Origin of the sequence: Geodermatophilus sp. CPCC 206100, assembly GCF_048569675.1 — a bacterium.
GTDB lineage: Bacteria > Actinomycetota > Actinomycetes > Mycobacteriales > Geodermatophilaceae > Geodermatophilus.
Genome location: NZ_JAQISV010000011.1, coordinates 55,664 through 111,516, shown reverse-complemented (window position 1 = coordinate 111,516; position 55,853 = coordinate 55,664). Strand labels below are relative to the sequence as shown.

General features: G+C 75.5%; 59 protein-coding genes and 1 pseudogene (2 of these 60 running past the window's edge). 29 read left to right on the top strand and 31 right to left on the bottom strand.

Annotated features, from left to right (window positions below; translation table 11 throughout):
* From PGN05_RS06570 to PGN05_RS06550, 5 genes are all read right to left on the bottom strand, one after another.
* Positions 1 to 244 carry the 5' portion of a hypothetical protein gene (locus tag PGN05_RS06570; protein WP_419751729.1) on the bottom strand. 137 nt of this gene lie to the left of the window's left edge, so 244 of the gene's 381 nt are visible here — the first part of the coding sequence; the start codon lies at positions 242 to 244; the stop codon falls past the left edge of the window.
* 114 nt (positions 245 to 358) lie between these two features.
* A complete protein-coding gene (locus PGN05_RS06565; protein ID WP_419751728.1) occupies positions 359 to 505 on the bottom strand; it encodes a hypothetical protein in 147 nt (48 codons plus the stop codon).
* A gap of 164 nt (positions 506 to 669) precedes the next feature.
* A complete protein-coding gene (locus PGN05_RS06560) occupies positions 670 to 864 on the bottom strand; it encodes a hypothetical protein (RefSeq protein WP_419751727.1) in 195 nt (64 codons plus the stop codon).
* A gap of 111 nt (positions 865 to 975) precedes the next feature.
* The gene (locus PGN05_RS06555) at positions 976 to 2,328 is read right to left on the bottom strand and encodes a class I SAM-dependent RNA methyltransferase (RefSeq protein WP_419751726.1); all 1,353 of its coding nucleotides are present in this window, start codon (positions 2,326 to 2,328) and stop codon (positions 976 to 978) included.
* Positions 2,321 to 4,360 carry an APC family permease gene (locus tag PGN05_RS06550; RefSeq protein ID WP_419751725.1) on the bottom strand — a complete coding sequence of 680 codons (2,040 nt, stop codon included), beginning with the start codon at positions 4,358 to 4,360 and terminating at the stop codon, positions 2,321 to 2,323. Before PGN05_RS06550 ends, PGN05_RS06555 begins: the two co-directional genes overlap by 8 nt.
* Before the next feature lie 163 nt (positions 4,361 to 4,523).
* Between PGN05_RS06550 and PGN05_RS06545 the strand changes: the two genes are divergently transcribed.
* Together PGN05_RS06545 and PGN05_RS06540 are read left to right on the top strand one after the other, a co-directional pair.
* The gene (locus PGN05_RS06545) at positions 4,524 to 5,192 is read left to right on the top strand and encodes a potassium channel family protein (protein WP_419751724.1); all 669 of its coding nucleotides are present in this window, start codon (positions 4,524 to 4,526) and stop codon (positions 5,190 to 5,192) included.
* Positions 5,192 to 5,854, top strand: a complete 663-nt coding sequence (locus PGN05_RS06540; RefSeq protein ID WP_419751723.1) for a potassium channel family protein — start codon at positions 5,192 to 5,194, stop codon at positions 5,852 to 5,854. The genes PGN05_RS06545 and PGN05_RS06540 overlap by 1 nt, the downstream gene beginning before the upstream one ends.
* Positions 5,855 to 5,867: 13 nt before the next feature.
* Here PGN05_RS06540 and PGN05_RS06535 read toward each other — a convergent pair whose 3' ends face one another.
* From PGN05_RS06535 to PGN05_RS06505, 7 genes are all read right to left on the bottom strand, one after another.
* A complete protein-coding gene (locus PGN05_RS06535; RefSeq protein WP_419751722.1) occupies positions 5,868 to 6,719 on the bottom strand; it encodes a DUF3159 domain-containing protein in 852 nt (283 codons plus the stop codon).
* Positions 6,716 to 7,093 (bottom strand): OB-fold nucleic acid binding domain-containing protein, encoded by a 378-nt coding sequence (locus tag PGN05_RS06530; RefSeq protein WP_419751721.1) that lies wholly within the window; start codon positions 7,091 to 7,093, stop codon positions 6,716 to 6,718. The genes PGN05_RS06535 and PGN05_RS06530 overlap by 4 nt, the downstream gene beginning before the upstream one ends.
* Entirely contained in the window at positions 7,090 to 7,878 is a 789-nt protein-coding gene (locus tag PGN05_RS06525) for an alpha/beta hydrolase family protein (RefSeq protein WP_419751720.1), read from the bottom strand. Before PGN05_RS06525 ends, PGN05_RS06530 begins: the two co-directional genes overlap by 4 nt.
* On the bottom strand, positions 7,875 to 8,645 hold the full coding sequence (locus PGN05_RS06520) for a DUF3710 domain-containing protein (RefSeq protein ID WP_419751719.1): 771 nt from the start codon (positions 8,643 to 8,645) through the stop codon (positions 7,875 to 7,877). Before PGN05_RS06520 ends, PGN05_RS06525 begins: the two co-directional genes overlap by 4 nt.
* Position 8,646: 1 nt before the next feature.
* Positions 8,647 to 9,153, bottom strand: a complete 507-nt coding sequence (gene dut, locus PGN05_RS06515) for a dUTP diphosphatase (RefSeq protein ID WP_419751718.1) — start codon at positions 9,151 to 9,153, stop codon at positions 8,647 to 8,649.
* Positions 9,154 to 9,249: 96 nt separating this feature from the next.
* A complete protein-coding gene (locus tag PGN05_RS06510) occupies positions 9,250 to 10,134 on the bottom strand; it encodes a hypothetical protein (RefSeq protein WP_419751717.1) in 885 nt (294 codons plus the stop codon).
* Positions 10,135 to 10,361: 227 nt separating this feature from the next.
* Positions 10,362 to 10,664, bottom strand: coding sequence for a DUF4193 domain-containing protein (locus PGN05_RS06505; RefSeq protein WP_089306675.1), 303 nt, complete (start codon positions 10,662 to 10,664; stop codon positions 10,362 to 10,364).
* A gap of 317 nt (positions 10,665 to 10,981) precedes the next feature.
* On the opposite strand from PGN05_RS06505, the gene PGN05_RS06500 reads away from it, so the two are divergent.
* Positions 10,982 to 12,028 carry a phosphotransferase family protein gene (locus tag PGN05_RS06500; RefSeq protein WP_419751716.1) on the top strand — a complete coding sequence of 349 codons (1,047 nt, stop codon included), beginning with the start codon at positions 10,982 to 10,984 and terminating at the stop codon, positions 12,026 to 12,028.
* 52 nt (positions 12,029 to 12,080) lie between these two features.
* Positions 12,081 to 12,629 carry a LytR C-terminal domain-containing protein gene (locus PGN05_RS06495; protein WP_419751715.1) on the top strand — a complete coding sequence of 183 codons (549 nt, stop codon included), beginning with the start codon at positions 12,081 to 12,083 and terminating at the stop codon, positions 12,627 to 12,629.
* A gap of 85 nt (positions 12,630 to 12,714) precedes the next feature.
* Here the strand turns inward: PGN05_RS06495 and PGN05_RS06490 are convergent, their stop codons facing one another.
* On the bottom strand, positions 12,715 to 13,521 hold the full coding sequence (locus PGN05_RS06490) for an inositol monophosphatase family protein (protein WP_419751714.1): 807 nt from the start codon (positions 13,519 to 13,521) through the stop codon (positions 12,715 to 12,717).
* A 58-nt stretch (positions 13,522 to 13,579) separates the two neighbouring features.
* Here PGN05_RS06490 and ppgK point away from each other — a divergent pair, with 58 nt between their 5' ends.
* The 5 genes from ppgK (at position 13,580) to PGN05_RS06465 (ending at position 20,300) form a co-directional block, all read left to right on the top strand.
* Positions 13,580 to 14,323 carry a polyphosphate--glucose phosphotransferase gene (ppgK, locus tag PGN05_RS06485; protein ID WP_419751713.1) on the top strand — a complete coding sequence of 248 codons (744 nt, stop codon included), beginning with the start codon at positions 13,580 to 13,582 and terminating at the stop codon, positions 14,321 to 14,323.
* Positions 14,324 to 14,856: 533 nt separating this feature from the next.
* On the top strand, positions 14,857 to 15,996 hold the full coding sequence (locus PGN05_RS06480; RefSeq protein ID WP_419751712.1) for an RNA polymerase sigma factor: 1,140 nt from the start codon (positions 14,857 to 14,859) through the stop codon (positions 15,994 to 15,996).
* A gap of 495 nt (positions 15,997 to 16,491) precedes the next feature.
* Positions 16,492 to 16,716 (top strand): DUF7455 domain-containing protein, encoded by a 225-nt coding sequence (locus tag PGN05_RS06475; protein ID WP_419751711.1) that lies wholly within the window; start codon positions 16,492 to 16,494, stop codon positions 16,714 to 16,716.
* A gap of 143 nt (positions 16,717 to 16,859) precedes the next feature.
* A complete protein-coding gene (locus PGN05_RS06470; protein WP_419751710.1) occupies positions 16,860 to 19,139 on the top strand; it encodes a VanW family protein in 2,280 nt (759 codons plus the stop codon).
* 93 nt (positions 19,140 to 19,232) lie between these two features.
* A complete protein-coding gene (locus PGN05_RS06465; protein ID WP_419751709.1) occupies positions 19,233 to 20,300 on the top strand; it encodes a YihY/virulence factor BrkB family protein in 1,068 nt (355 codons plus the stop codon).
* A 42-nt stretch (positions 20,301 to 20,342) separates the two neighbouring features.
* Here PGN05_RS06465 and PGN05_RS06460 read toward each other — a convergent pair whose 3' ends face one another.
* Positions 20,343 to 20,573 (bottom strand): DUF3039 domain-containing protein, encoded by a 231-nt coding sequence (locus PGN05_RS06460; protein WP_419751708.1) that lies wholly within the window; start codon positions 20,571 to 20,573, stop codon positions 20,343 to 20,345.
* A 78-nt stretch (positions 20,574 to 20,651) separates the two neighbouring features.
* On the opposite strand from PGN05_RS06460, the gene PGN05_RS06455 reads away from it, so the two are divergent.
* Both PGN05_RS06455 and PGN05_RS06450 read left to right on the top strand, forming a co-directional pair.
* On the top strand, positions 20,652 to 21,590 hold the full coding sequence (locus PGN05_RS06455) for a pseudouridine-5'-phosphate glycosidase (protein WP_419751707.1): 939 nt from the start codon (positions 20,652 to 20,654) through the stop codon (positions 21,588 to 21,590).
* Between the two features lie 3 nt (positions 21,591 to 21,593).
* Positions 21,594 to 22,469 carry a carbohydrate kinase family protein gene (locus PGN05_RS06450; protein WP_419751706.1) on the top strand — a complete coding sequence of 292 codons (876 nt, stop codon included), beginning with the start codon at positions 21,594 to 21,596 and terminating at the stop codon, positions 22,467 to 22,469.
* On the opposite strand, the gene PGN05_RS06445 is transcribed toward PGN05_RS06450, so the two are convergent.
* On the bottom strand, positions 22,466 to 22,807 hold the full coding sequence (locus PGN05_RS06445; RefSeq protein ID WP_419751705.1) for a DUF3099 domain-containing protein: 342 nt from the start codon (positions 22,805 to 22,807) through the stop codon (positions 22,466 to 22,468). The two genes, PGN05_RS06450 and PGN05_RS06445, sit on opposite strands and share 4 nt — an antisense overlap.
* Before the next feature lie 161 nt (positions 22,808 to 22,968).
* Positions 22,969 to 23,553 (bottom strand): HhH-GPD-type base excision DNA repair protein, encoded by a 585-nt coding sequence (locus PGN05_RS06440; RefSeq protein WP_419751704.1) that lies wholly within the window; start codon positions 23,551 to 23,553, stop codon positions 22,969 to 22,971.
* A 144-nt stretch (positions 23,554 to 23,697) separates the two neighbouring features.
* Here PGN05_RS06440 and PGN05_RS06435 point away from each other — a divergent pair.
* Positions 23,698 to 23,985, top strand: a pseudogene (locus PGN05_RS06435) (SRPBCC family protein); the annotation flags it as partial.
* 16 nt (positions 23,986 to 24,001) lie between these two features.
* On the opposite strand, the gene PGN05_RS06430 reads toward PGN05_RS06435, so the two are convergent.
* From PGN05_RS06430 to PGN05_RS06415, 4 genes are read right to left on the bottom strand one after another with little or no spacing between them, the layout of a single operon-like run.
* A complete protein-coding gene (locus tag PGN05_RS06430) occupies positions 24,002 to 24,847 on the bottom strand; it encodes an ABC transporter ATP-binding protein (protein WP_419751703.1) in 846 nt (281 codons plus the stop codon).
* On the bottom strand, positions 24,844 to 25,896 hold the full coding sequence (locus tag PGN05_RS06425; RefSeq protein WP_419751702.1) for a FecCD family ABC transporter permease: 1,053 nt from the start codon (positions 25,894 to 25,896) through the stop codon (positions 24,844 to 24,846). Before PGN05_RS06425 ends, PGN05_RS06430 begins: the two co-directional genes overlap by 4 nt.
* Complete coding sequence (locus PGN05_RS06420; protein WP_419751701.1) at positions 25,893 to 26,936, bottom strand: FecCD family ABC transporter permease; 1,044 nt, start codon at positions 26,934 to 26,936, stop codon at positions 25,893 to 25,895. The genes PGN05_RS06425 and PGN05_RS06420 overlap by 4 nt, the downstream gene beginning before the upstream one ends.
* Positions 26,933 to 27,958, bottom strand: a complete 1,026-nt coding sequence (locus PGN05_RS06415; RefSeq protein ID WP_419751700.1) for an iron-siderophore ABC transporter substrate-binding protein — start codon at positions 27,956 to 27,958, stop codon at positions 26,933 to 26,935. Before PGN05_RS06415 ends, PGN05_RS06420 begins: the two co-directional genes overlap by 4 nt.
* Positions 27,959 to 28,188: 230 nt before the next feature.
* Between PGN05_RS06415 and dtd the strand changes: the two genes are divergently transcribed.
* The 3 genes from dtd to PGN05_RS06400 all read left to right on the top strand — a co-directional run bounded on the left by dtd (position 28,189) and on the right by PGN05_RS06400 (position 30,852).
* Entirely contained in the window at positions 28,189 to 28,620 is a 432-nt protein-coding gene (dtd, locus tag PGN05_RS06410) for a D-aminoacyl-tRNA deacylase (RefSeq protein WP_419751699.1), read from the top strand.
* A gap of 256 nt (positions 28,621 to 28,876) precedes the next feature.
* Positions 28,877 to 29,860, top strand: a complete 984-nt coding sequence (gene sigB, locus PGN05_RS06405) for an RNA polymerase sigma factor SigB (RefSeq protein WP_419751698.1) — start codon at positions 28,877 to 28,879, stop codon at positions 29,858 to 29,860.
* 173 nt (positions 29,861 to 30,033) lie between these two features.
* A complete protein-coding gene (locus PGN05_RS06400; protein ID WP_419751697.1) occupies positions 30,034 to 30,852 on the top strand; it encodes a methyltransferase domain-containing protein in 819 nt (272 codons plus the stop codon).
* An 18-nt stretch (positions 30,853 to 30,870) separates the two neighbouring features.
* Here PGN05_RS06400 and PGN05_RS06395 read toward each other — a convergent pair whose 3' ends face one another.
* Positions 30,871 to 33,534, bottom strand: coding sequence for a GNAT family N-acetyltransferase (locus PGN05_RS06395; RefSeq protein ID WP_419751696.1), 2,664 nt, complete (start codon positions 33,532 to 33,534; stop codon positions 30,871 to 30,873).
* Between the two features lie 70 nt (positions 33,535 to 33,604).
* Positions 33,605 to 34,786: an acetoin utilization protein AcuC gene (locus PGN05_RS06390; protein WP_419751695.1), complete on the bottom strand. Its 1,182-nt coding sequence runs from the start codon at positions 34,784 to 34,786 to the stop codon at positions 33,605 to 33,607.
* 197 nt (positions 34,787 to 34,983) lie between these two features.
* On the opposite strand from PGN05_RS06390, the gene PGN05_RS06385 reads away from it, so the two are divergent.
* Together PGN05_RS06385 and PGN05_RS06380 are read left to right on the top strand one after the other, a co-directional pair.
* Positions 34,984 to 35,691 carry a metal-dependent transcriptional regulator gene (locus PGN05_RS06385; RefSeq protein ID WP_419751694.1) on the top strand — a complete coding sequence of 236 codons (708 nt, stop codon included), beginning with the start codon at positions 34,984 to 34,986 and terminating at the stop codon, positions 35,689 to 35,691.
* Positions 35,692 to 35,773: 82 nt separating this feature from the next.
* Positions 35,774 to 37,855 (top strand): S9 family peptidase, encoded by a 2,082-nt coding sequence (locus PGN05_RS06380; RefSeq protein ID WP_419751693.1) that lies wholly within the window; start codon positions 35,774 to 35,776, stop codon positions 37,853 to 37,855.
* Positions 37,856 to 37,940: 85 nt separating this feature from the next.
* Here the strand turns inward: PGN05_RS06380 and PGN05_RS06375 are convergent, their stop codons facing one another.
* From PGN05_RS06375 to PGN05_RS06360, 4 genes are all read right to left on the bottom strand, one after another.
* Positions 37,941 to 38,618 (bottom strand): hypothetical protein, encoded by a 678-nt coding sequence (locus PGN05_RS06375; protein WP_419751692.1) that lies wholly within the window; start codon positions 38,616 to 38,618, stop codon positions 37,941 to 37,943.
* A 181-nt stretch (positions 38,619 to 38,799) separates the two neighbouring features.
* Positions 38,800 to 39,780, bottom strand: a complete 981-nt coding sequence (locus PGN05_RS06370; RefSeq protein WP_419751691.1) for an ABC transporter substrate-binding protein — start codon at positions 39,778 to 39,780, stop codon at positions 38,800 to 38,802.
* Positions 39,781 to 39,900: 120 nt separating this feature from the next.
* Entirely contained in the window at positions 39,901 to 41,052 is a 1,152-nt protein-coding gene (locus PGN05_RS06365) for a DUF4192 domain-containing protein (protein ID WP_419751690.1), read from the bottom strand.
* A gap of 94 nt (positions 41,053 to 41,146) precedes the next feature.
* On the bottom strand, positions 41,147 to 41,812 hold the full coding sequence (locus tag PGN05_RS06360; RefSeq protein ID WP_419751689.1) for a hypothetical protein: 666 nt from the start codon (positions 41,810 to 41,812) through the stop codon (positions 41,147 to 41,149).
* 224 nt (positions 41,813 to 42,036) lie between these two features.
* On the opposite strand from PGN05_RS06360, the gene PGN05_RS06355 reads away from it, so the two are divergent.
* The 5 genes from PGN05_RS06355 (at position 42,037) to PGN05_RS06335 (ending at position 47,022) form a co-directional block, all read left to right on the top strand.
* On the top strand, positions 42,037 to 43,287 hold the full coding sequence (locus tag PGN05_RS06355; protein ID WP_419751688.1) for a glycosyltransferase family 4 protein: 1,251 nt from the start codon (positions 42,037 to 42,039) through the stop codon (positions 43,285 to 43,287).
* A gap of 79 nt (positions 43,288 to 43,366) precedes the next feature.
* A complete protein-coding gene (locus tag PGN05_RS06350) occupies positions 43,367 to 44,137 on the top strand; it encodes a class I SAM-dependent methyltransferase (protein ID WP_419751687.1) in 771 nt (256 codons plus the stop codon).
* Between the two features lie 19 nt (positions 44,138 to 44,156).
* Positions 44,157 to 45,221, top strand: coding sequence for a prenyltransferase (locus tag PGN05_RS06345; protein ID WP_419751686.1), 1,065 nt, complete (start codon positions 44,157 to 44,159; stop codon positions 45,219 to 45,221).
* Positions 45,218 to 46,090, top strand: coding sequence for a glycosyltransferase family 2 protein (locus tag PGN05_RS06340; protein WP_419751685.1), 873 nt, complete (start codon positions 45,218 to 45,220; stop codon positions 46,088 to 46,090). Before PGN05_RS06345 ends, PGN05_RS06340 begins: the two co-directional genes overlap by 4 nt.
* Positions 46,087 to 47,022, top strand: coding sequence for a glycosyltransferase family 2 protein (locus tag PGN05_RS06335; RefSeq protein ID WP_419751684.1), 936 nt, complete (start codon positions 46,087 to 46,089; stop codon positions 47,020 to 47,022). Before PGN05_RS06340 ends, PGN05_RS06335 begins: the two co-directional genes overlap by 4 nt.
* A gap of 73 nt (positions 47,023 to 47,095) precedes the next feature.
* Here the strand turns inward: PGN05_RS06335 and PGN05_RS06330 are convergent, their stop codons facing one another.
* From PGN05_RS06330 to PGN05_RS06315, 4 genes are all read right to left on the bottom strand, one after another.
* A complete protein-coding gene (locus PGN05_RS06330) occupies positions 47,096 to 47,425 on the bottom strand; it encodes a TraR/DksA family transcriptional regulator (protein WP_419751683.1) in 330 nt (109 codons plus the stop codon).
* Complete coding sequence (locus PGN05_RS06325; RefSeq protein ID WP_419751682.1) at positions 47,415 to 48,020, bottom strand: class I SAM-dependent methyltransferase; 606 nt, start codon at positions 48,018 to 48,020, stop codon at positions 47,415 to 47,417. Before PGN05_RS06325 ends, PGN05_RS06330 begins: the two co-directional genes overlap by 11 nt.
* 116 nt (positions 48,021 to 48,136) lie before the next feature.
* A complete protein-coding gene (locus PGN05_RS06320) occupies positions 48,137 to 49,423 on the bottom strand; it encodes a YibE/F family protein (RefSeq protein WP_419751681.1) in 1,287 nt (428 codons plus the stop codon).
* A 62-nt stretch (positions 49,424 to 49,485) separates the two neighbouring features.
* Positions 49,486 to 49,869, bottom strand: coding sequence for an STAS domain-containing protein (locus PGN05_RS06315; RefSeq protein WP_419751680.1), 384 nt, complete (start codon positions 49,867 to 49,869; stop codon positions 49,486 to 49,488).
* 195 nt (positions 49,870 to 50,064) lie between these two features.
* On the opposite strand from PGN05_RS06315, the gene PGN05_RS06310 reads away from it, so the two are divergent.
* From PGN05_RS06310 to PGN05_RS06280, 7 genes are all read left to right on the top strand, one after another.
* Positions 50,065 to 50,559 carry an Hsp20/alpha crystallin family protein gene (locus PGN05_RS06310; RefSeq protein WP_419751679.1) on the top strand — a complete coding sequence of 165 codons (495 nt, stop codon included), beginning with the start codon at positions 50,065 to 50,067 and terminating at the stop codon, positions 50,557 to 50,559.
* Between the two features lie 74 nt (positions 50,560 to 50,633).
* The gene (locus tag PGN05_RS06305) at positions 50,634 to 51,008 is read left to right on the top strand and encodes a helix-turn-helix domain-containing protein (RefSeq protein ID WP_419751678.1); all 375 of its coding nucleotides are present in this window, start codon (positions 50,634 to 50,636) and stop codon (positions 51,006 to 51,008) included.
* 124 nt (positions 51,009 to 51,132) lie between these two features.
* Positions 51,133 to 51,402, top strand: coding sequence for a metal-sensitive transcriptional regulator (locus PGN05_RS06300; protein ID WP_419751742.1), 270 nt, complete (start codon positions 51,133 to 51,135; stop codon positions 51,400 to 51,402).
* 25 nt (positions 51,403 to 51,427) lie between these two features.
* On the top strand, positions 51,428 to 51,637 hold the full coding sequence (locus tag PGN05_RS06295) for a heavy-metal-associated domain-containing protein (protein ID WP_419751677.1): 210 nt from the start codon (positions 51,428 to 51,430) through the stop codon (positions 51,635 to 51,637).
* 31 nt (positions 51,638 to 51,668) lie between these two features.
* Positions 51,669 to 52,601, top strand: a complete 933-nt coding sequence (locus PGN05_RS06290; RefSeq protein WP_419751676.1) for a hypothetical protein — start codon at positions 51,669 to 51,671, stop codon at positions 52,599 to 52,601.
* Positions 52,602 to 52,614: 13 nt separating this feature from the next.
* A complete protein-coding gene (locus PGN05_RS06285) occupies positions 52,615 to 54,912 on the top strand; it encodes a heavy metal translocating P-type ATPase (RefSeq protein WP_419751675.1) in 2,298 nt (765 codons plus the stop codon).
* Positions 54,913 to 55,026: 114 nt separating this feature from the next.
* Positions 55,027 to 55,407, top strand: coding sequence for a hypothetical protein (locus tag PGN05_RS06280; RefSeq protein ID WP_419751674.1), 381 nt, complete (start codon positions 55,027 to 55,029; stop codon positions 55,405 to 55,407).
* Here the strand turns inward: PGN05_RS06280 and PGN05_RS06275 are convergent.
* Positions 55,393 to 55,853, bottom strand: partial view of a M56 family metallopeptidase gene (locus tag PGN05_RS06275; RefSeq protein WP_419751673.1) — the end only. It continues 466 nt past the right edge of the window; only the last 461 of its 927 coding nucleotides appear in the window; its start codon lies beyond the right edge, outside the window; the stop codon is at positions 55,393 to 55,395. The two genes, PGN05_RS06280 and PGN05_RS06275, sit on opposite strands and share 15 nt — an antisense overlap.

The following is a 55,853-nucleotide window of genomic DNA, read 5'->3' as shown; positions in this document are numbered from 1 at the left end:
CGGAGAGGATGAAGGTCTCGCTGTGCTGACCGGGATCCCGGGGCAGGGACTCGAGGTGGCCGGCCTCGTGCAGGTCCGAGAAGAGCTGCAGCAGTTCCATCTGGCGCTGCCGCCAGGCCTCCAGGGCACCGCCCATCTCGCCCCGGCTCGGGTTGAGCTGCTGGACGAGCGCGAACACCGTCACAGGCCGGTTCGCGTTCCGCACGGCCTCCAGGACCGAACGGGCCTCGGTGCTGATCTGCATGCCCGGACGGTAGGTCGGCATCCGGGCCACGTCCCGCAGCCGACCTGCCGAAACTGCCGGTCCGGGCTGGCGCGCCTCGCCATACGTCCGAACGCGTTCCGGACCGGCGAGCCCTCAGCGCAGCCGGACAGGCACGCGGGCGGCGTGCCCGGGTCGGGTCAGCTGGCGCTTCACGGCCGTCCACCGCGGTGTCCACCAGTACGCCGCGATGACGACGGTCATCGGGATCCAGGCCAGCAGCGGCCACACCCACCACGACATGGCGTCTCCTCCCTCCGACGTCGTCATCGACGCCTGAGCCGGCGGGCGGACCGCCCCGTTGCGGGCGGGCTCACTGCCCGGCGTCCACCCTCCCGGGGGACACCGCGGCCGACCACCCCCAGCCAGGGGAGTCGGGTCCGCCTCACACCGGGGCTGGCGCCGGGTCACTCCGCGCCCGGGTCGCTGTCGTCGGCCGCGTCCTCGGAGCGGTCCCGGCCGAGGTCCCGCCGCTCGGCCGCGCGGATCACCATGCCCAGGACGACTCCGGTGAGGACCGCGAGCAGCACCCACCCGACGAGCAGCCACACCCACCAGGCCACCGCGTCCCCCCAGTCGGTCCGGGGTCCGAGGTGACGCACCGGAACGGCCACCCTGCTCGGTGCGACGCGGGCCGTGGGGGCACCACCGGTTCCCCCGCCCTGCGGGGGTGAACGCGCTCGCCCGCCCGCGTGAACCGGCGGCCTCCGCCGCTACAGCGCGCTCCCGGGTGCCGCCTCGTCTCTGACCAGCAACGCCACGCACTCGACGTGCGCGGTCATGGGGAAGGCGTCGAAGCCGCGCACGGCCTCCAGCCGGTACCCGGCGGACCGCAGGACGGCGACGTCGCGCGCGAGGGACGCCGGGTCGCAGGCCACGTAGACGACGGCTCGCGCCCCGGTGCCCGCGAGCACCCGGCTGACCGCCTGCCCGGCCCCGGCCCGCGGCGGGTCCAGGACGACGACGTCCGGTCCGGTGCCCAGCTCCGCCAACAGCTCGGTCAGCCCCTCGGCGTCGACCTCGCCCTGCCAGACCTCGGCCTGCGGCAGGTCGGCGAGGTTGGCCTCGGCGGCGGCGCAGGCGTCCGGGTCGGCCTCGACGCACACCACGCGGCCGTCCGGGCCGGCCTGCGGGGCCAGGGCGCCGCCGAACAGGCCCGCGCCGGCGTAGAGGTCGAGCACCGTCTCCCCCGGTCGCACCGCGGCGAGGGCCTCGACGGCGGCCACGAGCGCGTCGGCCGCCGCCGGGTGCACCTGCCAGAAGCCGGTGCCCTCGACCTCCCAGTCGCGGCCGGCGGCGGTCCGGGCGGCGCGGCCGGCCGGCTCGGTGGGGACGTCCTCCCCCGGCCGCAGCACGCGGGTGGACTGCGGCCGGCCCTGGCGGTCCCGCCGGGTGGTGGTCACCGTCCCGGTGGCGTCGACGGCGACGTCGACCGCGCCGGCACCCGGCCAGCGGCGGCCCAGCACGGCGCGGGCGGCCGGCTCGGCGGTGATCGGGCAGTCGTCGAGCAGCTCGAGGTCGTGCGAGCGGTGCTTGCGCAGCCCCGGCCTGCCCGAGCGGTCGACGGCGAACCGGGCCCGCGAGCGCCAGCGCAGCGGCCCGCCCGGCAGCTCCTCGACCGGCACGTCGACGTCCGGCAGGCCGGCCAGCCGGGCCAGCTGCTCGCGGACCACCGCCGCCTTCAGCCGGCGCTGCTCGGCCGGGGTGACGTGCTGCCAGTCGCAGCCACCGCACCGGCCCGGCCCGCTGTAGGGGCAGGGCCGCTCGATGCGCTCCGGCGAGGCGGTCAGCACCCGGACGGCGTCGGCGCGGCAGAAGCCGGGTTGCCGGTCCTCGGTGACCCGGACGACGACCCGCTCGCCGGGCAGGCTGTGCCGCACGAAGACGACCCGCCCCTCGTGCCGGGCCACGCAGTGCCCACCGTGCGCGACCGGCCCGACCTCGACCTCGAACTCCCGGCCGGTCCACCCGCCGCCGCGATCCGGCCGCGCGGAGGGGCCTCGGCCCCGCTGCAGGGACCCGCCGCGAGCCTGCGAGTGGCGGGGGGCAGCGGGGTCCTCACCCATACGGGGTCACCTCGGCGTCGTCGGTCAGCCCCCGCCGCAGGTCGCCGGGCGCCGGCCCGTCGCCACGGCCGAGCTCGTCGTCGCGGCCCACGGAGCTCTCCAGCTGCCACGGCACCGTGGTGATCATCACGCCGGGCTGGAACTGCAGCCGGGCCCGCAGGCGCAAGGCGCTCTGGTTGTGCAGGACGTTCTCCCACCAGTGGCCCACCACGTACTGGGGCACGAAGACGACCACCAGCTCGCGCGGACTGGCCCGGCGGATGCCCTTGACGAAGTCGAGGACCGGCCGGGTGATCTCGCGGTACGGGGACTCCAGCACGGTCAGCGCCACGGGGATGTCGTACTTCTCCCACTGCGCCTGCAGCGCGCGGGTCTCGGCGTCGTCGACGTTGACCGTCAGGGCGGTCAGCTGGTCGGGGCGGGTGGCCCGCGCGAAGGCCAGCGCCCGCAGTGTCGGCTTGTGCACCTTGGAGACCAGCACGATCGCGTGCACCTTGCTCGGCAGCGTCCGCGAGTCGGTGTCGGGCACCAGCTGCTGGGAGACGTTCGAGTAGTGCCGGTTGATGGCCTTCATGAGCAGGAACAGGATCGGCATCACCAGGAGGACCAGGTAGGCGCCCCGGGTGAACTTGGTGACGACGATGATCAGCAGGACGACCGTCGTCAGGGTGCCGCCGACCGCGTTGATCATCTGCGACCGGCGGATCCGGCTCCGGGCGGCGGCATCGGTCTCGGTGCGCAGCTCCCGGTTCCAGTGGCGGACCATGCCCCACTGGCCGATCGAGAAGCTCGTGAAGACCCCGACGATGTACATCTGGATCAGCCGGTTCACGTCGGCCTGGAACGCGAAGATCAGCAGCGCGGCGAAGCCGGCCAGCAGCAGGATGCCGTTGCTGTAGACCAGCTTGTCGCCGCGGGTGTGCAGCTGGCGGGGCATGAAGCGGTCCTGCGCCAGCACCGAGCCCAGCAGCGGGAACCCGTTGAACGCGGTGTTGGCGGCCAGGACCAGGACCAGCGCGGTCGCGGCCTGGATGTAGAAGAACCCGGGCGAGCCGTCACCGCCGAAGGTCGCCGCCGCCACCTGCGCGATGACCGTCCGCTGCGGCTCGGTCTCGCAGTCGGCGAAGCCCTCCAGGTCGCAGGGGTGCTCGACGTACTTGACCCCGGCCGCCAGCGCGAGCGCCGTCACGCCGGCGAACATGACCGCGGCGATGCCGCCCATGAGCGCCAGCGTCGTCGCGGCGTTCCGGCTCTTCGGCGGCTTGAACGCGGGGACGCCGTTGGCGATCGCCTCCACCCCCGTGAGCGCCGTGCAGCCGGAGGCGAAGGCCCGCAGCACGAAGAACACCAGCGCCAGCCCGGTGAGGTTCCCGAAGCCCGACTCGGGGGTGATCGTGAAGTCGGCGGTCTCGGCGACCACGGGCGAGTCGGTGAACAGGTCCCGGATGAGCCCGGTGGCGACCATCACGAGGATCCCGACGATGAACGCGTAGGTCGGGACGGCGAAGGTGCGTCCGGACTCCCGCAGCCCGCGCAGGTTGGCCGCCGCCAGCAGCGCGACCAGGCCGACGGCGATCAGCACGCGGTGCTCGTCGAGCGAGGGGAACGCCGAGATGATGTTGTCGGTGCCGGCCGCGACCGACACGGCCACGGTGAGCACGTAGTCGACGAGCAGGGCGCTGGCGACGGTCAGCCCGGCGAACTGGCCGTGGTTCTTGAACGCGACCTCGTAGTCGCCGCCCCCGGACGGATAGGCGCGCACCACCTGCCGGTAGGACAGCACCACGGTGCCCAGCAGCAGCACGACGGCGATCGCCAGCCACGGCGCCAGGTACAGGAAGGCCGTGCCGGCCAGGGTGAGGACGATGAGGATCTCCTGCGTGGCGTAGGCCACGGAGGAGAGCGGGTCGCTGGCGAAGATCGGGAGCGCGAGCCGCTTGGGGAGCAGCGACTCCCCGGCACGGTCGCTGCGCACCGGCCGGCCGAGGACCAGCCGTTTCGGGAGTTGTCCGAGGTCGGACAGGGTTGGCACGGCGGCGATGGTACGGACGCCGGGGGCCGGTGCGCCGCCTCCCGGAGGGTGAGTTCCGGCGCTCCGGAGCGGGGCTCCGCGCCGTCCCGGGTGTAGCTTCGCGCCCGGACAGCGCGGGGCGGACGGCGCCCGGCGCACCGGACCTGCGAACGGGGAGTCCCCAGTGCACGTGGTCGTGATGGGCTGCGGCCGCGTCGGCTCGGCGATCGCCCGCCGGCTCGAGGAGATCGGCCACAGCGTCGCGGTGATCGACCAGGACCCGGAGGCGTTCCGCCGGCTCGGCCCCGACTTCGCCGGCCGCCAGGTGACCGGCCTGGGCTTCGATCGCCAGACCCTGCTCGACGCCGGCGTCGACTCCGCCGGCGCGTTCGCCGCGGTGAGCAGCGGCGACAACTCCAACATCATCGCCGCCCGCGTGGCCCGCGAGACCTTCGGCGTCCAGCACGTCGTGGCCCGGATCTACGACTCGAAGCGGGCGGAGGTCTATGAGCGGATGGGCATCCCCAGCGTGGCCACCGTGCCGTGGACGGTGAACCGGCTGCTGCGCGAACTGCTGTCGGTGAAGGTCAGCGAGCTGTGGCGGGAGCCCACCGGCCAGGTCCTGCTCATGCGGGTGACGGTCACCGAGGGCTGGGTGGGCCGGAGGTTGACCGCCCTCGAGGCCGCCACGGGCGCCCGGGTGGCGTGGCTGGTGCGTTTCGGCGAGGCGGAGATCCCGACGCCGGCCACGGTGCTCCAGGACGGCGACCAGCTCGTCGTCGCCGCCACCGACGAGGTCACGATGCGGGTGCACCAGGTGGTCGAGCGGGGCCCCGAGGGAGGCGAGAACTGATGCGCGTGGCCATCGTGGGCGCCGGCGCCGTCGGCCGGTCGATCGCCGGCGAGCTGCTCAACAACGGGCACACCGTGATGCTCATCGAGAAGGACGGCCGGAAGGTGCGCACCCGCGCCGTCCCGGGCGCCGAGTGGGTCCAGGCCGACGCCTGCGAGGTCTCCTCGCTGGAGGAGGCCCAGCTGGCCACCTGCGACGTCGTGGTCGCCGCGACCGGCGACGACAAGGCCAACCTCGTCGTCTCGCTGCTGGCCAAGACCGAGTTCGCGGTCAACCGGGTGGTCGCCCGCGTGAAGGACCCGCGCAACGAGTGGCTCTACACCGAGGCCTGGGGCGTCGACGTCGCCGTCTCGACCCCGCGGGTGCTGGCCGCGCTGGTCGAGGAGGCGGTCACCGTCGGCGACGTCGTCCGGCTGATGAGCTTCCGCAAGGGCGCGGCCAACCTGGTGGAGATCACCCTCGCCGAGGACACCCCGTGGGTCGGCCGGCCGCTGCGCGACGTCCCCCTGCCCCGCGAGACGGTGCTGACGGCGCTGCTGCGCGGCGACCGCGTCATCACCCCGAGCCCCGACGAGCCGCTCGAGGCCGGGGACGAGCTGCTGTTCGTCACGCACGCCGACGTCGAGGAGCAGCTGCAGGAGGTCCTCTCCCCCGCGCGCTGAGGAGCCCGGCCGCTCAGGCGGCGGGGCGCTCCGGCCCGGCGGTCCCGGCTGCAGGCCCGGCCGGCTCCGCGCGGTGCCGGTGCAGCCGGGCCACGACCCACAGGGTCACGACGATCTCGACCGCGGTCACCGGCAGGCCCAGCACGAGCGACGCGGTGCCGAGCAACTCCACCTCGTCGGCCCGGTACAGCACGTACTGGACGACGGCCCGCACCAGGAACGTCGCCCCCCACAGGAGCGTCAGCCACGCGTAGGCGCGCACCATCCGCGGGTCCTCGCGCCAGTGCCGCTCCGGCTGGGGGTCGGTCGGCCGGGCACCGGTCTGCGGGTCCGGCGGCGGCCGGTGGTGCAGGGAGGCGTTGACCCGGCCGAGCCGCTGCCGCAGGCCCGGCATGGAGTGCGAGGCCATCGCCCCCAGGTGGCTGGGCGCGAGGAACTCGGCGACGACGCCGACCAGCGGCCATCGCACGGCGATCGAGCCGAGCAGCACCACACCGAGGGCGACGTTGCGGACCAGGCCCGGGACGAAGAAGTCGCGGGCCTGCCCGGAGGCGGCCGCGATGCCGACCGCGATGGCGACCCCGAACAGGCCGCTGACGGCCTGCTGGACGCTCTCCCGGCGCACCAGGCGGAGCGCGAAGACGAGGACGGCGGCGCCGATCGCGGCCCAGATGCCCGCCCGCAGCCCGCCCAGCGAGTTGGCCACGATGAACGCGAGGGTGGGCAGCGAGGCGTCGACCATGCCGCGCCAGCCACCGAGCTGCTCGAGCACCAGGTGCCGGTCGAACGTCACCCCCGTCGGCTCGTTCGCCGGCGCGCCGCCGGCCGGCTCGGGACGGCTCTCCCCCTCGGCCGCAGCCGTCACCCGGCGCTCAGTTCGTACCGGGGGTTGTAGATGACCTGGCGGCCGTCGAAGGAGGCGAACCGCCCGTGGGCGGTCAGGGTGCGGCCGGGCTCGATGCCGGGGATCCGGCGGCGGCCGAGCCAGACCAGCGTGACCGACCCCGAGCCGTCGAAGAGCTCGGCCTCCAGGGTGGGGACCGTCTCCCGCGGCGTGTACACGACCGACTTGAGCCGGCCGGTGACCGTGACGACCGCCCCCTTCCGGCACGCGCTCACCGGCTCGCAGCCGGCGGTCGCGGCGTCCTCCCGCAACTGCTCGGCGTCGATGGTCTGGTCGTCGGCGGTCAGTCGCTGCATTGTCCGCGCGAACCAACCGCCCGAACGGGTCTCCGTCACGGTGCCAGCGTAGATCGGCCCGGCGGCCGGGCGGCGCGCTCCTGCAGCCAGTCGCGCACCAGCGCCCACGGCGCGCCCGCCGGGTCGATGAGCAGCATGTGGTCGCCGGGGACGAGACGCACCTCCACCGGGCTCCCCTCGGCCGCGGCGGCCGCGGCGTACCGGGCGGTCTGCTCGGCCGGGACGTCGTCGTCGGCGGTGCCGTGCACGCACAGCAGGTCGACGCCGGCCGGCACCAGCCGCACCGGGTCGGCCGCCGCGTAGCGCTCGGGCGCCTCCTCCGGCTCGGCGCCGAGCAGCCCCTGGACCGCGCCGTCGCCCATCCCCTGGGCCGCGGCCAGCCCGAGGTCGAGCACGCCCGCCTGGAGCACGGCGGCGGTCACGCGCACCCGCGGGCGCGCCCCGGGGACGCCGTCGGGGAGCCGCTCGCGGCCGGCCACCCACGCGGCCAGGTGCCCGCCGGCGGAGTGGCCGACGACCGTGACGTCGGCGAGGTCGAGCCGGCCGGCCGCACCGTCCAGATCCGGCAGCAGGTCGACCGCGGCGGCGACGTCCTCGAGCGTGGCCGGCCAGCCGCCACCGGCCCCGACCCGCCGGTACTCGACGGCGACCGCGGCGAAGCCGGCTGCGGCGAGGTCCGCGGCCAGCGGGCGGGCCAGCTCGATGCCGTAGGGGGCACGCCAGAAGCCGCCGTGCAGCACCACCACGACCGGCGCCGGGCCCGCACCGTCGGGGAGGGTGAGCTCGACGAACTGATCGGGGTGCGGACCGTAGGAGGTCCTCATGCGCCCGGGGCCGGGAGCGTGCCGTCGCCCTCCGGCGGCCGCGCGGCCGCCTGGCGGCGGGCGGCCGCCTCCTGCGCGGCGGCCAACTGCTGGCGGGCCGCCTGCTGCGCGGCGACCTGCGCCGCGGCCTGCGGCGGCAGGGTCAGCGGCAGCTGCTCGCGCACGGGCATGGGGTCGGAGCCGCGGACGACGACGATCCGCCGGAAGGCCTCCTCCAGCACGGGTGCCGCCTCGGGGTCGGCCGCCGCGGGCCCGCTGATCATCCCGCGGAGGAACCAGCGCGGGCCGTCCACGCCGAGGAAGCGGGCCGCCCGGCGGACCGGCTTGGGTGCCGGCTGGCCCTGCTGCGCCGGCGGCGTGGTGAACACCGTGCCGGTCAGCTCCGGCCCGAAGGGGCCCTCGACCTCCCGGAGCGAGCCGCCCTGCCCGGACGCGCTGCGGGCCAGCTCCGCGCGGACGTCGTCCCAGATGCCGGCCGCCCGTGGCGCGGCGAACGCCGACACCTGCAGCAGCGACTCCCCCGCCCGCAGCGTCGCGCCGATGACCTTCTGCTGGGCGTTGACGTCCACCCGCAGCTCCGTGCCGGGCGCGGCCGGCAGCTGCAGGGAGCCCAGGTCGATGCGGGCCACGCCGTCGGCGGGGGCGTCCGCCGCGTCCCAGGGACCCAGGGTCTCCTCGACCTCGCGCACCCGGTCCTGCGGGTCGGGGGGCACGCCCTTCTCGCGCAGGCTGCGGTCGATGCGGTTGCGTCGCCGTCCGAACGGCATGTCAGTTGCGTCCCTTCGCGTGTGCGCTCGCGTGCCCGCCGGTCGAGCCGTGCCCGCCGGTGCCCCGGGCGCTGTCCGGCAGCCGCTCGACCGGCACGAACCGAGCCTGCACGACCGGCTGCACGACCAGCTGCGCGACGCGGTCGCCGCGGCGCAGCCTCAGCGGCGTGGTGGGGTCGAGGTTGACCAGGTTGACCTTGATCTCGCCGCGGTAGCCGGCGTCGATCGTGCCCGGCGCGTTCACCAGGCTCAGACCCAGCCGGTGCGCCAGCCCCGAGCGCGGGTGCACGAAGCCGGCGTAGCCCTCCGGGATGGCCACGGCGACCCCGGTGCCGACCAGCGCCCGCTGCAGGGGCGCCAGCTCGACGTCCTCGGCGACGGTGAGGTCGGCGCCGGCATCGCCGGGGAGGGCGTAGGTCGGGACGGCGGTCTCCGGGGAGGACAGCCGGACCGGCACCTCCACCTCGGGGACGCCGGACCCGGGGACGGACGCGTCGAGGTCGGGCACGTCGGCGATCCTATGAGGACCCCCTCCTCCCCACCCCTCGCTCCGCTCGGGGCGGGACCCGGGAGGGGCCATGGCGACGGGGCCGGGGGGTTCGCGTCAGGACCGCGACTTGCGGAGGTCGGCCAGCACCCGGCGGGCGAGGGTCTCGGTGGCCTTGAGGTTGCCGCGGCCACCCAGCGCCGCCCCCACGAGGAACGGCGCGGCGGCGGGGACCGAGCGCGCCAGGCGGCGGGTCATCCGGCGGCGCAGCGTCTGCAGCCCGGCGGCGCCCAGCAGCCCCCCGAGGCCCGGGGCGGCGGCCGCGGGGTCGACCGCCCGCTGGGCCGACCAGCTGGACAGGTAGGCGAGGGCCCGCTCGCGGGCGTCCCCGCGCGCCGGCCGGCCGTGGAGCTCGTGCAACTCGCCGAGGAGCACCACCTCGACGCCGGCGGTCAGGACCGTCTCGGCGCCCAGCTCCAGCGGGAGCGCCAGCAGCGAGGCCGGGGCGAACCACTGGGCGGCCGACAGGCCGCCGGTCGCCGCGCCGATCCCGGCCGTGAGGCGACCGGCCCGGGCGACGAGGGCATCGGCGATCTCCTCGTCGGTGGCGCCCGGGTGGGCCGCGCGGAGCCGATCGGCGTCCCGGATGGGCAGCCGCGGCGCGGCGGCGGCGAGCAGGTCGCCGAGCACCGCGGCCGGCGCCCGGTCCGCCCCGGCGTCCGCGGCCGAGGAGCCCGGGTCGGGCGCGCTGCCGCGCCCGACCCGGCTGGCGGCGACCGAGGCGACGGCGGAGACGACGTCCCTCAGGGTCGAGGCGGCCGCCCGGCGGCCCTCCTCGGAGGTGACCCCGGCGACCAGCCCGGAGACGGCGTCGGCCACCACCCGGCCGGCGCGGCCGAGCGGGGACTCGACGGCCGTGCCGTTCTGCGGCGGAGCGGCCGGCACCGGCCGCGGCGGCGGGACGTCGCGCACCGATGCGGTGCGCTCGCGGTCCTCGGTCACTGGGTTCCCTCCTGTCGAGCGCCCTCCCCTGCCCTCAGTGTGCGAGAGCCGGGGAGGACGGCGCCCCAGCCCCGAGCCTGCGAGGGGTGGGGAGGACGGGCGGCCCCCCTGCAGGGTCACGCCGCGAGCCTGCGAGTGGCGGGGGGCAGGGGGTCCCACCTCGGCTCCTGGCCCCGTCCCGGGCCCCGCCCCGAGCCTGCGAGGGGTGGGGAGGACGGGGTCCTTTCTCAGGCCGCGCAGTCGCGGCAGTACAGCTGGTCGCCCTTGGTGGCGGCCAGCCGGCTGCGGTGCTGGACCAGGAAGCAGCGGGAGCAGGTGAACTCGTCCTCCTGCTTGGGGAGGACGCGGACGGTGAGCTCCTCGTTGGACAGGTCCGCACCGGGGAGCTCGAGGTTCTCGTTGAAGTCCGTCTCGTCGACGTCGACCGACGAGGACTGCGCCTCGGCCCGCCGCGCCTTGAGCTCCTCGAGCGAGTCCTCGCCGAGCTCGTCGGCCTCGTTGCGGCGCGGGGCGTCGTAGTCGGTGGCCATGGGGTGTGCCCCTCCTCCGGGGTTCTCGCGGGCGGCGGCGCCCGCTTCGTCTGACGTCGGCGCCGGAGCGCCGTCGTCCTGGCCGGTCGCAGAGGCGACCGGTGGTCTGCAGGCCGGCGCCCGTTGCTCGAGCTCCGGCCGGTCTGGTGGCCCGCGCCTCAGGCCTCCCCGGGACGGCGGGGCCGGTGGCGCTGGACGACCAGCGGACCCCCCAACGTCGCGCGGTCCCGGTTTGTGCCCGACTCGGCGACGAGTCGGGCACGGTGGGTCCGGATCGATCGGACGGGCCGCGGAGCGCCAGAGGTTACCCTGCGCCGATGCCGAGTCCCGTGGGTGCCGACCCAGCCGTCGTCGGGCCCTACCTCGCCACCGTCCTGGGCGACGAGAGCTGGCGTTCGGTGCACCTCGAGCTCCTCGCCGCGGGCATGTCCAACCTCACGTACGTCGTCACGCCGGAGGGCGGGGCGCCCGGCGACGCGGTGATCCTGCGCCGGCCGCCGACCGGCGCGGTGCTGGCCACCGCGCACGACATGGCCCGCGAGCACCGGGTCATCAGCGCCCTGGGGCCGACGCCGGTGCCCGTCCCCCGGACGCTGCACCTGTGCACCGACCCGGCGGTCCTGGGCGCGCCCTTCTACGTGATGGAGCGCGTGGTCGGCCTGCACGTCGTCGACCGCCTCCCGGACGGCTACGCCGACGACCCGGCCCAGCGCCGCGCGATCGGGATCGGCCTGGTCGACGTCCTGGCCGACCTGCACGCCGTCGACCACGAGGCCGTGGGGCTGGCGGACTTCGGCCGGCCGGAGGGCTTCATGGCCCGGCAGGTCCGCCGCTGGACGACGCAGTGGGACGCCACCCGCGACCGCGACCGCCCCGGGCTGGACGCCCTGGCCGCCCGGCTGGCCGAGACGGTGCCGGCCACCCAGCGGAACGCCGTCGTCCACGGCGACTACCGCCTCGACAACTGCCTGCTGGACCCCGATCGCCCCGGCGGGGTCCGGGCGGTGCTCGACTGGGAGATGTCCACGATCGGTGACCCGCTCGCCGACCTCGGGATGCTGTCCGTGTACTGGCCCCAGGCCGGGGAGGAGAGCGTCGCCGGCCAGAGCACGGTCACGGCGCTGCCCGGCTTCCCGACCCGGGCCGAGGTCGCTGAGCGGTACGCCGTCCGGAGCGGGCTCGACCTGACCCACCTGTCCTGGTACGTCGGGTTCGCCTACTTCAAGTTCGCCGCGATCGTGGCCGGCATCGTCGCCCGCTCGGCGGCCGGCGCCATGGCGGGCAAGGACACCTCGGGCTACGCCGAGCGCATCGACCCGTGCGTCGAGCTGGGACGCGCCGCGCTCGACGACGGTGCGATCTAGCGCGTCCCGGCGGCTCTAGACTCCCGCCGACCGTCAGCTCCGAGGGGGAACCGTGACCGCGCCGACCGCCGACCGACCTGCGGTGCGTCCGCGCAGTGGCCGACGGCCCATCCCGCCGCTGATCTTCCTGCTGGTCCTCGCCCTGGCCGCGCTCGCCGTGTGGTGGAACGTGCTCCAGGACGAGCAGGACCGGGACGCGGCCCAGGCGGCGGCGTGCACCTCCGCCTCCGCGGCTCCCCCGTCGCTGGACCCGACCACGGTCTCGCTGCGGGTGCTCAACGCCAGCGACACCGCGGGGCTGGCGCAGACGGTCGCCGCCGAGCTGCAGGCCCGCGGGTTCGTCGTCGACGAGATCGCCAACGACCCCACCGGCCGCGAGGTCACCGGTCCTGGCGAGCTCCGGCACGGCCCGCGGGGCAACGACGCCGCCGCCTACGTCGGCCTCCACCTGCGCGGCGCCGGGGACCACCTCGACACCCGGGCCACCGCCCAGGTCGACGTCGTCCTCGGGCCGGAGTTCGTGTTCCCCGACAGCCTCGCCACCGGCGAGCAGGTCGACGCCGCGCTGAGCACCGCCGAGAGCGCCGCCGCGGCCTGCTGAGAGAGGACCCCGTCCAGGGCCCCACCCGGCCCCGTCCCGGGCCCCGCCCTGAGCGTGCGACGGGTGGGGAGGACGGGGTCATCTCTCAGTGGAGGCGGTCCAGCAGCGTGACGAACGGCTCGGCGACCGACGGGGCCACCGCGATGCCCAGCGGCTCGGCGAAGGCCCGGCCGGGCAGCCCGGTGACCACCGCTCCGGCCTCGGCGGCGACGAGCGCCCCGGCGGCGAAGTCCCACCGGTTGAGGTGCAGCTCGTAGTAGGCGTCGATCCGGCCCGCGGCCACCGTGCACAGGTCCAGGGCGGCCGACCCGTGCCGCCGGATGTCGCGGACGTGCGGCAGCAGCTCGGCGACGACCGCGCCCTGCGCCCGGCGCTGCTCGGCCCGGTACCCGAAGCCGGTGGCGACCAGGGTCTGCTCGAGGGAGGCCGGCCGCCCGACGGCGAGGGGCACCGGCTCGCCGTCCCCGACCGTCAGCGTGGCACCGCCCCCGGCCGTCGCCGCGTACCGCTCACCGGTGGCCACGTTGAGCACGACCCCGGCCCGGACCACCCCGTCGACCTCGGCGGCGATGGACACCGCGAAGGCCGGCAGGCCGTAGACGAAGTTCGTCGTGCCGTCGATGGGGTCCACCACCCAGCGCACCCCGCTGCTGCCGGGCCGCTCGCCGCCCTCCTCCCCCAGCAGCCCGTCGTCCGGCCGGGCCGCCAGCAGGCGCGCGACCACCAGCTCCTCGCAGGCCCGGTCGACGGCGGTGACCATGTCCACGGGGCTGGACTTCACGTCCACCTCCGCGGTCGCGGTCGCGCGGCCGCGGGCCACCAGGCCGGCGGCCTCGCGGGCGGTCGTCACGGCGAGGTCGAGGAGGGTGGCCGGGTCCACGTCGGTGGTCACGCGCCGATCCTGCCCGAGCCCCGGTGCCGCGAGCGGCGCCGGTCACTACCCTGACCGCGTGCTGGGCTTCGGGGTGGACATCGGTGGCAGCGGCATCAAGGGGTGCCTGGTCGACCTCGAGAAGGGCGAGCTGCAGGGCGAGCGCCTGCGCATCGAGACGCCGCAGCCGGCACTCCCCCAGGCCGTGTACGACGTCGTCGCCCGCATCGTCGGGCACTTCGAGTGGCAGGGCCGCGTCGGCGTCACCTTCCCCGGCGTCCTGAAGCAGGGCGTCGCGCACACCGCCGCCAACGTCGACAAGACCTGGCTCGGGACCGACGTCGCCGCCGGCCTGGACGCCGTCCTGCCCGGCGGCGTCCAGACGCTCAACGACGCCGACGCCGCGGGCGTGGCCGAGATGCGCTACGGCGCCGGCCGCGACAAGAGGGGCGTCGTGCTGATGCTGACCTTCGGCACCGGCATCGGCAGCGCGCTGTTCACCGACGGCGTCCTCGTGCCCAACACCGAGTTCGGGCACATCCAGGTCGACGGCGAGGACGGCGAGCGGCGGGCGTCGGCGGCCGCCCGGGAGCGCGAGGACCTCAGCTACCCCGAGTGGGCCCGGCGCGTCGACCGCTACCTCGACGTCCTCGAGGCCGGCGTCTGGCCCGACCTGATCATCGTCGGCGGCGGGGTGAGCAAGAAGGCACACAAGTGGGTCCCGCTGCTGTCCACCCGCACACCGGTCGTCCCCGCCGAGCTCCTGAACGACGCCGGCATCGTGGGCGCCGCCCTCGCGGCGGAGGAACACATCGGCCAGTGACCCAGCGTGACCGGCGGTGGCCGTCGGCACCCACACCGCGGACACGGAGGGTGACTGCGGGCCCGGCGCCCGACAAAGACCCTCTTGCGGGCGAGGGCTGCCCGTGCTGAACGGTGGAACCAGCTCCGCGCGTCGTTACAATGGATGAGCCCCGCCCCGTCGCTCCCCAGCCGTGAGGCATCCCCCGTCTGCACACCGGTGAAACTCCGGTGCCCGGTGGGGACCTCAGCTCCGGACGTCGGCCGGGGCCGCTGCCCGGGGACCAGATGGCCCCCAGGGGAACGCACCCAGCACGGGAAGGAACCTGAGTGCCCGCCGATCAGCCAGCACCGGACGCAGCCGCACGGAGCACCCGCTCCACGACGGTCGCCGCCGGTCCCCGGGCCACCCGGACCAGCGCACCGGTATCCGCGGGGGAGGCCGGAGCCGCTCCGGCCAAGGCCCCCCGCAAGAAGGCCCCGGCGAGGTCCGCCCCCGCCAAGGGCGCCCGCACGCCCACCACCACCCCGTCGCCGGGTGGTGGTGAGGGAGCCGTGCTGACCGCCGTCGCGACCGAGAACCCCGCGGTCGCGGTCATCGACCCGGCCGGCGGGGAGGGCCTCAAGATCGACGAGACCGTCGTCGCCGGTCCCGACGGCGTCGCCGACGAGCCCACCCCCGAGGAGGCCGAGGCCGCCGGCGGCGACTTCGAGTGGGACGACGAGGAGGAGTCCGAGGCGCTCCGGCAGGCCCGCAAGGACGCCGAGCTCACCGCGTCGGCCGACTCGGTCCGCGCCTACCTCAAGCAGATCGGCAAGGTCGCGCTGCTCAACGCCGAGGAGGAGGTCGACCTCGCCAAGCGCATCGAGGCCGGCCTCTACGGCGCCGAGCGGCTGCGCCAGGCCGAGGAGGAGAACCAGAAGCTCTCCCCCCAGATGCGCCGCGACCTCAACTGGATCGTGCGCGACGGCGAGCGGGCCAAGAACCACCTGCTGGAGGCCAACCTCCGCCTCGTGGTGTCGCTGGCCAAGCGCTACACCGGCCGCGGCATGGCGTTCCTGGACCTCATCCAGGAGGGCAACCTCGGCCTGATCCGCGCGGTGGAGAAGTTCGACTACACCAAGGGCTACAAGTTCTCCACGTACGCCACCTGGTGGATCCGGCAGGCGATCACCCGCGCGATGGCCGACCAGGCCCGCACCATCCGCATCCCGGTGCACATGGTCGAGGTCATCAACAAGCTCGGCCGCATCCAGCGCGAGCTGCTCCAGGACCTCGGGCGCGAGCCCACCCCGGAGGAGCTGGCCAAGGAGATGGACATCACCCCGGACAAGGTGCTGGAGATCCAGCAGTACGCCCGGGAGCCCATCAGCCTCGACCAGACCATCGGCGACGAGGGCGACAGCCAGCTCGGTGACTTCATCGAGGACTCCGAGGCGGTCGTCGCGGTCGACGCGGTGAGCTTCACGCTCATGCAGGACCAGCTGACCAGCGTCCTGCAGACCCTGTCCGAGCGGGAGGCCGGCGTCGTCCGGCTGCGCTTCGGGCTGACCGATGGCCAGCCGCGCACGCTGGACGAGATCGGCCAGGTCTACGGGGTGACCCGGGAGCGGATCCGGCAGATCGAGTCCAAGACGATGTCGAAGCTGCGTCACCCCAGCCGGTCGCAGGTGCTGCGCGACTACCTGGACTGACGAAGGACCCCCTCGCCCCTCGACCCTCGCTCGGCTCGGGTCGGGCCCCTGCGAGGGGGCCGTTCCAGCGCGTCACGTGAACGGACCCGGCCTCACGGCCGGGGCCGTCTGCGTCCCCGGGCGGTGTCGGGCGTGTGTCGTTCGTCACGGCTGGATGTCGGGGAGGTCACGATCTCACCCCGACGAGGCCCTCGGGCCGTGTACGCGGCCATCGCCCGGGTAAGCGGCGTAGCGTGGGGGACGTCGAGACAGCAGCGGACCCACCGGCCGGACCATGACCGGCGCACCGAAACGACCCACCACCGAGCACCACGAGACACGCCTGCACCACCCAGTGACGTCCCTGCTGACCCGTCCCATCCGTGTCGTACGTCCCAGCCCGCCACACCGGCGAGTCCAGCGTCCGATCGGCCGGTCCGGGAACACAGGAGGGCATCCTGGCGCTGTGCAGGAGGCCGATCCGCAGCCGCGGGTCCGTGCGGTAGAGAGCGAGTGATGACCCAGATGACCCAGACGCTGACGACGACCCCGCCCGCCGACGAGCTGGTCGTTCCCTTCCACTGTGACCGTTGCGGCGCGCTGGCCAAGGTGCGGGTTGTGCTCGCCAGCGGCAGCGACCTCGTCTTCTGCGGGCACCACGCCCGTGAGTACGAGGGCAAGCTGCGTGACATCGCCGTCGACATCATCGACACCGACGGCGAGCAGCGCCTCACCACCTGATCGAGCGGCTATCGTCGCGCACAGCGATGAAGCCCTCACCCGACGCCGCCGCCGGCGTCCCTGATCCGCTCGATGCGGACGGGACGCCGGCGGCTCCGTCGTTCCCGGGGATCCCCGGTCGACGGCCACCCGGAGATCCCGCGATGCCACAGCAGCACACCCAGCAGGACCAGACCGCCCGGATCGACGCGGAGCCGTTCTCCGACGACACGCGGCCGGTCCCCCGTGACCGCGGCCCGGTCGGCCCCGACGTGCCCGGCCGGCCCACCCCGCTCGCCGGCCCTCCGACGACCCCCGAGGTGCCGGCGGCCCCCACGGCCTCGGCAGCCGACGCACCGGCCGCCGAGGCCGACGCACCGGTGGCTGCGGCCGCCGCACCGGCCGATGCACCGGTCGCTGAGCCCGCGCGGCCGCCGGCCGAGCAGGACGAGACGCAGGACATCCGCTTCGCCGAGGGCGAGGCCCCGGGCCAGCTCCCGACGGCGATCGGCTCCGCGCCCAGCGCCCCCGCCGACACCCCGGTCGAGACCACCGTCGCCTCCACCGGCGTCCTGCCGGCCGTCCAGTCCGACGCGCCCGCCGGTGACCCCGACCCGGGCGGCGCACCCGACGTCCCGGCGGACGGCGGGTCGGGCGGGGGCGACGCGGGGAGCCCCGGCTCCGACGTCCCGGGTCCGCGCCGCCCCTGGTGGCGCCGCCCGGCCGTGGTCGCCCCCGTGGCCGCCGTGGGCGTGCTGGCCGCCGCCTACGGGGTGGACCTCCTGGTGGCCGGCGGCGACGTGCCGCGCAACACCGTGGTGGCCGGCGTGGACATCGGCGGCCTCTCCCCCGCCGCGGCCGCGGAGCGGCTGGAGCAGCAGCTGGCGCCGCGGGTCACCGCGGACCACGTGGTCGTCGCCGACGACGTCCAGGCCAGCCTCTCCCCCGCCACCGCCGGCATCACGCTCGACGTCGACGGCACGGTGGACGCGGCCGACGACCAGCCCCTCAACCCGTGGACGCGGCTCACCTCGTTCTTCGGCGAGCGGGACATCGCGCCGGTGATGACCGGCGAGGACACCGCGCTGACCGCCCAGATCGATGCCATCGCCGAGCAGGTCGACCGCGCCCCGGTGGACGCCACCATCGCGATCGAGGGCACCACCGCCCGCGTCGTCGAGCCCGAGGACGGCCGGGCGCTGGACCGCGAGGGCGCCGCGGCCGCGGTCACCGACTTCCTCGCCGCCGGCGGGGACCCGAGCACCCCGATCGAGCTGCCGGTCGACGTCACGGCGGTCTCGGTCGACGCCGACGCGGCGCAGCGGGTGCTCGACGCGACGGTGACCCCCGCGCTGGCCGCCCCGGTCACCGTGAGCAGCGACGACAGCGCGACCTCGGTGGAGATCCCGGAGACCGCGATCGCCGCCTCGCTGACCTTCACGCCCCAGGAGAGCGGCGAGCTCGCCGTCGCCGTCGACCCCGCCCGCCTGCAGGAGGCGATGGGCGACGACTTCGCCGCGTTCGGCACCCCCGCCGAGGACGCCCGCTTCGAGCTGAGCGGCGGCGCGGTGACCGTCGTCCCCTCCGTGGACGGCACCGGGGTCGACCCCGCCGCGCTGTCCGGCCAGCTGCTCGAGGTGTTCCCGCAGCCGGCGCCCCGGACCGTGACCGCGCGGCTGGGCCCGGTCGAGGCCGAGTTCAGCACCGCCGACGCCGAGGCGCTGGGCATCCGCGAGGAGATCAGCACCTTCACGACCAACTTCACCAGCGCGGCCAGCGGCACCAACATCCGCGTCGCCGCCGCCGAGATCGACGGCGCGATCGTCCGGCCCGGGGACACCTTCAGCCTCAACGGGTACACCGGCCCGCGGGGCACGGCGCAGGGCTACGTGGAGGCCGGCGTCATCCAGAACGGCGCCTTCGCGACCGCCGTCGGCGGCGGTGTGAGCCAGGTGGCCACGACGCTGTTCAACGCCGTCTTCTTCGCCGGCCTCGAGGACGTCTACCACAAGCCGCACAGCTTCTACATCAGCCGCTACCCGGCCGGCCGCGAGGCGACGGTCTACTACGACTCGATCGACCTCAAGTTCCGCAACGACAGCGACACCGGCGTCTACATCGACACCCAGTGGACGCCGAGCTCCCTGACGGTCACCTTCTACGGGACCAAGCGCTACGAGATCGAGTCGCTCAGCAGCAACCGGTTCAACCAGCGGCAGCCCGTGGTCCAGGAGAAGCCGGACGACGGCAGCTGCAGCCCGCAGGGCGGCTCCACCGGCTTCGACATCACCGTGACCCGCGTGTTCCACGACGCCGCCAGCGGCGCGGAACTCAAGCGGGAGGACTTCCAGACCCGCTACGCCGCCGAGCCGGTCATCCGGTGCATCCCGGTCGCGCCCGCCCCGGACGCCGCGCAGCCCCCGGCCCCCGCGCCGGGCGGCTGACCCGCCGCCCGGGCTCGCCCGTTCGGGCGACCGGAGCGGCGCGCGGAACGCCGGCCGGCCGTCGGCCTCCGCACTGACGTGCACACTGGGGCGGTGAGCACCGTCCTGCCCGGGGGGTCACCGGCCCGCGCCGGCAGCGGCCCGGACGGTGCCGAGGGCGAGCATCCCACCCCCGATCCCGCGCCGGAGCCGGCCGCCCCCGCCTCGCCGGGGCGGCTGGCCCGCTGGCCCGCGCCGGCGCGGGTGCCCCTGCAGGTCCTGGGCCGCACGCTGGCCAAGGCCTGGCAGGACCGCATCCTCGGGCTGTCGGCCGAGGCCGCCTTCTGGCAGATCCTGTCCGTGCCGCCGCTGCTGATCGGGCTCCTGGGCTCGCTGGGCTACCTCGGGAGCTTCATCGGCACCGCCTCGGTGGCCGAGATCGAGGAGCAGCTGCTCACCGCGTCGGCCGAGGCGCTGACGCCGGACGTCGTCGACTCGCTCGTGCGGCCCACCCTGGCCGACATCCTCGGCTCGGGGCGGCTGGACCTGGTCAGCGTCGGCTTCCTGCTCTCGCTGTGGGCCGGCTCCTCGGCGACGGCGACGTTCATGAACACCATCGTCATCGCCTACGACCAGCGCGACGTCCGGGGGCCGATCGCCACCCGGCTCATGGCGCTGTGGCTCTTCGTCGTCGGCATGGTGCTGGCGGTGCTGACCCTGCCGCTGCTGGTGCTCGGCCGGGGCGTGCTGGTCGCGCTGCTGCCGGCGGACTGGCAGGACACCGGGACGGTGCTGGTCAACGCCGTCTACTGGCCGTTGGTGCTGGTCGGCCTCGTGCTGGCCCTGACGAGCTTCTACCACGTGGTGCTGCCCCGGCGGCTGCCGTGGCGCCGGCACGTGCCGGGCACGCTGCTGGCGGTGGCGTTCTTCCTCGTGGCCGTCCTGCTGCTGCGGGCCTACGTGTCCGACATCCTCACCGCGACGCTGCCCTACGGGGCGCTGGCCACCCCCATCGCGGCCCTGCTGTTCTGCTTCTTCTTCGGGATGGCCGTCCTGCTCGGCGCCGAGCTCAACGCGACCATCCAGACCCGCTGGCCGGCGCCGCTGCGCCGGCACCTCAAGCGGCGGCAGGAGCGGCGGGCGCAGAAGCTGGACCGCGCCCGCCGCCTCGACCTGCTCTGAGGCACCCCCGGCCCAGGCGTCCCGCCCCGGCTCCTCGCCCGCTCACTCCTTGCGGAGCTGCTCGTAGGCCTCCTTGCAGGCCGGGCAGACCGGGCTGCCGGGCTTGGGGCTCTTCGTCACCGGGAAGACCTCGCCGCACAGCGCCTCCACCATCGTGCCCATGACGGCGCTCTCGGCGATCTTGTTCTTCTTGACGTAGTGGAAGACCTCGTTGGCGTTGCCGGTGTCGCCCTCGCGGACGTCGGGCTTCTCGAGGATGTCGGTGCTGCTCACGCGCTGCTCCCTGGGGCTCGCGGGACCGGGGCCGGGAGGCGCCCGCCAGGCGACTCCCCCGCCCTCCATCATGGCAGGGTGCACGCCCTGGACCCCGACCTCCCCGACCGGCTCTCCCCCGAGGTCGCCGACGCGCTGGCCGCTGGCGACCCGGTGGTGGCGCTGGAGAGCACGCTGCTGGCCCACGGGCTGCCCCGGCCGGACAACCGCGCCGCGGCCGACGAGGTGGAGGCCGCCGTCCGTGCGGGCGGCGCGGTGCCGGCGACCATCGCCGTCCTGGACGGGGTGCCGCACGTCGGGCTGACGGCAGCACAGGTCGACCGGGTGTGCGCCGACCCCGGCCTCGCCAAGCTCGGCGTGCGCGACCTGCCGGTCGCCGCCGCCCTCGGGGTCAGCGGCGCGACGACGGTCGCCAGCACCGCGCTGCTGGCCGCGCGGGCCGGCATCGGCGTCTTCGCCACCGGCGGCCTGGGCGGGGTGCACCGGCAGGCGGCCGACACCTTCGACGAGTCCGCCGACCTCACCGCCCTCGCCCGCACCTCGCTGGTCGTCGTCTGCGCCGGCGTCAAGTCGATCCTCGACGTCCCGGCCACCCTGGAGCGGCTGGAGTCGCTGTCGGTCACCGTCGTCGGCTACCGCACCCGCGCCTTCCCCGGCTTCTACGTCGCCGACTCCGGGGCGCGGCTGGACTGGTCGGTGGACGACGCCGCGCAGGCGGCCGCCGTCTTCGCCGCCCGCCGCGCCCTGGCGCCGGGCGCGGTCGTCGTCGCCAACCCGCTGCCGGCCGGCGAGCAGCTGGACCCGACGCTGCACGACCGGGTGATCGCCGACGCGCTGGCCGCGGCGGAGGCGGCCGGGGTGCGCGGCAAGGCGGTCACGCCGTTCGTCCTCGACCACCTGCACCGGGCCAGCCGGGGGGCCACCCTGGCGGTCAACGTGCGGCTGGTGCTGCGCAACGCCGAGCTGGCCGGGCGGATCGCCGCCGCGCTGTCCGCGCTCCCCGCCCGGGCCCGCTGACCCGTGGTTCGCCCCGCCCTCGTCGTCGGCGACCTGGCCACGGACGTCGTCGTGGTGCTCTCCGGGGAGCCGGCGCCCGACTCCGACCGGCCGGCGCGGATCCGCAGCCGCGGCGGTGGCGCCGGGGCCAACGTCGCCGCCCACCTGGCCCGGCTGGGCACCCCCGTGGTGTTCGCCGGGTGCGCGGGGGACGACGCCGCCGGGACCGGGCTGGTCGCCGAGCTGGTGGCCGACGGCGTGTCGCCGGCCGTGCGGACCGTGGCGGGCGCGCCCACCGGGACCATCGTCAGCCTGGTCGAGCCCGGCGGCGGCCGCAGCATGCTCGCCGACCGCGGGGCGAACCTCGCCCTCCGGCCCGAGGACGTGCCGCCGCCGTCCCCGGGCGGGCACCTGCACCTGTCGGGCTACACGCTGCTGGACCCGCGGCCCCGCGCCGCCGGGCTGGCGGCGCTGGCCGCGGCCGTCGCCGCCGGCGCCACGGTCTCGATCGACCCGGCCTCCAGCGGGCCCCTGGCGCGCTACGGCGTCGACCGGTGGCTGGCCGACACCGCCGCGGCCACCCTGGTGCTGCCCAACGCGGCCGAGGCCCGGCTGCTCACCGGCTGCGCCGACCCCGCCGCGGCGGCCCGCGCGCTCGCCGGCCGGCACGCGCTCGCGGTGGTGACGCTCGGGAGGGACGGCGCCCTGTGGGCCTCGGGGCGGGAGCTGGTGCACCGGCCGGCCCACCGGGCGACCGTCGTCGACACCACCGGCGCCGGGGACGCGTTCGCCGCCGGGCTGCTGTCGGTGTGGCTCGCCGATCCGACCGACCCGGTGCGCGCGCTGGAGGCAGGCCTGGCCGCGGCCGCCGCCGTGGTGGGGCGGGCCGGCGCCCGCTAGTGCTCGATGACCCGGCCCGGGCGGGCGGGGTTCTCCAGGATCCGGTCGGGGCGGCCCGGCGCGTAGCGGTTCGGGTCCAGCTTCTTCTTGGGCGGCCGGTCGTTGGCCATCATGACCGCGATCCAGGGCAGCACCACACCGAGCACTGCGAAGACCAGCGCCAACCACAGCGTCTGGTAGAAGACCGCGGCCAGCACGAGGGCCACCGCACGGACGGCCATCGTGATCACGTACCGCCGCTTCCGCATCGCGTGCTGCTCGTCGAGGCCGAGCTGGGCCTCGGTGATGAGCACCGGTTCGGGCCGACGGGAACGCGCGGGCTGCTGGCTCGAGGCCACGGGCTTCCTCCCCTCCGCCGGCTCCACGGGAGCCCGGCGGATCCCTCCACGAGCTGCTCCGCCCGACGTCCCGACGGCGTCCGGGTCCCGGCGCAGCCCGGGTGCGACGCCCATGGTGCCACCGGTTCCGGGACCGTGCCGAGACCCCGTGCGCGCCGTTCTCAGGAGCCCGCGGCAGCCTTCGCGGCCTGCTTCTTCTCCTGCTTGGCGCGACGCACATCGGCCAGCGACTCGGGCCCGGTGATGTCGGCGACCGACCGCCGCGAGCCGTCCTCGCCGTACTCGCCGGCCGCCTCCCGCCATCCCGGAGGGGTCACTCCGTACTGCTTGCCCAGCAGCGCGACGAGGATCTTCGTCTTCTGGGCGCCGAACCCGGGCAGCTCCCCGATCCGCTTCACCAGGTCCCGGCCGTCAGGAGCGTCGGCCCACAGCGCCTCCGCCCGGCCGTCGTAGCGCTCGACCAGCAGCCGGCAGACGGCCTGGGCGCGGCCGGCCATCGACCCGGGATAGCGGTGGATGGCCGGAGGCCCCTGGAACCAGGCGGTCATCCGCTCCGGGTCGGCCTCGGCGATGGCGGCCGCCGACAGGGTGTCGACCCCCATGCGGTCGGCCAGCAGGCGGGGCCCCGCGAACGCCCGCTCCATGGGGAACTGCTGGTCGAACAGCATCCCGAGCAGCAGCGCGAGCGGGTCGCGGCCGAGCAGCTCGTCGGCCGCGGGGTCCTGGGTGAGGGTCAGGTTCGGCACGGTCGCCGATCCTGCCGCATCTTGTGGGGAGCGATCCCGACCCCAGTCGCGGCACCGGACGGGTCGCTGCACTCCTGATGGGTGCCCACGGACGGCGCTGCGGTGATCCGCCGGTGCGGAGCTCCGCCGTAGGAGCTGGTCGCCATGAGCATGCAGCTGCGCACGTCCATCGACATCGCTGCTCCACCCGGGCGGGTGTGGCAGGTCCTGACCGACCTGGCCGGCTATCGCGAGTCGAACCCCTTCATCACCTCCGCGGCGGGCTCCGTCGCCGTGGGGCAGCGGCTCACCCTGCGCCTGCAGCCGGTCGGCGCTCGAGGGGTGACGCTGCGCCCGACCGTCCAGGAGGTGACTCCAGGCTGGCGACTGCGGTGGCTGGGACCTGGCGTAGCCGGGGTCTTCGACGGCGAGCACGTCTTCACCCTCGACAGCCGGCCCGGCGGCGGGGCTAGCCGGCCAGCTCCCCGGATCCGCCCGGGAGCGCGACGGCCGGGGCCGCGGTGTGGTGGCGCCCCATCGGCAGCATCAGCGGCTTGCCCGAGGTCGGGTCGACGACGACCCGGCTGTCGAGACCGAAGACGGCGCGCACGCAGTCCTCGGTGAGCACGTCGGCGGGGTCGCCGGCGGCGTGCACCCGTCCGCCGGAGAGCGCGACCAGGTGGTCGGCGTAGCGGGCGGCGAGGTTGAGGTCGTGCAGGACCATGACGATGGTCGTGCCGCGCGCCCGGTTGAGGTCGGTGAGCAGATCGAGCACCTCGATCTGGTGGGCGACGTCGAGGAACGTCGTCGGCTCGTCCAGCAGGAGCAGGTCGGTCTGCTGGGCCAGTGCCATCGCGATCCACACCCGCTGGCGCTGGCCTCCGGAGAGCTCGTCGACGGCGCGGTCGGCCAGCGTCGTCGTCGCCGTCGCCTCGAGGGCAGCCGCCACGGCGGCGTCGTCGTCCCGGCTCCACCGGGAGAACACGCCCTGGTGGGGATGGCGGCCACGGCCGACGAGATCGGCGACCGTGATGCCCTCCGGCGCGATGGGCGACTGCGGCAGCAGGCCCAGGGTCCGGGCCAGCTCCTTGGCGGGCATCCGGTGCACCGCCTTGCCGTCGAGCAGGACCCGGCCGGCGCGCGGGGACAGCAGCCGGGACATCGACCGCAGCAGGGTCGACTTGCCGCAGGCGTTCGCCCCCACGATCGCGGTGATCCGGCCGGCCGGGACGGCGAGGTCGAGGTCCTCGATGACGGTGCGCTCGCCGTACGCGAGCGTCAGCTCCTCGGCCGCGAGCGAGTGGGTGGCGGTCACAGCGAGCCTCCGGCCCGGTTGGTGCGGACGATCAGGTAGATGAGGTACGGCGCGCCGAGCACGCCGGTGACGACGCCGACCGGGAAGCGGGTCCCGAGGGCGAACTGGCCGACCAGGTCCGCGACGAGCACCAGCAGCGCCCCGACCAGGGCCGCCGGGACCAGCAGCGAGCCGTTCGGCCCCACGATCCGGGCCGCGATCGGCCCGGCGAGGAACGACACGAAGGCGATCGGACCGCAGGCGGCGGTGGCGAACGCGATCAGCCCGACGGCCGCGACGATGGCGACCAGACGGGTGCGCTCGACGCGCACCCCCAGGGCCGAGGCGGTGTCGTCACCGAGCTGCAGCGCGGCGAGCCCTCGGGTCTGCGTCAGCAGCACCGGGCCGAGCACCACCAGGGCGATCAGGGCCGGCACCGTCGCCTCCCAGGTGCTGCCGTTGAGGCTGCCGGTCAGCCAGCGCAGCGTCTCGGCGAAGTCCCACGTCCCGGCCTGGTCCAGGACGTAGGCGATGAAGCTCCTGGCCATGGCGGCGATCCCGATGCCGATGAGGATGAGCCGGGTCCCGGCGACCCCGTCCTTGAACGCCAGCACGTACACGAGCAGCGCCACGACGAGCGCGGCGACGATCGCGGTGACGGAGACGGCGGTCCCGCTCCAGCCGAGGAACACGATCGCGAAGGCGGCCGCAGCGCTCGCCCCGGCGCTGATGCCGATGACGTCCGGGCTGGCCAGCGGGTTGCGCAGCATCGTCTGGAACGTCACGCCGGCCAGACCGAAGCTCAGCCCCGCCACGACCGCGAGGACCGCCCGGGGCAGTCGCAGCCGGCCGACCGTGAAGGTGGCGCCGGGCACGTCCTGCCCCAGGACGACCCGGAGCACGTCGCCGGGCGGGTAGAACGTCTGCCCGACCATCAGCGTGACGGCGAAGGCGCCGACGACCAGAGCGGCGAGCACCACCACGACCAGGCGCCAGCGAGAGGCACGGCGGACCCGGCCGCGGGCGACGGCGTCGACGACCGCCGGCGGGGAGATCAGGCCCGCGGTCACAGCTCACGCACCTTCTGCCGGCGGACGATGGCGATGAAGACCGGGGCGCCGACCAGCGCGGTGATGATGCCGACGTCGATCTCGGCCGGGCGGGCCACGATGCGGCCGAGCACGTCGGTGGCGGTCAGGAGGCAGGCGCCGGTCAGCGCCGAGAACGGCAGCAGCCAGCGGTGGTCGACACCGACGAGCAGCCGGCACAGGTGCGGGACGATGAGCCCGACGAAGCCGATCGGGCCGGAGACCGCCGTGGCGGCGCCGCACAGCAGGACCGAGCCGAGCGCCGCGACCCCGCGCGCCACGGCGACGCGCTCCCCGAGGCCGGCCGCGAGCTCGTCGCCGAGGGCCAGGGAGTTGAGGCTGCGGGCGGAGAGCAGGCTGACGGCGAAGCCCACGGCCAGGAAGGGCAGCACCGTGCCGATGCTGGAGAAGGTCGCGCCGCCGACGCCGCCAATCTCCCAGGACTGGACGCTCTCGGCGATGTCGCCGCGCGGCAGGGTGATGGCGGTGGTGAAGGAGACGAGCGCGGCGGAGGTGGCCGCGCCGGCCAGGGCGAGCTTGAGCGGGGTCGGCCCGCCGCGACCGAGCGACCCGACGGCGTAGACGAACACCGCCGCGAGCGCGGCCCCGGCGATCGCCGTCATGATGATGCTGGTCGACGAGAACAGCCCGAACCAGGCCAGCCCGGCGACCACGGCGAGCGAGGCGCCCATGTTGATGCCGAGGACGCCCGGGTCGGCCAGCGGGTTGCGGGTGACGCCCTGCATGACCGCACCGGAGAGGCCGAGCGACGCGCCGACGACGACCGCGAGCAGGGTGCGCGGGATGCGCTTGGTGACGGCGGCCTGGCCGATGTTGTCCGAGGACCCACCGACGGCGGCCACGATGTCGGACCAGTCGACGTCGCGGGAGCCGATCGTGACGGAGGCGGCCATCAGGAGGGCGAGGACACCGACGACGACCAGCAGCCAGAGGAACCGGACCGACCCCGGACGCCGCACGACGGCGGCGTCCGGGGCCGGAGCGGGGCGGAGCGTCGTCACGGGGCCTTGTCGGCTGCCTCGGCGAGCATCGTGACGTAGTCCTCGAGCACCCAGGAGATGGCCAGGGGGGTCGGGTTCGCCGCGGTGCCCAGGGGGGTGTCGGGCAGCAGGACGATCGCCCCGCTCTTGACGGCGGGGATCTGCGAGAGCAGCGGGTCGGCGTTCAGGGCGTCGACCAGGGCCTGGTCGCCGTAGGTGACGATGATGTCGACGTCGTTGAACGCGTCGACCTGCTCGGCGCTGACCGTCCCGGAGAACTGCTCACTGTCGGTGGACGCCGCGGTGACGCTCGAGGGCGTCGCCAGCCCGAGGTCCTCGAAGAAGGCGCTGCGCGTGTCGAACGGCGTGTAGAAGCTGACCTCGCTCAGGTCGGTCGTGTCCACGTGCGTCATGAACATGGTCGCCTTGCCCTCGAGCTGCGGGTGCTGGCCGACGGTGTCGGCGATCTCCTGCTCGATGTCCGCGACCAGCTGCTCGCCCTCCTCGGCCATGCCCATGCCCGCGGCGTTGACCTCGATGACCTCACGCCACGGCGTCGCCCACGGCGCCTCCGGGAAGGCCACGACCGGGGCGATCTCGCTCAGCGTGTCGTAGTCCTCCTGGGTCAGCCCCGAGTACGCGGCGAGGATGACGTCGGGATCGGTGTCGGCGACCGCCTCGAAGTCGATCCCGTCGGTCTCGTCGAAGAGCACCGGCGGCTCGGCGTCCAGCTCCTCGAGCCGCTCGCTGACCCACGGCAGCAGGCCGTCGCCGTCGTCGTCGCCGAAGTTGGCCGCGGCCATGCCGACGGGGACGATCCCGAGGGCCAGCGGCACCTCGTGGTTCGCCCAGTTCACCGTGGCCACCCGCTCGGGCTTCGACTCCAACGTCGTCGTGCCGAAGGCGTGCTCGATGGTGACCGGGGTGAAGTCCGCCGATCCGCTCGCCCCGGCCTCGGCCGACGGGGACGACGAGCAGGCGGCGAGCCCGCCCGCCAGCAGGGCCGCCGTGGAGAGTGCGGCGAGTCTCGGTGCGCGACGCATGGTGTCCTTCCAGTGGTGGTGCGTCGCTGCGGTGGGCAGCGCCGCGGTGGTCCGGCTCCGAGCGAGGCGCCGGCGATCGGCGCGACAACCGGTGTCGAGGCGAACTGAGGTTTGGCTAACAGAACTTAGGGTGTCCTCAGTCGCGTTGACAATCACGGGGTGGTCACGAGGTCCCGGCGGTCCGCGGGTGCCCCGGTCCGGGTGGCGAGGGCAGCGCCGAGGATGGGCCGGTGCGCGCGGTGGTGAGCAGGGTCGGCCAGGCTGCGGTCACGGTGGACGGCGCTGTCGTCGGCGAGATCGGCCGCGGGCTGCTCGCCCTGGTCGGGGTGGGCCGGGACGACGACGTCGACCGCGCCCGCGCGCTGGCCCGCAAGGTGCACGAGCTGCGGGTCTTCCCGACCGAGGACGGCGCCCGCTCGGTCGGCGACCTGGGCCTGCCCGTGCTGGTGGTCAGCCAGTTCACGCTCTACGCCGACACCCGCAAGGGCCGCCGCCCCTCGTGGCAGGACGCCGCCCCCGGCGAGGTGGCCGAGCCGCTGGTCGAGCAGGTGGTCGCCGAGCTGCGGCGTCGCGGCAGCGAGGTGGCGACCGGGGTGTTCGGCGCCCGCATGCTGGTCTCGTCGGTCAACGAGGGACCGATGACCTTGCTCCTGGAGGTCTGATCCGCGCCTGGGCGGGTATCACCCGGTGACGCAACACACGCTCTGTGCATTTGCTGTGAACCAGGCATCCGTGGAACACCGGGCGGGGTCGGGGCCGTTGTGCAGGGCGTACGACAACGGACAACCAGAGCGAGGGCTGCGGCCGCCGGCGGAGCCGGCTGGCTGACCGAGGCCCCCACCCATGACGCTCGGGTGCACCGCGCCACGACGACGCGAGCCGATGCATCCGCACCGAAGGCAAGGACGAAGACAGATCGTGACGCTGCTGCAGTCTTCCCCCACCGACACCCTCCAGGTCCGCTCGCCGCGCCGCGAGCCCGACACGAGCGGTCTGGTCTCGACCGACCTCGTGCGGGTGTACCTGAACACCATCGGCAAGACCGCCCTGCTGACCGCCGAGCAGGAGGTCGAGCTCGCCAAGCGCATCGAGGCCGGCCTGTACGCCGAGCGGCTGCTCAACGAGCGGCAGCTCACCCCGGCGCTCCAGCGTGACTACAAGACGCTGGCCACCGACGGCAAGGCCGCCAAGCGGCACCTGCTGGAGGCCAACCTGCGCCTGGTGGTGTCGGTCGCCAAGCGCTACACCGGACACGGCATGACGTTCCTGGACCTCATCCAGGAGGGCAACGTCGGGCTGATCCGCGCGGTGGAGAAGTTCGACTACACCAAGGGCTTCAAGTTCTCGACGTACGCGACGTGGTGGATCCGCCAGGCCATCACCCGCGCGATGGCCGACTCCGGCCGCACCATCCGGCTGCCCGTGCACCTCGCCGAGCAGGTCAACAAGGTGGTGCGCACCCGGCGCCGGATCCACCAGGAGCTGGAGCGCGAGCCCACCCCCGAGGAGCTGGGCCTCGAGCTCGACATGACCCCCGAGCGGATCACCGAGCTGCTCGAGTACTCCCGCGACCTGGTCAGCCTGGACCAGACCGTGGGCGCCGACGAGGAGTCCCGCCTCGGTGACTTCATCGAGGACGCCGACGCCGCGGTCGCCGAGGACGCGGTCGCCTTCCAGATGATGAAGGGCGACGTGCGCACCGTCCTGTCCACGTTGGAGGACCGCGAGCGCGACGTCGTCGTGCTGCGCTTCGGCCTGGACGGCGGGCAGCCGCGCACGCTGGAGCAGATCGGCAAGCAGTTCGGTCTCTCCCGCGAGCGGGTGCGCCAGATCGAGCGCGAGACGATGGCCAAGCTGCGCGACCCCGAGCGCGCCGACGCCCTGCGCGACTACCTCGCCTGAGCAAGAGGACCCCGTCCTCCTCACCCCTCGCACGCTCGGGGCGAGCCTCTGGACGGGGCCACTGCCGAGAGCCGGCCACCACGCGGTGGCCGGCTCTCGGCGTCTCCGCGCACCGGCCGGGTGACGCGCCGCCCCGCGCGCGGGACCCTGGGACCGCACTGGGGAGGCGCGTCATGACGACACCGCGAGCCGCGACCGAGACCTTCCAGATCAGCGCCGAGGCCGCCGAGCTCTACGAGTCGCGCTTCGTGCCGGCGATCTTCGCCGAGTGGGCACCACTGCTCGCCGACACGGCCGGGGTCGGGCCCGGGCAGGACGTCCTCGACGCCGCCTGCGGGACGGGGATCGTCGCCCGCACCGTCGCCGACCGGCTCGGTGGCACCGGCCGGGTCGTCGGCGTCGACCTCAACGACGCCATGCTGGCCGTCGCCCGCCGGATCCGGCCGGAGCTGGACTGGCGGCACGGCGACGTCGCCGCCCTCCCCCTCCCCGACCGGTCCTTCGACGCCGTGCTGTGCCAGATGGCGCTGATGTTCTTCCCCGACCGGACGGCGGCGCTGCGCGAGATGGCGCGGGTGACCCGCCCCGGCGGCGTGGTCGCCGTCTGCGTGCCGGCCGCCCTGCCCGACCAGCCGGCCTACGGACCCTTCGTCGAGATGGCCGTCCGGCACGCCGGCCCGGCGGCCCGCGCGCTGCTGGGTGCCTACTGGGCCTGCGGCGACCTGGACGAGCTGCGCGCGACGCTGACCGACGCCGGGCTGATCGGGGTCACCACCCGCACGCACCTCGGCACGGCCGCCTTCGACTCCCCCGAGGCGCTGGCCGTCACCGAGGTCGAGGGCTCGCCACTGGCCCAGCGGATCCCGCCCGAGGTGTACGAGCGGATCCGGGCCGGGGCCCGCGAGGTCCTGGCCCCCTTCACCGCACCCGACGGCACGCTGCCCGCCCCCTTCCGCGCTCACCTGCTCGCCGCCCGCACGCCGGAGGCCTGAGAGCGGACCTCCCCGCCGTCACACGCCGGGGCTGCGCATCCGCCGGGGGCCGGGCTCGATGCGGGCGGTGGGCGGCCCGACCCGCACGACGGCCCCTGCCACCACCAGCGAGCGCCCGCCGTGCCACGGGGAGGCCGGGCCGACGATCACCGGCTCCAGCGAGAGCTGCAGGACCTCGGGCAGGTCGTCGGCCAGCCGGGCCACCCGCAGCAGGAGGTCCTCCAGCGCCGCGACGTCCACCGGCTCGGAGCCGCGGTACCCGTCGAGCAGCGGCCACGCCCGCGGCGCACGGACCAGCTCGGCGGCGTCCAGGTCGGTGAGCGGCAGCGTCCGGTAGGCGCGGTCGCCGAGCAGGTCGGTGGCCACCCCGCCGAGCCCGAAGCTGACCAGCGCCCCGAACGACGGGTCGTCGACGATCTCGACCACCGTCGCCACCCCGGGCGCGGCCATCTCCTGCACGATCACCGGGTCCCCGGAGGGGATCGCGGTGAACGCCGACCGCACCGCGTCGGCGTCGGCCAGGTCCAGCCGCACCCCGCCCAGGTCCGACCGGTGCCGCAGCCAGGGCGCGGTCGACTTGAGCACCACCGGGTAGCCGATGGCGTCGGCGGCGGCGACGGCCGCCTCGGCGTCCGACACGGTGCGCGTGGCCAGCAGCGGCACGCCGTAGGCGGCCAGCAGGGCGATCGCCTCGTCGTCGGTGAGCTGGCGCCCGCCGGGCGAGTCGGCGAGCGCGCCGCGCACCAGCTCGCGGGCGGCCGGCTCGTCGACGTCGGGCAGGTCGGGCAGCTCCCCCACCGGCCGGCGCCGCCACCGCGCGTACTCGGCGACCTTCGCCAGCGCGATCACCGCCCGCTCGGGGGTCGAGTAGGACGGCACCGACCCGCGGGCCGGCGTGCCGTCCTCGCCCGGCACGACGAGCTCGTCGGGGATGCCCTCGGAGGAGAGGAAGGTGGCCACCACCGGCTTCTGCGCGTGCTCGGCCACCTCGCGCAGCGCCTGCCCGAACTCGGCCGAGCCCCGCCGGACCGGAGGCAGGAAGACCGCGACGACGGCGTCCACCGCGTCGTCGTCCACCGCGTCCTGCAGCGCGGCGCGGAACTGCTCGGCCGATCCGCCGGCACCGATGTCGGTGGGCGCGTCGCGGGCCAGCCGCAGCCCCTCCTCCAGCACCGCGTCGCTGACCAGCACGCCCATCGCGGTGGAGTTGCCGACGACCGCGACCCGGTCGCCGGCCGGCAGCGGCTGGTGGGCCAGCAGCGTGGCGACGTCGAACAGCTGGGCGAGGGTCTGCACCCGGATGACCCCCGCCGAGGCGAACAGGGCCTCGACCGACTCCTCGGGCACCGCGACCGAGGTGCCGGCCAGTGCCTCGGTCATCCGCACGTGCCGGCCGCTCTTGACCGCCACCACCGGCTTGTCGCGGCCGACCCGGCGGGCGAGGCGGGCGAACTTGCGCGGGTTGCCGAAGCTCTCCAGGTGCAGCAGCACCACCTCGGTCCCGGGGTCGGTGGCCCAGAACTGCAGCAGGTCGTTGCCGCTGACGTCGGCGCGGTTGCCGGCCGACACGAAGCTGGACAGCCCGATGTTGCGGCGGCGCGCCTGCTCCAGCAGGGCCGAGCCCAGCGCGCCGGACTGCGCGAAGAACCCCACCCGGCCGCGCCCCGGCACGCGGGGCGCCAGGCTGGCGTTCAGCCGCACCGCGGGGTCGGTGTTGACCAGGCCCAGGCAGTTGGGCCCGACCACGCGCATCCCCGACGCCCGGGCCGCGGCCACCAGCTGCCGCTCGGCCACCCGCCCGTCCGGGCCGGCCTCGCCGAAGCCGCCGGAGATCACCACCAGCCCGCGGACCCGCTTGCGCCGGCACGCCTCGACCACCCCGGCCACCTCGTCGGCCGGCACGGCGAGGACGGCGAGGTCGACGTCGTCGGGGATGTCCTCGATGGTGGCGTGGGCCGGCACCCCCCGGACGTGCCGGGCGCCGGGGTTGACCGGGTAGATCGGGCCCTGGAAGCCGTAGTCGAGCAGGTGCTCGAGCACCGCGGCGCCGAGCTTGTGCTCGTCGTTGCTCGCGCCCACGACGGCGACCGAGGAGGGCGTGAGCAGCCGGGCGATGGAGCGCGACTCGCTGCGCTGCTCCCGCTCGTAGAGAACCGCCAGCGCCGTCTCGGTCGGGGCGATCGGGAAGGTGAGGTGGACGACGCCCTCCTCGTAGGTGCGCTCGGGGGTGTACCCGGCGTCGAGGAAGACCCGCACCATCCGGTTGTTCTGGGACAACACCTCGGCGACGAACCGCTCGATCCCCCGCTCCCGCGCGGCGGCGCCCAGGTGCTCCAGCAGCACCGAGCCCAGGCCGCGACCCTGGTGGGCGTCCTCGATGAGGAAGGCGACCTCCGCGTCACTGGTGCCCGGATAGCGGTCGTAGCGGCCGACGCCGATCAGCTGGTCGCCGAGCAGGAGCACGAACGCCACCCGCGCCTCGTGGTCGACGTGGGTGAACCGGTGCAGGTCCCGGTCGGACAGCCGCTTCATGGGACCGAAGAAGCGGTAGTACCGGGTCTGGTCCGAGCTGCGGTCCATGAGCCCGACCAGCCCCTCGGCGTCGTCGGGCCGGATCGGGCGCAGGTGCACCGTCCCGCCGTCGGCCGCGATGATGTCGGCCTCCCAGTGCGCCGGCGGCACGGGCGCCTCCGCCGGCTCGTCCAGCGGGCCGGGCGGGCCGGCGAGCGGTGGGGAGGAGGGGGGTCCTTGATCAGTCACGGGGGTCGTCCGGGTCGAGGCCGAAGTCGGGGAACACCGCCGACCGCGTGCGGGCGATCGCGCGGTCGACCCGGGACTCGGTGAACGGGTCCCAGCGCGAGAAGCCCGTGTAGCCGCCCTCGGTCATGTGCGTCGGCGGCCGGGCCCGTAGCCCGCGCCGGACGACGTCCTCGCGCCAGGACTCCGGGATCTCGGTGGCCGGGTCCAGCCGGTCCCCGCTGGCCTCGGCGATGAGGTGGGTCCACGCGCGGGGCACGCAGCGCACCAGCCCGTAGCCGCCGCCGCCGAGGGCGATCCACCGCCCCTCGCACACCTCGTGGGCCAGGTCGTGCAGGGCCCGGTAGCTGGTCCGCTGACCGTCGACGGTGAGCGCCAGGTCGGCGAGCGGGTCCTCGTGGTGGGCGTCGCAGCCGCACTGGGTGACCAGGATCTCCGGCTGGAACGCCCGGATCACGCTGGGGACGACGGCGTGGAAGGCCCGCAGCCAACCCTGGTCGTCGGTGCCGTTGGGCAGGGCGAGGTTGACCGCGCTGCCGAGGGCCGTCTCCGGGTTGCCGGTCTCCTCCGGGTAGCCCGTGCCGGGGAACAGCGTGAGCGGCGTCTGGTGGACGCTGACGGTCAGCACCCGCGGGTCGTCGTAGAAGGCGGCCTGGACGCCGTCGCCGTGGTGGACGTCGACGTCGACGTAGGCGATGCGCTGGTGGCCCTGGGCGAGCAGCCAGGCGATGGCGACGGCCGCGTCGTTGAAGACGCAGAACCCCGAGGCGCGGTCGCGCATGGCGTGGTGCAGGCCGCCGGAGATGTTGACCGCGTGCTGCGCGGTGCCGGCGTGCACCTGCTGGGCGGCGAGCACGCTGCCCCCGGTGATCAGGGCCGCGGCCTCGTACATGCCCTCGAACACCGGGTTGTCCGCGGTGTTCAGCCCGAACCCGACGGACGGGTCGGCCGGGGCCCGCCTCACCGCGTCGAGGTAGGCCGGGTCGTGCACCAGGGTCAGCAGGTCGGCGTCGGCCGGGGTCGGCCGCAGCACCCGCAGCCGGTCGGCCGCCAGCACCCCGAGGGAGTCGGCCAGCCGCATGGTGAGGTCCAGCCGCACCGGGTGCAGCGGGTGGTCCCCGCCCATCGTGTAGCCGAGCAGCGCGTCGTCCCAGACGACCGCGACCGAGTCGCTCACCGGCTCTCCTCCCTGTCCCGCGGGCGGGTGTGTTCCCGGCCGGTGACGCGGGACGGCCCCGTCCGCGACCCGGCGGCCGCTGCCCGGCGCCGACGCTACCGCCGCCGGCGGCTCCCCGTGTCCCGCGCCGGGACGCTCGCGCACCCCGGCGCACGAGCGCTCCCCCCGTACCATCGAGGCCGACACGGAGGAGACCTGTGAACGACCTCATCGACACCACCGAGATGTACCTCCGGACGATCTTCGAGCTGGAGGAGGAGGGGATCGTCCCCCTCCGCGCCCGCATCGCCGAGCGGCTGCACCAGAGCGGCCCGACGGTGAGCCAGACGGTCGCCCGGATGGAGCGCGACGGACTGCTGACGGTCGAGGGGGACCGGCACCTGCAGCTGTCCGACCAGGGGCGGCAGCTGGCCACGGCGGTGATGCGCAAGCACCGGCTGGCCGAGTGCCTGCTCGTCGACGTCATCGGGCTGGACTACGCCGACGTCCACGAGGAGGCGTGCCGCTGGGAGCACGTCATGAGCGAGGCCGTCGAGCGCAAGCTGCTCACCCTGCTGGGCAACCCGAGCGTCTCGCCGTTCGGCAACCCGATCCCCGGGCTGGACGCGCTGGGCGGGGAGACCTCCGCCGTCCTGGACTCGCTGACCCTGCTCTCCACCACCGCCACCCCCGAGGGGCGCCGGGTGGAGGTCAAGCGGATCAGCGAGCAGCTGCAGGAGGACGCCGAGCTGATGCGCACCCTCGCCGAGCAGGGCCTGCGGCCCGGCGCGACCGCGGTGGCGCAGCTGGTCGCCGGCTCGGTCAGCCTGGACGGCGAGGTGCTGCCGGCGGGCGTGGCCCAGCACGTGTTCGTCAGCGCCCTCGACGAGCACCTCACCCCGGTCGAGGCGGCCCCCCGCCTCTGAGCGAGGACCCGCCGCCAGGTCGCGGCGGTCCCCTGTCCGGGGGCCGCCGCGTCCCGGTGGGGCGGTCGCTACGGTGACGCGGGTGAGCGAGCCGACCGACGAGTCCCCGTCGACCCCCGAGCCGACATCGCCGTTCGCCGACCTGGCCGCCTTCGTCGCCCTGCCCCGCGTGGCGGGGCTGGCCCTGTCGGCCGACGGCACCCGCCTGGCGGTCTGCGTGCAGACGCTGGACCCCGAGCGGACCGCGTGGCAGTCGGCCCTGTGGGAGGTCGACCCGGCGGGACGGCGCCCGGCCCGGCGGCTGACCCGCAGCGCGCCCGGCGAGTCGGCGCCGGTCTGGGCGCCCGACGGGTCGCTGCTGTTCACCTCGGCCCGCCCCGATCCCGGCGCCAAGTCCGACGGGGAGGACCCGAAGCCGGCCCTCTGGGCCCTGCCAGCCGAGGGTGGCGAGGCCCGGCCGGTGCTCACCCACCCGGGCGGGGTCGGCCGGGTGGCCGTGGCCGCCGACACCGGTGACGTGGTGGTGGTCGCCGCGGCCATGTCCGGTGCGACCGACGTCGAGGCCGACGCCGCGCGGCGCAAGGAGCGCAAGGAGGCCGGGGTCAGCGCGATCCTCCACGAGGCCTATCCGGTGCGGTACTGGGACTCCGACCTCGGGCCCGGAGCGCCGCACCTGTTCTGGGCCGGCCGGCTGCCCGCCGAGCCGGCCGCCGGGGCCGCGCCCGAACCGGTCGCGCTGCGCGACCTGACGCCGGACGCCGTTCCGCCGACCGGCTCCGGCGACGACATCGCCCTCGCCCCCGACGGCGGGCTGCTCGCGCGCGCCGAGACCGTGCCCGACGGTCCCGCCGGGCGGCGGGACCGCCTGGTCCTGCTCGACACCGCCACCGGCGCGGCCCGCGTCGTCGTCGACGACCCGCTCGCCGACATCCACTCGCCCCGCTTCTCGCCCGACGGCGGCTCGCTGGTCTGCGTCCGCGAGGCCATGTCGACCTACGCCGAGCCGCCGGACTACACGCTGCTGCTCGTCGACGTGGCCACCGGCGCGGCCCACGACCTCACGCCGGACTTCGACCGGTGGCCCAGCGCGCCGCAGTTCAGCGCCGACGGGAGCGCGGTCTACTTCCTCGCCGACGACGAGGGCCGGCACGCGCTGTTCCGCGTCCCGGTGGACGGCGGCCCGCCCGTCCGGCTCACCTCCGACGGCGCCTACAGCGACCTGCAGGTGGCCCGCGACGGGAGCGCCCTCTACGCGCTGCGCTCGGCCTACGACGAGCCGCCCGCGCCGGTGCGCCTGGACCCGGAGGCGACCGGCCAGCACCCGGAGCCGCTGCCCCACCCCGGCACCCTCCCGGCGGGGCTCCCGGGAACGCTGCGCGAGGTGCAGGCGACCGCGGCCGACGGCAGCCGGGTGCAGTCCTGGCTGGTCCTGCCCGAGGGGGCCTCGGCCGACTGCCCGGCTCCGCTGCTGCTGTGGATCCACGGCGGGCCGCTGATGAGCTGGAACTCCTGGTCGTGGCGCTGGTGCCCGTGGGTGATGGCCGCCCGTGGCTACGCCGTCCTGCTGCCCAACCCCGCGCTGTCGCAGGGGTTCGGCCTGGACTTCGTCCGGCGCGGCTGGGGCGAGTGGGGCGAGGCGCCCTACACCGACCTCATGGCCGCGGTCGACGCCGCCGAGCAGCTCCCGGAGGTCGACGAGACCCGGACCGCCGCGATGGGCGGGTCCTTCGGCGGGTACATGGCCAACTGGGTGGCCACCCAGACCGACCGCTTCCGGGCGATCGTCACACACGCCAGCCTGTGGGACCTCGACTCCTTCACCGGCACCACCGACGCGGCGTACTACTGGGAGAAGGAGTGGGGCGACCCGCTCCAGCAGCCCAAGCGGTACGAGCAGAACTCACCGCACCGTTTCGCCGACGCGATCCGGACGCCGATGCTGGTCATCCACGGCGACCGCGACTACCGGGTGCCGATCGGCGAGGCGCTGCGGCTCTGGTACGACCTGCAGAAGCGCGGCGTGCCGTCGCGGTTCCTCTACTTCCCGGACGAGAACCACTGGGTGCTGACCCCGGGGAACGCCCAGGTCTGGTACTCGACGGTGCTGGCCTTCCTCGCCGAGCACGTCCTCGGCGAGGAGTGGCAGCGGCCCGAGCTGCTCTGAGTCGACCAGGACATCGCCTCGCATCGCCGTCAGGAACGGCATCGCTCGTGGAGCCGGTCCCGCGGGCACAGGGCCGGGCTGCGGCTCACGTCGACCGCTCCACCTCCGCTGCTTCCGCCGCCTCGCGCGGCCCCGGCAGTCCGCCGCCGGCTGCCGGAGGCGAGTACAGGAGGGGCTGCCGCAGGTCGATGAAGTCGAACGGCTCCGGGCTGAGGGCCGTCAGCTCCTCCATGACCGCCTGCACCTCCGGCGGAGCCTCCTTGCGCTCGCCCTCGCGGGCCTCGGCCTCGGAGCGGAAGTAGATGACCTGGGCCCACCGGTCCGGCTCGTAGTTGATCATCAGGCTGCCGAGGATGTCGGGGCGGAAGTCCGCCATGTCCTCGGTGGACAGCCGGGCGACGAGCTCCTTGGCCCGTTCCCGGTCGGTCACCCGGCCCTGCATCACCTGGACGAACCCGGCCCGGTCCGGATCTCCGGTCAGGTCCACGTCGACGTCCTCGGTGTCGGCGAAGGTCACCTCGCCGTCGAAGAGCCGCTGCGTCTCCTCCCACCACCGGGCCTGCTCCGGCCGCTCCGAGTTGCGGGCCGCGGCCTCGGCCGACTCGAAGCGGGCCACGGCGACGAACCGGCCGTCGTCGGCGACCCCGGTCGTGCTGCCCAGCCAGCCGATCGAGCCGGGCTGCACCTCCTCCATCCACCTGTCCAGCGCCGTCCGCAGCGCCTCGGCGTTCGACGTCCTGCCCTGGATGAGCTGAGCGAACATGGCGAGCCTCCCGCCGCCGTCGTCGGCCCCCGTGGGGAGGCCGACGCTAGGCCCGTGCAGCGGTCGGGGGAACCGGTCCGGCGCGGTCCGTGCGGCACCCGACGGCACGTCGCGACGGTCAGGCGCCGGGGTCACCCGCGGAGTTCAGGGACCAGGACGGCGGGACGGCGGGGACCGCGGGTCAGTCCTCGCTGGCGAGCACGTCCTCCACGCGGACGTCGCCCTCGATGATCCCGTCCTGCTCGCCGAGCTCGAGCAGGCGCGCGACCGAGTCGCGGTTGATCGCGGGCTGGAAGTCGGGGAGCGTCAGCTGGGCGGCCACCGCCGGGGGGATGCTCGTGTACTCGCCGAGGACCTCCCGGACCGCGTCGGGGTTGGCCTGCGCGTACGCATGCGCCGCCCGCATCGCATCGGCGAAGCGCCGGACCACGTCGGGGTTCTCCGCCGCGTACTGGTCGCTGGTGAAGTAGCCGGCCACGGTGAGGTCCGGGTGGACCTCGGAGTAGGGGGCCGAGACGGCCCGCAGGCCCTGCGCGAGTCCCACGGAGGTGAACGGCTCGACCAGGAAGGCGGCGTCGACCTGGCCGGTGGACACCGCCGCGGCCATGTCCGGGAAGGGGATCTCGACGAAGTCGATCGTGGCGGGGTCCCCACCCGCCAGCCGCACGCTCTCCCGGACCACCGTGTCGCTGATGTTGTTGATCGAGTTGATCGCGACCCGGCGGCCGGCCAGGTCCGCCGCCGTCTGCACCGGCCCGCCGTCCAGCACCTCGATGTAGGCGTAGTCGGCCTGCACGTCCCCCGTCGGACCGGCTCCGGGCGCCACCAGCCCCAGCGGCACGCCGCGGGCCTCCGCCTGGAGGAGGCTGGTGACGTTGGAGAACCCGAACTGCGCCTCGCCGTTCACCACGGCCGGGACGATGGCCGCCCCGCCCTGGGCCAGGAACGCCTCGACCTCGAGTCCGTGCTCGGTGAAGATGCCCTGCTGCTGGGCCAGGTAGACCGGGGCGACGTCGACGAGCGGGATGACCCCCAGCCGGACCGCCGTGACCTCGGCCGAGGTGGCCGCTGCCCCGGCGCTGGTGTCGGTCGACCCGGCGACGCCACAGCCCGCCACCAGGGTCGTGCCGGCGACGACAAGGGTCACGAGCGAACGGCGCACGGGTTCCTCCGCGGGTCGACGGGACCGATCCGGTGGATCCCGTTGCCGCGGGGACGCTAGGGAGGCCGCGGTCGGCCGACAACGCTCCGCGCACGCTTCCCCCCGATCGTGTCGCCGCACTCACCCGGGGGGTGGGCGCCGCGTCGGGGCGGCCGCGTCCCGCCCCACACAGTGGTCGGGCTCGGCGCCTCCGGCCCAGACCTCGTCCGGCTCCTCGGCCGCCGTCGTGATCAGTGCCCGCAGCTCGGCCGGCGGGAGGCAGGCGGCCAGCCCCTGCATCAGCAGCCGGGCGAAGGAGTAGGAGGGCCGGTCGGCCAGCGCCCGCTCCAGCGCGACGTTGGCCATGGCACCGTCCCCGCGCAGCCACGCACTGACCGCGAGCAGGGTCGCCGGGGCGGCGCCGAGCGGGGCGGGCGCCCGCCGGGTGCACTCGGTCCAGAGCGTCTCGGCCGCGGCGGCGTCGTCGCCCAGGGCGAGGGTGAGCGCGCGGTCGCGGACCCGGACGTCGGCCAGCGCCCACAGCACCCGGGCGACGTCCCGGTCGCCCAGGCGGCCGGACTCCGCGGCACCCGGCCGGCAGCGGCGCAGCGCCCGGACGACGGCGTTCCAGGAGCGTCGGGCCTCGGCGTCCGGGTCGGCCCGGCGCGCCCGCCCGTGCCGGGCGCCGACCCGCTCCACCGCGGCCGCCATCGCCGCCCGCGCCGGCCCCTCCACCGGCGCGATGCGCCGCTCGAGCGCCGCGCGGTCCGGAGCCACCACCATGCCGGCGGCCACCGAGGCGACCGCCAACTCGGTCACCCCCTCGGGCAGCGGGGTGCCCTCGTCCGGGGCGCAGCACGGGCCCGGGCAGTCGTAGGACCACCACCTCCCCCGCCGGACCAGCAGCGTCTCCCGGACCGGGATGCCGTACCCGGCGAGCGCGACCACCAGGTCGTGCACGACCGCGCGGTGCGGCAGCGTCGTCCCGCCCGCGTCGGCCGGGGGACAGGCCGGGGCGTCCCGCTCGTCGCCGATCTCCGAGACCACGGCCACCACGGCGCCGTCCGGCTCGTCGGTGGCCAGGCTGCGGGCCAGCAACGCGGCGACCGCGGGAGCGTGCGCACGCTCGGGCAGGTCGGCGCGGACGGTCAGCCCGAGCCGGCCGCCACTCGGGCCACCGAGGCCGACCACCAGGACCGACTCGTGGGGGTGGAAGCCGATGAGGTGCGGCAGCGCGGCCGCGATGTCGCCGCTGCTGGAGAGGGACACGGCGGGGCGCGTGGCGTCGTCCATGCGCCGACCCTCGCCGCGGACGGCGCCGCGGAGACCTGGCCCCGGCGATCTGTGGACCGGGGCCCGGCCTGTGGAGGGGCCGGGCCGGGCTGTCTCAGCCCAGTGCGTCCGCCTGCACCTGGTGCGCCTCGGCCAGCCGGTCGGCGAACGCACCCTCGTCCAGCGCCACGCCCTGCGGCGCCGCGGTGGCCAGCGCGAGCACGCGGTCGCCGTCCTGGACGAGCGCGGCGAGGACCGGCACGGAGACCTGCCGGCCGTCGGGCAGCGTGGCGTCGACCGTCGCGGACACCTCGACCGCCGCGTCGCCGAGGTCCGGCTCCCGCACGTCGCCGACGGTGAGGGTCGCCGCGCCGCGCTCCGGGACGCTGACCGACGCCCGCTCGCAGCCCGGCAGGGACCCGGCCACCGTGGCGACCGCGCCCTCGGCGGCGGCCCCGGAGACCAGGCCCTGCACGGTGACCCGGTCGCCCTCGAGGACCGCCTGCCCGGCGGCGTCGTCGACCCCCTCCGCGGCCGCGGCCTGCAGCGCGGCCAGCAGGTCCGCGCACCCACCCGGGTCGAGCTGGGCGCCGGCCGGGACCCCGCCCTCGGGCAGCCCGCCCATGGGCAGCCCCGACGAGTGCAGCAGCTCCTCGGTGAGCGGCAGGACGGTCGCGCCGGGCGCGAACGCCGAGGCCGGCAGCAGCCCGTCGGCGAGGTCCGTCGCACCCGACGTCGCGGCGGCCGGGGAGACACCCGACTCCGCCGACGCGGCGTCCACCGGGCCGGCGTCCTGCCCGCAACCGGCGAGGACGCTCCCGGCGAGCAGTCCGGTCGCCAGGACAGCGAGGCGACAGGAACGACGGGCCACCTGCAGGGTCCCGCCGCGAGCTCGCGAGTAGCGGGGGGCAGGGAGGTCCTCTCTCATACCAGCGACGGTAGCGCGCACCGCGGCTCCGCCGACCGGAACCAGCGGGGATCGGTCGGCCGTTAGAGTCGCCGACCATGGGACGGTCGTTGCGCATCGCACTGCTGTCCTACCGGAGCAAGCCGCACAGCGGCGGCCAGGGCGTCTACGTCCGCGCGCTGTCCCGGGAGCTGACCGCCCTCGGCCACGACGTGCAGGTCCTCAGCGGTCAGCCCTATCCCGAGCTGGACGACGGCGTGCCGCTGACCCGGGTGCCGAGCCTGGACCTCTACCGGGAGCCCGACCCGTTCCGCACCCCGCGGCCGTCGGAGTTCCGCGACTGGGTCGACGTGGCCGAGTGGGCCGCGATGTGCACCGCGGGCTTCCCCGAGCCCGCCACGTTCAGCCTGCGGGCCGCGCGCCTGCTGCTCCCCCGCGCCGCGGAGTTCGACGTCGTCCACGACAACCAGAGCCTGGGCTGGGGGCTGCTGCGGCTGGTCCGGGCCGGCATCCCGACCGTCGCCACCGTGCACCACCCGGTCGCCATCGACCGCGACCTGGAGCTCGCCGCCGCGCCGTCCCTGCGCCGCCGGACGACGCTGCGCCGCTGGTACGGCTTCACCCGCATGCAGGCGCGGGTCGCTCCGCGCCTCGACGGGGTCACCACGGTCTCCGAGAGCTCCCGGCGCGACATCGAGACCCACCTGGGGGTGCCCGCCGCGGCGACCGACGTCATCCCGGTGGGCATCGACCCCGACGTCTTCACCCCGCCGCCGGGCGGCCGCCCCCGCGACCGCGCCTCGATCGTCGTCGTCACCAGCGCGGACGTGCCGCTCAAGGGCCTGGTCCACCTGCTCGAGGCGGTCGCCAAGCTGCGCACCGAGCGCCCGGTGCGGCTGACGGTCGTCGGCACGGCGCGCCCGGGCGGCCCGGCGCAGGCGGCACTGGACCGGCTGGCCCTCGGCGACGCCGTCCGGTTCACCGGGCCGTTGCCGGAGGCCGACCTGGTGCGGCTGCTCCAGGACGCGGCGGTGGTCGCCATCCCCTCGCTCTACGAGGGCTTCTCGCTGCCGGCGGTCGAGGCGATGGCCTGCGGCACCGCGCTGGTCACCACCGACGCCGGGGCGTTGCCGGAGGTCGTGGGCAGCAAGGCGGGCCTGCGGGTCCGCGCGGGGGACGTCGGCGAGCTCACCGCCGCGCTGGCGCTGGTGCTGGACTCGCCGTCCCTCGGGGAGCAGCTCGGCCGCGCCGGGCGCCGCCGCGTGCTGGCCTCCTACACCTGGCGGTCCACCGCCGAGCGGACGGCGGAGTGGTACGCCGAGGTGCTGGACCGGAAGGGAACCGCGTGAGGGCGACGGGCGAGGGAGCATCGCAGGGAGCGCCGGCGACCGAGGAGCGGATCGAGTCCGGAGTCGAACCGAGGTCATCGTGCTGACCGTCGACTACGACCTGCTCGACCTGCGGCCGGGCATGACCGTGCTCGACCTCGGCTGCGGCGAGGGGCGGCACGCCTTCGAGGCGCTGCGCCGGGGCGCGCGGGTCGTCGCTCTCGACCACGGGGTGTCCGAGGTGGAGACGACCCGCCGGTGGCTCACCGCCATCGCCGAGGCGGGTGAGGCGCCGGCCGGCGGCGTCGCCGAGGTGGTGCGCGGGGACCTGCTGGCGCTGCCGGTGCCCGACGCCAGCGTGGACCGGGTGATCGCCTCCGAGGTGCTCGAGCACATCCCGGACGACGCGACCGCGCTCGCCGAGATCGCGCGCGTGCTCAAACCCGGCGGCCGGGTGGCGGTGACCGTGCCCCGCTACGGGCCCGAACGGGTCTGCTGGGCGCTGTCGGACGCCTACCACGCCAACGAGGGCGGGCACGTGCGCATCTACCGGGGGGACGTGCTGCGCACCCGGCTCGCCGCCGCCGGCCTCCAGCCGGGACGGCAGCACCACGCGCACGCGCTGCACGCGCCGTACTGGTGGCTCAAGTGCGCCGTCGGCGTCGACCGCGACGCCGCGCCGGTCCGGGCCTACCACCGGCTGCTGGTGTGGGACCTGATGGCGCGGCCCTGGCTCACCCGCACCGCCGAGCGGGTGCTCGACCCGGTGCTGGGCAAGAGCCTGGTCGTCTACGCCGACAAGCCCGCCGTGCCCGGGCGGGCGGTGGCACGCACCCGGCCGGTGGATCGTCGGGAGAAGACCGCTGTCTGAGCTGCCGGAGCTGGCCGGGGTGCTCAGCGCGGCCCAGGTGCGGACGACGGTGGCCGCGATCGCCGCGGAGCAGGACGCCGACGGCGCGCTGCCCTGGTTCCGCGGCGGGCAGCTGGACCCGTGGGACTCCGTCGAGGCGGCGATGGCCCTCGACGTCGGCGGGGCGCACGACCGCGCCGGGGCGGCCTACCGCTGGCTGGCCGCGCGGCAGCGGGCGGACGGGTCCTGGGCCGGCGAGTACCGGGCCGGCGCCGAGACCGCTCCCGGCGCGGAGAGCAACCACGCCGGCTACCTGGCCGTCGGGCTGTGGCACCGCTGGCTGCGCACCGGCGACGAGGAGTTGGTGACCGAGCTGTGGCCGGTCGTGCGCCGCGGTCTGGACCTGGTCACCCGCATGCAGCTGCCCGGCGGCGCGGTGAGCTGGGCGCTGCGCCCGGACGGCCGCCCGGACGACACCGCGCTGCTGACCGGCAACGCCAGCCTCTTCCAGGCGCTGCGCTGCGGAGTCGCCCTGGCCGGGCTCACCGGCGAGCCGCAGCCGGACTGGGAGCTCGCCGTCACCGACCTCGGCGCCGCCCTGCGCGACCGCCCGGGCGCCTTCGCCGACCGCTCGCGCTACTCGATGGACTGGTACTACCCGGTGCTCGGCGGCGCGCTGACCGGCGCCGCGGCCCGAGCGCGGCTGGCCGCCGGCTGGGACCGGTTCGTCGTCCCGGGGCTGGGCGCCCGCTGCGTGGCCGACCGCCCCTGGGTCACCGGCGCCGAGACCTGCGAGCTGGCCCTCGCGCTGGCCGCCGCCGGCCAGCCGGAGGCCGCGCTGGAGCAGCTCGCCGCCATGCAGCACCTGCGGCACGACGACGGCTCCTACTGGACCGGGTACGTGTTCGCCGACGACGCCCGCTGGCCGGTCGAGCGGACGACGTGGACCGCGGCCGCCGTGGTGCTGGCCGCGGACGCCCTCTCCGGAGCCACCTCCGCCGCCGGGCTGTTCACCGACCCGGGCGCGCTGCCGCCGGTGGGAACGGCCGGTTCCCCGGACCCGGCCGATTGGGTGCCGGGGACTGCGGGCACGCTGCCCCCGTGACCTCGACAGACACCGCAGCCCGCACCGGCCCTCCCGTCACCGTGGTGGTGGCCAGCCGCAACCGCCGGGAGGACCTGCTCGCCTCACTGCCGCGGCACGAGGCCCCGGTGGTGCTGGTCGACAACGGCTCGACCGACGGCACGGTGGACGCCGTCCGGGCCGCCCACCCCGCGGTGACGGTGCTGCCGCTGCGGCACAATCTCGGCGCCCGTGCCCGCACGCTGGGCGCCGAGCACTCCGGGAGCGAGTTCGTCGCGTTCGCCGACGACGACTCGTGGTGGGCGCCGGGCGACCTGGCCCGAGCGGTCGAGATCATGCGGGCGCACCCGCGGCTGGCGCTGCTCAACGCGCGCATCCTGGTCGGCCCGGAGCAGCGGCTGGACCCGGTCTGCGCCGAGATGGCCGACAGCCCGCTGGGCACCGCGCCCGACCTGCCCGGCCCGTCGCTGCTGGGGTTCGTCGCCTGCGCGGCACTGGTGCGCACCGAGGCGTTCGCGGCCGTGGGCGGCTTCGACGCCGTCGTCCGGTTCCCGGGCGAGGAGGAGCGGGTGGCCCTCGACCTCGCGGGCGCCGGCTGGGGCCTGGCCTACGTCGACGAGGTCACCATCCACCACCACCCCTCCACGCGGCGGGACGCGCCGGCCCGGCGGCAGGCCTCGATCTGGCGCAGCCGGCTGCTCACCGCGCTGATGCGGCACCCCCTCGCGGCGCTGCCCGGGCTGCTCGGCCGCGCCGTCCGCGCCGGACGGCCGGGCCTCCGGGGGCTGCTGCGCGCGCTGCCCGACGTCCCCGCGGCGCTGCGGTCCCGCCGCCGGGTGCCCGACCGGATCTGGACCGACGTGCGCCGCCTGACCGGGGACGCGGCGTGACGGCCACCCAGCCGGCGCCGTCGGTCACCGAGGCGGGCCGGGACGCGCGGGTGGCCGTCGTCGTCATCACCCACCAGCGGCGCGACGAGGTGCTGCTCGCCCTCTCCCGGCTGCGCGCGCTGCCCGAGCAGCCGCACGTCGTCGTCGTCGACAACGGCTCGACCGACGGGACGGCGGCGGCGATCGCCGAGCGTTTCCCGGAGGTGGAGCTGGTCGCCAGCCCGGAGAACCTGGGCGCGATCGGCCGCAACGTCGGGGTGGCCCGGGTGGACACGCCCTACGTGGCCTTCTGCGACGACGACACGTGGTGGGACCCGGGATCGCTGCGGACGGCGGCCGACGTGCTGGACGCCCATCCCCGGCTCGCCGTCGTCACCGCGCGGATCCTCGTCGAGCCGGGCGGCCGCGAGGACCCGATCGTGCCCGAGCTGCGCGACTCCCCCGTGCGCGGAGCGGACTGGCTGCCCGGCCCTGCGCTGGGCTCCTTCCTGGCCGGCGCCTCGGTGCTGCGGCGGGAGGCGTTCACCGAGGTCGGCGGCTTCTCCGAGCGGCTGTGGCTCGGCGGCGAGGAGGAGCTCATGGCCGGCGACCTGGCCACCGCGGGCTGGGAGCTGTGTTACCTGCCGGAGCTCACCGTGCACCACCAGGCCAGCACCGCCCGGGATCCGCACAAGCGGCGCCGCGACGGCATCCGCAACACGCTGTGGACGACGTGGCTGCGCCGGCCCCTGCGCCCGGCGCTGCGCCGCACCGGGCACCTGCTGCGCACCGTCCCCCGCGACCGGCTGAGCGTGCTCGGCGTGCTGGACGCGCTGCGCGGCGCCCCGTGGGTGCTGCGGGAGCGGCGCGTGCTGCCCCCGCACGCCGAGGCCCGCTTCGCCGCGCTGGAGCACGCCCAGCGGACCTCCACCGCCCGCCGCTACGTCAGCTGAAGAGCGAGGCATAGGAAGCAATCCCCACGGCGCGGGCGCCCACGAGCGGGGTATTGCTTCCTGTACCCAGCGCTCACACCGCGCAGGTGATGCAGGTGCGGGCGGCCGGGCGGGCGGCCAGCCGGTCGGGCGCGATCGGCCGGCCGCAGGACTCGCAGACGCCGTAGTCCCCTGCCGCCCGGCGCTCGAGCGCGTCGTCGACGTCGGCCAGCCGGCGCCGGGCCGCGGCCAGCAGCGCCACCACCTGCTGGCGCTCGAAGGCGATCGTCGCGCCCTCGGGGTCGTGCTCGTCGTCGGCGTTGGACGACCGGGACGCCGCCACGACCGCGTCGAACTCGGCGGTCAGCGCCGCGATCTGGGCGAGGACGGCGGTCCGCTCCGCCGTCAGGGGGTCAGCGTCCACGGCGGAGCAGGCGCAGCGACCCGGTGCCCGGCAGCTCGGTGAACTCCCCCGACTCCACCACCCGCCGGTAGACGCCGTAGGGCGCCTGCCCGCCGTCGGCGGGGTCCGGGAAGACGTCGTGGATGGCGAGCGTGCCGCCGGGCGCCAGCTTGGCCACCCAGGCGTCCTGGTCCCGGCGGGCGGACTCCTCGGTGTGGCTGCCGTCGAGGAACAGCAGCGCCAGCGGCGTCGACCACAGCGGCGCGAGGGTCTCCGAGCGGGCCACCACGGCGATGACGACGTCCTCCGCGCCGGCGTCGGCGATGGTGCGGCGGAAGCGGGGCAGGGTGTCCAGCAGCCCGACGGCCGGGTCCACCAGCGACGGGTCGTGGTACTCCCAGCCGGGCTGGTGCTCCTCGGAGCCGCGGTGGTGGTCCACGGTGACCACGGAGCGGCCCGTCTCGCGGGCGGCAGCGGCCAGGTAGAGCGCCGACTTCCCCATCCAGCTGCCCACCTCCAGCAGCGGGCCGGGCACGGCGACGGCACGGGCGGCCTCGTAGAGCGCCGTCCCCTCGTCGTCGGGCATGAAGCCGGGTGCGGCCCGGGCGGCGGTCAACAAGTGAAGGCCCCCCTCCCCGTCGGCCCTCTGCAGGGGCCCGCCGCGAGCGTGCGAGCGGTGGGGGGCAGGGGATCCTTCCTGGGGCCGATCCTCGCTCACCGGGCCAGTCTGGCTCACCGGGCCAGCCGAGCGCGCAGCGACGTCATCCGCCGGTCGGCCGCAGCCCCGGCGTTCGTGTCCGCGGCCTTGGCGAAGAACGCGCCGGCCGCCGTCGTCACGGGGACGGCGAGGACGAGCGCGATGGCGCCGACCAGGGTGCGGATGACCTCCTCGGCCAGGGCGGAGCTGGTGAGGACCACGTCCCACGGCTGCGCGTAGACCTCGAAGAGCATGAGCAGCGGCAGCGCGGCCCCGGCGTAGGCGAAGACGATCGTGTAGACGGTCGAGGCGATGTGGTCGCGGCCGACGGCCATGCCCCGGGTGTAGAGCTCGCGCCAGGTCATGTCCGGGTCGACCTCGTGCAGCTGCCAGATCGCCGAGGCCTGGGTGATCGTGACGTCGTTGAGCACGCCGAGCCCGGCGACGACGACGCCGGCCAGGACCAGGCCGGAGAAGTCCAGGGTCGGGTCGAACGTCTGGAGCTGGACGGTCTCCTCGCTGGTGAGCCCGGTCAGCCGGGCCGTGGCGACCGACACCGCCCCGAGCACGGCGACCAGCGCGAGGCCGAACAGCGTGCCGACCAGCGCCGTCGTCGTCCGGGCGGAGAACCCGTGGGCCAGGTACAGGACGACGAACATGATGGCCGCCGACCCCACCAGGCTGGTGAGCGTCGGCGACCGGTCGGACAGCAGGCCGGGCAGGACGAACTGCAGCAGCACGAAGAAGGCGAACGCCAGCCCGACGAGCGAGGCCAGCCCCCGCAGGCGCGCGACCAGCCCGACGACGATCGCGAAGGCGATCGCGAGCACGACCATCGGGGTGCCGCGCGCGTAGTCGAAGAACCCGTACTGCGCCACGCCGTCGGCGCCTGCGTCCCGGGTGAGGACGAAGACGTCGCCCTCCTCGACCCCCGCGGCGTAGACCTCGGCCAACAGCTCGAGCTGCTGGAACTCCCCCGCGCCCGGCCCGTCGAGGACCTCCACGACGACGGTGGCGCAGGTCAGCTGCTGGGCGGGCCGGCCCGGGTCGCCGGGCGTCGAGCAGTCGAAGGGCTCCACCGACACCACGCGGGCGTCGGGGTAGGTGGTGCCGGGCGGCAGTACCAGCGCGGCGGCCTCCTCGGCCCGGGTCGGCTCCCCCGACGGCCACAGCACGACCAGGCCGACGACCGTGGCCAGGCCGACGGGCACCAGCAGCAGGAGCATGAGGCGCACCGCGCGGCGCCGGCGGGCGAGGACCTCCGGACTCGGCGGCGGCGCGTCCGGGTCGGGACCGTGGCTGTGGGGGTGGCTCGGCGGCACCCGGCCAGGCTAGGAGTTGCGGAGCCGCCCCTCGACGGGCCACCCCGACGCCGCACGGTCGGTCAGGCGTCGTCCTCGATGCCGAAGCGCAGCCAGAGCCCGCTGAGCTGCAGCGGCCGGGCCACCGCCGGCGGCGGGTCGACCAGCACCACGTCGACGCCGCGGGGCTGCCCCAGCTTCAGCAGCTGCACGAGGACCGCCATGCCCGCGGAGTTCAGGTAGGTCACCGCGCGGGCGTCCAGGCGCACCCGGCGCAGGGCGCTCCCGGCGAGCAGCAGGTCGGTCATGGTGCGGACCAGCGGCCGTCGCGCACTCTCTGTCAGCTCTCCCCGGACGGTCACCGTGGCGACGTCGCCGTCCAGGGTGGTGTCGACCTCCGGCTCCCCCTCGGTGCGGTGCGGCTGGCCCTGTTCCCCCGTCACCTCGGGGGCTGTCGTCTCGTCCACGGGAGACCACTGCCCCGTACGGCCGCAGCTCACTCGCGTCACCGCGGGCGGACGCCGACGAACCCGCCGTCGCAGGAACAAAGTCGCGTGATGGATGTTTACACCGGTGCAGCCTTGAGGTAATCTCTAGTTGCCACTAGAGGTTCTACCTCGGGCAGCGAACACCACCAGCAGCACACCGGAGGTTGCACAGAGATGATGCTGACCGCCTACGACCCGTTCGCCGCCACGTCCGCCGCCTTCCGTGCGCTGGACCAGCTGGCCGGCCGCGGCAACTCCCTGACCGCCCGACCGCTGTCGGGGATGCCGATGGACGCCTACCGGGTCGGCGACAACTTCGTCGCCCACTTCGACCTGCCCGGCGTCGACCCCGGCTCGATCGACCTGTCGGTCGAGGGCACCACGCTGACCGTGACCGCCGAGCGCTCGGTCCCGCAGCTGGAGAACGCGGAGTGGGCCATCGCCGAGCGGCCCTACGGCAGCTACACCCGCCAGCTGGTCCTGGGGCGCAGCCTCGACACCGACCGGCTCGAGGCGAGCTACCACGACGGCGTGCTCACCGTGAGCATCCCAGTCGCCGAGAAGGCGCGGTCGCGCAAGATCACCGTGACCCGGACCGACACGCCGACCGCCGTCGAGGGCCGGACCATCGAGGGCGAGTCCGCGGGGGCCAAGGCAGTCGAGAGCTGATCGGCACGCCCCTCGCGGGAGGCCGGGTCCACACGGGCCCGGCCTCCCGTGCTCTGCAGGGACAGGAGGACGCCTTGGCCGACCTCACCGGCGGCGGCGATGCGCTGCGCCGGCTCGACGACCCGGACTTCCCGGCGCTGACCATGAGCCAGGCCGCCGACCTCCTGGGCGTCCAGGCGGCGTTCCTCCGCAGCCTCGACACCTCCGGCGTCCTCCAGCCGCACCGCTCCCCCGGCGGACACCGCCGCTACTCGCGGCACCAGCTCGTCCTGGCCGCGCGGCTGCGCGGCCTGCTCGACGACGGACACACCCTCGCCTCGGCCGAGGTCATCCTCGGCCTGCAGGACGAGCTCGCCGACGCCCGGGCCGACACCCGGCGGCTGCAGGCGACCGTCGACCGGCTGCGGGACGGCAGCGAGCGCGACGGCACCCGCGACGCCGGAGGGTGACCGGACGCACGGTGCGCACGCAGCGCCACTAAACCCTGGGGGGGTATGGTTCCTGGTGACAGCTCGGCGAGCCGCCAGGAGGAACGACGTGGACACCGCCCACCACCCGGGCCCGCACGGGTACATCCACCGCAAGGACGACTACCTCAAGCGCCTGCGGCGCATCGAGGGGCAGGCGCGCGGCCTGCAGCGGATGGTCGAGGACGAGAAGTACTGCATCGACATCCTCACCCAGGTCTCGGCGATGACGAAGGCGCTGCAGTCGGTCGCACTGGGCCTGCTCGAGGAGCACATGTCGCACTGCGTCGTCCAGGCTGCCCAGGCCGGTGGCCGCGAGGCCGACGAGAAGGTCCGCGAGGCCTCGGAGGCGATCGCCCGCCTCGTCCGCTCCTGACCCCGCACCCGAGAGGAACACCCCCATGAGCACCGCCACCTACACCGTCGTCGGCATGACCTGCGGCCACTGCGTCTCCGCGGTGACCGAGGAGGTCTCCGCGATCCCCGGCGTGACCGGGGTCGACGTCGACCTGGCCACCGGCGGCCTGACCGTCACCGGCACCGACCCGGTCGACGGGGGCGCCGTGCGTGCCGCGGTCGAGGAGGCCGGCTACCAGGTGGCCGGCGGCTGACCGTGCCCGGCCGCCCCCGGAGAGGACCGGCATGAACACCCCGGCGAGACTCGCCGCGGTCGCGCTCGGCCTGGGCGCGGTCTTCGCGGCCGCCGTCGGAGTCGGCCGCGTCGTGGGCCCCGTCGACGCCCCCGCGGCCACGAGCGGGAGCACTCCCCCCGCCGCACCGGCGTCCGGGACCGGCGCCGCCGACGGCGGGCCGGCCGTCCTCGCGTCCGGGTACGTCCTGGACCCCCTCGAGGACCGGCTGCCGTCCGGGACGGCGTCGTTCGCCTTCCGCGTCCTGGGACCCGACGGCGCTCCGGTGGTCGACTACGACGTCGAGCAGGTGGAGGACCTGCACCTGGTCACCGCCCGTCGCGACCTCACCGGCTACCAGCGCCTGCACCCCGAGCTCGGCCCGGACGGCGTGTGGCGGGTGCCGCTGGAGCTGACGCCGGGCAGCTGGCGCGTGGTCGCCGACCTCACCCCCAGCGCCCTGGGCCAGAACCTGACCCTGGGCACCGACGTGGAGGTGGCCGGCGCCTACGACCCGCAGCCGCTGCCCGAGCCCGCCGCGGTCGCGGAGGTCGACGGCTACAGCGTCGCCCTGACCGGTGAGCTCCTGGTCGGGCAGGAGTCCGAGCTGACCTTCAGCGTCAGCCGCGACGGCCGCCCGGTCAGCGACCTGCAGCCCTACCTCGGCGGCTACGGCATCCTGGTGGCGCTGCGGGCGGGCGACCTCGCCTACCTGCACCCTCACCCGGCCGAGCCGCCGGCGGGCACCACCCCCACGGCCGGACCGCACAAGACCTTCGTCGCGACGGCGCCGTCCCCGGGGACCTACCGGCTGTTCCTCGACTTCCGGCACGGCGACGCCGTCCACACCGCCGCGTTCACCGTCGGCGTCGCCGGCTCCGGTGGCGACGGCTCCGGCGGGCCCACCCCCGACGCGCCGCCGGCCGATCACGGTCACGGCGACTGAGGAGAGGACCGCGTTGAGCACCCCCACCCCGCCCCCGGCCGGCGAGCTCGAGCTCGCGATCGGCGGCATGACCTGCGCCTCCTGCGCCGCCCGGATCGAGAAGAAGCTCAACAAACTCGAGGGCGTCACCGCGACGGTCAACTACGCCACCGAGAAGGCGCGGGTCAGCTACGCCGGGCCGGTCACGCCGGCGGACCTGATCGCCACGGTGGAGAAGACCGGCTACACCGCGACGCTGCCCTCGCCGCGGCCCGAGGCCCGGCCCGAGCCCGTGCGGGGTGCGGAGGACGGCCGCCTGCGGCTGCTCGTCTCCACGGTGCTGACCGTGCCGGTCGTCGCCATGGCGATGATCCCCGCGCTGCAGGTCGAGTACTGGCAGTGGCTGTCGCTGACGCTGGCCGCACCCGTGGTCGTCTGGGGCGGGCTGCCGTTCCACCGCGCCGCCTGGACCAACCTCCGGCACGGCGCCGCCACCATGGACACCCTCGTCTCGCTCGGCACCGGCGCGGCGTTCCTGTGGTCGCTGTACGCCCTGTTCCTCGGCACCGCCGGCGTGCCCGGGATGACGCACCCGTTCGAGCTCACCATCGCCCGCAGCGACGGAGCCGGGAACCTCTACCTCGAGGCGGCCGCCGGGGTGACCACGTTCCTGCTCGCCGGGCGGTTCGTCGAGATCCGCTCCAAGCGGCGGGCGGGCGCGGCCCTGCGGGCGCTGCTGGAGCTGGGCGCCAAGGAGGTCTCCGTGCTGCGCGGCGGGACCGAGCGCCGCATCCCGGTCGAGCAGCTGGGGGTCGGCGACCTGTTCGTCGTCCGCCCCGGCGAGAAGATCGCCACGGACGGCGAGGTGCGCGAGGGCGTCTCCGCGGTGGACGCCGCTCTGCTCACCGGTGAGTCCGTGCCGGTCGAGGTGGGCCCGGGCGACCCCGTCGTCGGCGCCACCGTGAACGCCGGCGGCCGGCTGGTCGTGCGGGCCACCCGGATCGGCGCGGAGACCCAGCTGGCGCAGATGGCCCGGCTGGTCGAGGAGGCGCAGAACGGTAAGGCCGAGGTACAGCGCCTGGCCGACCGGGTGTCGGGGGTCTTCGTCCCCGTCGTCCTGGCCCTGGCGGTCGCGACCCTCGGCTTCTGGATCGGCGCCGGCGCCGGGCTGTCGGCCGCCGTCACCGCCGCGGTCGCCGTGCTGATCATCGCCTGCCCGTGCGCGCTCGGGCTGGCCACGCCGACCGCGCTCATGGTGGGCACCGGCCGGGGCGCGCAGCTCGGCATCCTGATCAAGGGCCCCGAGGTGCTGGAGTCCACCCGCGCCGTGGACACCGTCGTCCTCGACAAGACGGGCACCGTCACCACCGGCCGGATGACGCTGCACGACGTCGTCCCGGCCGCCGGCGAGGACGCCGGACGGCTGCTGCGGCTGGCCGGCGCCGTGGAGCACGGCTCGGAGCACCCCGTCGCGCGGGCCGTGGCCACGGCCGCCGCCGACCGGAGCGGCCCCCTGCCGCCGGTCGAGGGCTTCGCCAACGTCGAGGGGCTGGGTGTGCGGGGCGTGGTCGAGGGTGCGGCGGTGCTCGTCGGGCGGCCGCGGCTGCTCGACGCCGAGTCGGTGCCCGTGCCCGACGAGCTCGCCGCCGCGCTGGCCGCCGCGCAGGCACGGGGCCGGACGGCGGTGCTGGTCGCGGTCGACGGCGCGGCGCGCGGCGTGCTCGCCGTCGCCGACGCGGTCAAGCCGTCCTCGGCCGCGGCGGTCGCCCAGCTGCGCGCTCTGGGCCTGCACCCGGTGCTGCTGACCGGGGACAACGAGACGGTCGCGCGGTCGGTCGCCGCGGAGGTGGGGATCGACGAGGTGGTCGCCGAGGTGCTGCCGCAGGACAAGGTGGACGTCGTCCGGCGGCTGCAGGCCGAGGGCCGCGTGGTCGCCATGGTCGGCGACGGGGTGAACGACGCGGCCGCGCTCGCCGCCGCCGACCTCGGGCTGGCCATGGGCACCGGGACCGACGTGGCGATCCAGGCCTCGGACCTCACCCTGGTGCGGGGGGACCTCCGGGCCGCGGCCGACGCGATCCGGCTGGCCCGCCGCACGCTGGCGATCATCAAGGGGAACCTGTTCTGGGCGTTCGCCTACAACGTCGCCGCGCTGCCGCTGGCCGCCGCGGGGCTGCTCAACCCGATGATCGCGGGCGCCGCGATGGCGTTCAGCTCGGTGTTCGTGGTGACCAACAGCCTGCGGCTGCGCCGGTTCGCCCCGCTGCCGGGCAACACCGACGCGACCACCGCCGTCCCTGCCGGCCGTCGGACCACCGCCCCCGCCGCCTGACGGCACCCGTCCGCACGAGGAGTGGCCCGGGGGGGTTTCTTCCCGCACGCTCGTGCTCTGCCCACCACAGTGGGCAGAGCACGAGTTCCGCGGAAGTCACCGAGGGAGGCCCCCGTGGACGACGGAGCACCCTCCACGGCGCGGATCCTCGCGGTGGCCGGGCTGACCTGGGGGCTGACCCTGCTGCTCGGAGCCGGCCGCGTCGTCGACGCGCTCTGCCCCGAACTCCCGGAGGGGAAGCGCTGGCTCGTGCGCGTCCTCGGCGCGCGGTTGGTGGCCCAACACGCGACCGTGCTCGTTGCGCCGGTGCGGCCGGTCCTGCCGGTCGCTGCGGCGGTCGAGGGGCTGCACGGGCTGAGCATGGTCCCGCTGCTGGGCCTCCCCCGGTACCGACGGGCCGCCCTGATCAGCGGCGGCATCGCCGGGCTGTCCGCAGTCGTGCTGGCGGCGGCGTCGGCCGAGCCCTCCCGCCGCCCGGCGTCAGAGCGCCGGTAGCAGCAGGAGAGCCGTCGGGACGAGGAGGAGCAACCCGGCGGAGGCCAGCGCGACCGTCCGAGCCCAGGCCGGCAGCGGGGACGGCGGGTCGAGCAGCCGCCGCACCCGCGCGCCCACCGCGCCGCCGGTCACCGAGAGCGCACCGCTCGGCACGCCACCCCCGGCGCCGCCGGCTGCCACGACGATCGCCTGGGCGAGCGTCCGCCGGGGCGTGGGGCCGTCGAGCGTGCGCAGGGCGACGTCGTCGGCCCGCATCTCCACGAGGGTCCGCACCGCGGCGTGCGCGCGGGCGGCCGCGGGCAGCACCGGCAGCGCGGCCGCCCACGCGACGAACGGCAGCAGGTACAGGTGGTGGTGCTCGCGCAGGTGCGCCCGCTCGTGCGCCACGACGGCGGCCAGCTGGGCGTCGTCGAGCTCGGCCACCATGCCGGAGGAGAGCACGAGCA

Coding starts and splice junctions, on each gene's coding strand:
- PGN05_RS06565 (WP_419751728.1), bottom strand. CDS start 505: ATGTCGTGGTGGGTGTGGCCGCTGCTGGCCTGGATCCCGATGACCGTC.
- PGN05_RS06555 (WP_419751726.1), bottom strand. CDS start 2,328: ATGGGTGAGGACCCCGCTGCCCCCCGCCACTCGCAGGCTCGCGGCGGG.
- PGN05_RS06540 (WP_419751723.1), top strand. CDS start 5,192: ATGCGCGTGGCCATCGTGGGCGCCGGCGCCGTCGGCCGGTCGATCGCC.
- PGN05_RS06525 (WP_419751720.1), bottom strand. CDS start 7,878: ATGAGGACCTCCTACGGTCCGCACCCCGATCAGTTCGTCGAGCTCACC.
- PGN05_RS06520 (WP_419751719.1), bottom strand. CDS start 8,645: ATGCCGTTCGGACGGCGACGCAACCGCATCGACCGCAGCCTGCGCGAG.
- PGN05_RS06505 (WP_089306675.1), bottom strand. CDS start 10,664: ATGGCCACCGACTACGACGCCCCGCGCCGCAACGAGGCCGACGAGCTC.
- PGN05_RS06500 (WP_419751716.1), top strand. CDS start 10,982: ATGCCGAGTCCCGTGGGTGCCGACCCAGCCGTCGTCGGGCCCTACCTC.
- PGN05_RS06475 (WP_419751711.1), top strand. CDS start 16,492: ATGACCCAGATGACCCAGACGCTGACGACGACCCCGCCCGCCGACGAG.
- PGN05_RS06470 (WP_419751710.1), top strand. CDS start 16,860: ATGCCACAGCAGCACACCCAGCAGGACCAGACCGCCCGGATCGACGCG.
- PGN05_RS06415 (WP_419751700.1), bottom strand. CDS start 27,958: ATGCGTCGCGCACCGAGACTCGCCGCACTCTCCACGGCGGCCCTGCTG.
- PGN05_RS06400 (WP_419751697.1), top strand. CDS start 30,034: ATGACGACACCGCGAGCCGCGACCGAGACCTTCCAGATCAGCGCCGAG.
- PGN05_RS06375 (WP_419751692.1), bottom strand. CDS start 38,618: ATGTTCGCTCAGCTCATCCAGGGCAGGACGTCGAACGCCGAGGCGCTG.
- PGN05_RS06365 (WP_419751690.1), bottom strand. CDS start 41,052: ATGGACGACGCCACGCGCCCCGCCGTGTCCCTCTCCAGCAGCGGCGAC.
- PGN05_RS06355 (WP_419751688.1), top strand. CDS start 42,037: ATGGGACGGTCGTTGCGCATCGCACTGCTGTCCTACCGGAGCAAGCCG.
- PGN05_RS06310 (WP_419751679.1), top strand. CDS start 50,065: ATGATGCTGACCGCCTACGACCCGTTCGCCGCCACGTCCGCCGCCTTC.
- PGN05_RS06295 (WP_419751677.1), top strand. CDS start 51,428: ATGAGCACCGCCACCTACACCGTCGTCGGCATGACCTGCGGCCACTGC.
- PGN05_RS06290 (WP_419751676.1), top strand. CDS start 51,669: ATGAACACCCCGGCGAGACTCGCCGCGGTCGCGCTCGGCCTGGGCGCG.